Genomic DNA, 54,615 nt, shown 5'->3' with positions numbered 1-54,615 from the left:
CCGGGCCGCCGCGGGGCGCGCCAGCCCGGTTCGTGAACGAGGATCCCGGCGAACACCTCGCGGGCGACCCAGCGGATCAGGTCCGCGATGCAGGCCCCGGGTCTATGGCCCGGGGCCTGCGTCGCGGGACGGGCAACCCCTTGGCGGGGCAGAAAGAAAAGCGGCGGATCGGCTACGCTTGGGGGGCTTATCTGCCGATCCGCCGAGTGTCGGCGTCGTTGAGGGCCGTGGCCGACGCCGAGTGCAGCATGTCGTGTCCGGGCCGAGGCCCGGTCAGGCGCGCGCCTTGCGCGCCGCGTAGCTCGCGGTGCCGTCGAGAATGCGATGGGCGAGGGTTTCCTGCTCGGTGATCATCACCAGCTTGCGCCAGTGTTCCCCCTGCACCATCGGGTCGAGAAGCTGCGCGTAGGGCAGCGTCTCCACCTTCTCGGCCAGCGTGGCCCGCGCCCGGCGGGCCGCCAGTTCGACGGACTGCGCCGGGAGGCGCTGGTGCATCGCGTCGAGCGCGAACAGCCACGCGCCCAGCACCAGCTCACCCATCTCGTGGTCCGAAACCGGCGCCGTCTGCGGCGGCACGCGGTCCTCCAGCCTCACCACCCGGTCCTGTGCCGGGGCGGCCTGCGGCCCTGCGGGGATGTCCGCCTCGGGCCTTGTCTTGTTGATCTGCTCGGTCATCGGTCGTCCTGCCTGTTCTCGAGCCGCATCTAGCGGCCGCCCCGCAGGAAAGGAACGGCGCAGTCATGTCACTTTGTAACAAGCTGTTTCACCGGCCGGCTCTGCCACGGGCGGTTACACTTTCCTGCCCGCGGGGCCGGCCCACGGGCGGGCGCGCGGCTTGCCAGACCGCGGGGCCATGGTAGAACGCCCCGGTCAGAGCAAAGGGCCGCCCGACCCGATGAAACGCGTCCCCCATATCCTTGTCGTCGACGACGATCGCGAGCTGCGCGACCTCGTGGGAAAGGTGCTGGAGCGCGAGGGGTTCCGCATCTCGCGGGCCGAGGACGGCCGCGCGATGCGGCGCACGCTGGATACCGGCGCCATCGACCTGATCGTGCTCGACCTGATGATGCCCGGCGAGGACGGGCTGACCCTGTGCCGGGAACTGCGGGGCGCGCAGGACCGTACGCCGATCATCATGCTGACCGCCAAGGGCGACGACATCGACCGCATCCTCGGGCTGGAGATGGGCGCCGACGACTACCTCGCCAAGCCCTTCAACAGCCGCGAGCTGATCGCCCGCGTCAGGGCGGTGCTGCGGCGCACGGCCCAGCCGGCGCCGGCCGACAGCTCGCCCGACCTGCGCTATCTCAGCTTCGAGGGGTGGCAGCTCGACCGCAGCAAGCGCGAACTGCTCAGCCCCGAGGGCATCGTGGTGTCGCTCAGCAGCGGCGAATACGACCTGCTCGTCGCGCTGGCGCTCAGGCCGAACCGGACGCTGACCCGCGACATGCTGCTCGACCTGACGCGCGGGCGCGCCTCGATCGTGTTCGACCGCAGCATCGACATCCAGATCAGCCGGCTGCGCCGCAAGCTGGGCGAGGACCCCAAGAACCCGTCGATCATCAAGACGGTCTGGGGCGGGGGCTACCTGTTCGCGGCCGACGTGACGGAAACCTGACCGTGCTCCGCAGCCTCAAGGCGCAGACCGTCGCCGTGATCCTTGTGGGCCTGTTGGTGTCCAACAGCCTGGGGCTGGCGATCTATTTCCGCGACCGGCAGGAGACGCTGGTGCTGCAGGACGCCTACGACATCGTCGAGCGCGCGGCCGGGGTCAGCCGGCTGTTGCGGAACATCCCCGACGCCTGGAACCCCGAGATCGAGGCGGCCTCGGACAGCCGCGCCTTCCGGGTCTGGAGCACCACCGAGCCGGTCTTCGCCAACCGCACCCCGACCGAGGACGAGCGCAGCCTGACCACCGATTTCCGCAGCAAGGTGCCCGCGATCCGCGACAACGACATCCGGGTCTGGTTCCGCCGCGCGCTGCCGCCCGGCTTCCTGCAGCCGCCCGGCCTGGCCGACGCCGCCGAGGCCGAGGTGCCCGAGGGCGGCCGGCGCTGGATCATGGCCATCTCGGTGCACCACGGCGACGACGAGTGGCTGAACTTCCTCGGCCAGACCTCGCCCTCGGCCGACGCCTTTCCGCGCTACCTGCTGACCACGGTGCTGTTCGCGCTGCTGGTGCAGAGCGCCATCGCCGTCTGGCTGATCGGCCGGCTGACCGCGCCGCTGCAGCGGATGGCGACCGCGGCCACCCGGCTGGGCACCGACCTGCGCGCCACCCCGATGGCCGAAAGCGGCCCGCTCGAGGTGCGCGCCGCGGCGCAGGCGTTCAACCTGATGCAGAAGCGCCTGCTGCGGCTGGTCGAGAACCGCACCGGGATGCTGGCGGCGATCTCGCACGACCTGCGCACGCCGATCACCCAGATGCGGCTGCGGACCGAGCTGGCGCCGCCCTCGGAAGAGCAGGAAAAGATGCTGGTCACGCTGGACGAGATGAACACCATCATCGGGACCTTCCTCGACTACGCGCGGGTCTCGGGCGACACCGAGGAGCGCGCGCTGCTCGACCTCGGCAGCCTGCTGGAAAGCATCTGCGACGACTTCGCCGACACCGGCGCGGCGCTGACCTGCACGGTCGACCAGCCGATCCGGCACTACGGCAAGCGCGTGGCGCTGAAGCGGGCCTTCACCAACGTGATCGAGAACGCGATCAAGTACGGCGACCGCGCGGTGGTGCGGGCCCGCCTCGAGGGGCCGACCATCACGGTCGAGATCGACGACGCGGGCCCGGGCATCCGGCCGGCCGAGATCGACGCGGTGTTCCGGCCGTTCCGGCGCGCGGTCGCGACCGGCGCCCCCGAGAAGGAGGGCTTCGGCCTCGGCCTCAGCATCGCGCAGATGATCCTCGAGGACCACGGCGGCGCGATCACGCTGGAGAACCGGGCGCAGGGCGGGCTGCGGGTGACGATCACCCTGCCGGCCCACCGCGCCGCGCCCGCCCCGTCGCGGCGACCCTGACGCGGCGGCCCCGCGCCGCGGATGGCCGATTGAAACCCCCGGGGTCGCTGCTACACTCCCCCCAAGGTCTGGAGGAGGCCCCCCCACTGCTGGCGTATTCTCACAACGGGCTGCTTGTCGCGGCGTCGCTTGCCGTGGCGTTGATGGCGGGCTTCAGCGGGCTGTCGCTGACGCGCGGCGCCTCGGCGCTGGGCCTCGCTCAGCGCAAGCTGGTGGTGGCGATCGCCGCCGTGGTGCTGGGCGGCGGCATCTGGTCGATGCATTTCGTGGCCATGCTGGGCCTGCAGCTGCCGATCCTGTTCTACTACGACGGGCTGATGACGCTGATCTCGGCGCTGATCGCCATCCTCGTGGTCGGCCTCGCGCTCCTGATCCTGCATTTCGTCCCGCGCCGGCCCGCGACGCTGGTGGCGGCGGGCACGGTGATGGGCCTCGGCATCGCGGGGATGCATTACGTGGGCATGCTGGGGATGGAGATCTGCCGCCCCGTGTTCAGCCTGGCCGGGGTCGGCGTGTCGCTGGTCGCGGCCCTGGGCCTGTCGATCCTGGCGGTCTGGGTGGCCTATGGCGCGCGGACGCGGGGCAACATCCTGCTCGGCACCGTCTGCTTCGCGCTGTCGGTCTTCGCGCTGCATTTCATCGCCATGGGCGGCACCGGCTTCATCGTCGACGGGGGGGTGCAGGCCGCCGGGCCGCCGATCTCGAACGAGGTGATGGCGATGGGCGTCTCGGTCGCGGCCTTCGCCATCTCGGGCGCCTTCCTCCTGACCGGCGTCACCTTCCTCGGGCCCGCCGAGGCGCCCGCGGGCCCGGCCCCCGCGCCGCCCGAGGGGGTGGCCGCCCCGGCCGTGCCACAGGGGCGGGGGGCCGCGCCGGGGCGCGAGGACGCGCCGCTGCGCATCCCCTACGAGCAGGGCGGGCGCACCCGGTTCCTCGACCGCGGCGAGGTCGCGGCGGTGCGGGCCGAGGGGCACTACACCATCCTGTACGCCACGGCGGGCAAGTTCTTCTGCCCCTGGTCGATCTCCGAGGCCGAGGACCGGCTGGGGCCCGCGCGCTTCGTGCGCGCGCACCGCAGCTACCTGGTGAACCCCGACTACGTGGTGGAGTTCCAGCGCAGCAAGGACACCGGCAGCTGCGTCCTGCGCGCCGTCGACTCGTTGCAGCGGGTGCCGGTCAGCCGGTCGCGTCTGGCCGAGGTGCGCACCGCGCTCGGCCTCTGACGGCGCGCTTTCGCCACTCGCGCAACTCGTGCGCGCCCGTCGCACTTCGTGCAGAAAACCCTGTTTTTCATGGCCGCACTGTTGGTGGCCGCGCGCTATTGCCGCAGCGTGTCGTGTGGGGAGCGCAGATCAACGACGCTCCGGGGAGGACACATGATACCAGCCGGGTTCGATTACCATCGACCCGCCGACCTCGCGTCGGCGCTATCCATCCTGCAGACCCATGGCGACGAGGCGCGCGTGATCGCGGGCGGGCACAGCCTGATCCCGATGATGAAGCTGCGCATGGCCGAGATCGCCCACCTGGTCGACCTGCAGGACATCACCGACCTCAAGGGCATCACCGTCGGCGACGCCGAGGTCGTCATCGGCGCGATGACCACCCAGGCCGAGCTGATCGGCCACGACGGTCTTGCCGCGCGCCTGCCGCTCCTGCGCGAGGCGGCGCTGCAGATCGCCGACCCGCAGGTGCGCAACATGGGCACCGTGGGCGGCAACGTCGCCAACGGCGACCCGGGCAACGACATGCCGGGGCTGATGCAGTGCCTTGATGCGTCCTACGAGGTGGTCGGCCCCGACGGCGCCCGGATGATCCCGGCGCGCGAGTTCTACGAGGCGGCCTATTTCACCGCCCGCGGCGACGACGAGATCCTGACCCGCATCGTGATCCCTGTGCCCGCCGCCGGCACCGGCTACGCCTACGTCAAGCAGAAGCGCAAGATCGGCGACTACGCCACCGCCGCCGCCGCCGTGCTGGTGGGCAAGGGCGGCGCGTCCGTCGCGATGACCAACCTGGCCGACACGCCGGTGTGGTCCGAGGAGGCAAGCGCCGCGCTGGCCGCCGGCGACATCGAAGGCGCGGTCGCCGCGATGCTCGACGCGATCGACCCGCAGGAGGACATGAAGGGCCCCGTGGCCTTCAAGAAACATGTGGCCGCCGTGATCCTGCGCCGCGCGATCGCGCAGGCCCAGGCCCGCGCGGCGTGAGGGGAGGACACGACATGGCGAACAAGATGCACGTGAAGCTGACGCTGAACGGCCAGCAGGTCGAGGGGCTGGCCGAGCCGCGGACGCTGCTGATCCACTTCCTGCGCGAGAACCTCAACGTCACCGGCCCGCACATCGGCTGCGAGACCTCGCATTGCGGGGCCTGCACCGTCGACATGAACGGCAAGTCGGTGAAATCCTGCACCGTCTTCGTGGCGCAGGCCAACGGCGCCGAGGTCACGACCGTCGAGGGGCTGGTGAACCCCGACGGTTCGCTCGGTGTGATCCAGGAGATGTTCCGCGAACATCACGGCCTTCAGTGCGGCTTCTGCACGCCGGGCATGATCACCCGCGCGCACCGTCTGCTGCAGGAAAACCCGCGGCCCACCGAGGAAGAGGTCCGCTTCGGCATGGCCGGCAACCTGTGCCGCTGCACCGGCTACCAGAACATCGTCAAGGCGATCCTCGCCTCTGCCGACATGCTGAACGCCCAGAAGGAGGCGGCGGAATGAACGACCAGGTGATGAGCCCCGAACAGCGCGCCGCCAACCTCAAGGGCATGGGCTGCGCCCGCAAGCGCGTCGAGGACGTGCGCTTTACCCAGGGCAAGGGCCGCTACGTCGACGACATCAAGCTGGACGGGATGCTGTTCGGCGATTTCGTCCGCTCGCCCTATGCCCACGCCCGCGTCGTGTCGGTCGATACCTCCGAGGCGATGAAGGTGCCGGGCGTGGTCGCCGTGCTGACCGCGCAGGATCTGGCGCCGCTGGGCCTGCACTGGATGCCGACGCTCGCCGGCGACAGGCAGATGGTGCTGGCCGACGGCAAGGTCCTGTTCCAGGGCCAGGAGGTTGCCTTCGTCGTCGCCTCCGACCGCTACGCCGCCGCCGACGCGGTCGAGAAGGTCGTCGTGGAATACGAGGAGCTGCCGGTCGTCGTCGACCCGTTCAAGGCGCTGGAGCCCGACGCCCCCGTGCTGCGCGAGGATCTGGAAGGCAAGATGACGGGCGCCCACGGGCCGCGCCGGCATCACAACCACATCTTCACCTGGGAACAGGGCGACAAGGACGCGACCGAGGCGGTGCTGGCCGGCGCCGACGTCGTGGCCGAGGAGATGGTCTACTACCACCGCACCCACCCCAGCCCGCTGGAAACCTGCGGCTGCGTGGCCGCGATGGACAAGGTGACCGGCAAGCTCACGCTCTACGGCACCTTCCAGGCGCCGCACGCGATCCGCACCGTGGTGTCCCTGATCTCGGGCCTGGCCGAGCACAACATCCGCGTCATCAGCCCCGACATCGGCGGCGGCTTCGGCAACAAGGTGGGCGCCTATTCGGGCTACGTCTGTTCCGTCGTCGCCTCCATCGTCACCGGCAAGCCGGTGAAGTGGGTCGAGGACCGGATGGAAAACCTGATGTCCACCGCCTTCGCCCGCGACTACTGGATGCACGGCAAGATCGCCGCCACCAAGGAGGGCAAGATCACCGGCCTGTGGTGCCACACCACGGCTGACCACGGCGGCTTCGACGCCTGCGCCGACCCGACCAAGTTCCCGGCCGGCTTCATGAACATCTGCACCGGGTCCTACGACATCCCCACGGCCTACCTCGCCGTCGATGGCGTCTACACCAACAAGGCGCCGGGGGGCGTGGCCTACCGCTGTTCCTTCCGCGTCACCGAGGCGGCCTATTTCATCGAGCGGATGATCGAGGTTCTGGCGATCAAGCTCGGCATGGACGCGGCCGAGCTGCGGCGGATCAACTTCATCCGCAAGGACCAGTTCCCCTACCAGTCGGCGCTGGGCTGGGAATACGACTCGGGCGACTACCACACCGCTTGGGAAAAGGCGCTGAACGCCGTCGGCTACGACGCCCTGCGGAAAGAGCAGGCGCAGCGGCTGGAGGACTTCAAGGCCGGCAAGACGCGCAAGCTGATCGGCATCGGCCTGACCCACTTCACCGAGATCGTGGGCGCGGGGCCGGTCAAGAACTGCGACATCCTCGGGCTCGGCATGTTCGACTCGTGTGAAATCCGCATCCACCCGACCGGGTCGGCCATCGCCCGGCTCGGCACGATCAGCCAGGGGCAGGGCCACGCGACGACCTTCGCGCAGATCCTGGCCTCGGAGATCGGCATCCCCGCCGACAACATCACCGTCGAGGAAGGGGACACCGACACCGCGCCCTACGGCCTTGGCACCTACGGGTCGCGCTCGACCCCGGTGGCGGGGGCAGCGACGGCGATGGCGGGCCGCAAGATCCGCGCCAAGGCGCAGATGATCGCGGCCTGGCTGCTGGAAGTGCACGACGACGACGTGGAGTTCGACGTGGACCGTTTCGTGGTCAAGGGCGCGCCCGAGCGCTTCAAGACCATGAAGGAGATCGCCTTTGCCGCCTACAACCAGGCGATCCCGGGTCTTGAGCCGGGTCTGGAGGCGGTCAGCTACTACGACCCGCCGAACATGACCTACCCCTTTGGCGCCTACATCTGCGTGATGGAGATCGACGTCGACACCGGCGTGCACGAGGTGCGCCAGTTCTACGCGCTGGACGATTGCGGCACCCGGATCAACCCGATGGTGATCGAGGGCCAGATCCACGGCGGCGCGACCGAGGGCTACGCCATCGCCATGGGGCAGGAGATCGCCTACGACGACATGGGCAACCACAAGTCCGCGACGCTGATGGATTTCTTCATCCCGACGTCGTGGGAAACGCCGACCTACCAGACCGATTTCACCGTCACCCCCAGCCCGCATCACCCGATCGGGGCCAAGGGCGTCGGCGAAAGCCCGAACGTCGGCTCGGTGCCCTGCTTCTCGAACGCGGTCCACGACGCGTTCCGGCCCTTCGGCCTGACGCAGAGCCACATGCCGCACGACCAGTGGCGGATCTGGAAGATCGCCAACGACCTCGGCCTGCACGGCTGACAGGACAGGGCGGGGCGGGCCTCCGGGTCCGCCCCGCGACCCCCGCAATGACCTTGCAAGAGCTCAGAACCGCGCTGGAGGGCCGGGGCTATGTCGCCTCGGGCGACCTCTCCATGGCGCTCCACCTCGCGCTCGGGCTCGGGCGGCCCCTGCTGCTCGAGGGGCCGGCGGGCGTGGGCAAGACGGAAATCGCCCGGGCGCTGGCCGAGGCCACGGGCGCGCGGCTGATCCGGCTGCAGTGCTACGAGGGGCTGGACGCCAGCCACGCCATCTACGAGTGGAACTACCAGCGCCAGCTTCTCGCCATCCGCGCCGAGGGCGCGACCGAGGACAGCCTGTTTTCCGAGAAATACCTGATGCGCCGGCCGCTCCTCGAGGCGATAAGCCAGCCCGAGCCGCCGGTCCTCCTGATCGACGAGATCGACCGCGCGGACGAGGAATTCGAGGCGTATCTCCTTGAAATCCTGTCCGAGTTCCAGATCACGATCCCCGAGCTCGGCACCATCGCGGCGACCAGCCGGCCGGTGGTGATCCTGACGGCGAACGGCACCCGCGACCTGTCGGACGCGCTGCGCCGCCGCTGCCTCTATTCCTACGTCGACTACCCCGACCGCGACACCGAGATTGCCATCCTGCGCGCCCGCGCCCCCGATCTCGCGCCGCGCCTTGCCCGCCAGATCGTCGGCGTGGTGCAGGCGCTCCGCCGCGAGGACCTGGAGAAGAAGCCGGGCGTGGCCGAGATGCTCGACTGGGCGGCGGCGCTGGCGGGGCTCGGGGTGAACGACCTGTCCGACGATCCCGCCACGGTGCAGGCGACGCTGGTGTGCCTGCTCAAGACCGCGACCGACCGCGACGCGGCACCGCCCGAGCTGATGGCGCGGCTGATCGGCAAGGTGGCGTGATGCGGGCGACGCGGTTTCCCGAGCGGGCGGGCGGGCCGGAGGACCGGATGGCGGGCTTCGTCGCGCATCTGCGGCTGAACGGGCTGCGCCTCGGGCCCGCCGAAACCGCCGACGCGCTGGAGGCCCTCATGCTGGTCGACGCCACCGACCGCGACGCGGCGCGCGCGGCGCTCAAGGCGCTGTTCGTGCCCGATGCCGAGACGTGGCGCCGCTTCGACGACCTCTACGACGCCTACTGGTTCAACGCGGGCCGCACCCGGCGCGGCACGGCGCACCCCGACCGGCGCGGAGTCGCGGCCCCCTCGGCCGCCGCGCTGTGGCAGCCGCATCTCGACGGCGGGGCAGGGGCCGCGGGCAGGGAGACCGACCGCCAGCCCGACGCCGGCGAGGGCGAGGCCGAGGGGACCGAGGGCCGCCTGATCGCCACCCGCACCCGCAACCTCGCCCGCCGCGACCTGCGCGAGATCGCCGATGCCGACGCCTTGCGCGAGGCCGCCCGCGCCGCCGAGGCACTGGCCCGCGCGATCCGCGACCGCCGCTCCCGCCGCCGCAAGCAGGCGCTGCGGGGCCGCGAGATCGACTTGCGCCGCACGCTGCGCGCCAGCCTCGCGCGCGGGGGCGAGCCGCTCGACCTGCGCCGCCGCAGCCGGCCCGACCGCCCGGTGCGCATCATCGCGCTCTGCGATGTCAGCGGGTCGATGACCGTCTACGCCCGCGTGTTCCTGGCCTTCGTCAAGGGGCTGGTCGACGCCGACACCGAGGCCGAGGCCTACCTGTTCCACACCCGCGCGATGCGGGTGACGCCGGCCTTGCGCGACCGCGACACGCTGCGCGCCGCGACCCGGCTGGGCTTGATGGCCGAGGGCTTCGGCGGCGGCACCGACATCGGCGCATCGCTCGCCGCCTTCGCAGACGGGCCGGGCGGCCGCCGCCTGACCCGGCGCAGCGTCGTGGTGATCCTGAGCGACGGCTACTGCACCGGCCGCCCCGAGGCGCTGGCCGCAGCCCTTGCGCGCCTGCGCCGCCGCGCGGGGCGCATCGTGTGGCTGAACCCGCTGAAGGGCTGGGCCGACTACGCCCCCGTCGCCGCCGGCATCCGCGCGGCCCTGCCGCATCTCGACGCGCATCTTCCCGCCAACACCATCGCGGCGCTCGCCGCGCTGGAACCCGAATTCGCACGGCTCTGAGGACAGGACCCATGGGCAAGTTCGACATCTTCGACACCATCGACCGGCTGCGGCGGGAGGGGCGCCCCTTCTGCGTCGCCACCGTCGTGCGCACCGCCGACGTGACCTCAGCCAAGGCCGGCGCCAAGGCGGCCGTCACCGAGGACGGCGAGATCCTCGGCCATCTCGGCGGCGGCTGCGTGCAGCGCGCGGTCCGCACCGCGGGGGCCGAGGCGATCGAGAGCGGGGAAACCCGGCTGATCCGGGTGAAGCCGTCCGAAAAGGTCGTGGCGCTGACCGACGAGGACGGCGCGCAGGTGTTCCGCAGCGGCTGCCCCTCGGGCGGCACGGTCGACCTGCTGATCGAGCCCTACCGCCTGCCGCCGATGCTGGTGCTGTTCGGCGCGACGCCGATCAGCCGGGCGCTGGCGACCCATGCGCCGCTGGCCGGCCTTCGGGTCGCGGCCCCCGCCGCGCTGGGGCTGGCCGCGCCGGTCGTCGCCTTCGAAGGCACCGACCTGTCGGGCCTTGCCGTCGGCCCGCGCGACTTCGTCGTGGTGGCAAGCCAGGGCGCGCAGGATCTGGCCTGCCTGCGGGCCGCGCTGGACAGCCCGGCGGCCCGCGTGTCCATGGTCGCCTCGCGCCGCAAGGCCACGGCCCTGACCGCCAAGCTGGCCGAGGCGGGGATGCCGGCCGACCGCATCGCGCGGCTCAAGTCGCCTGCGGGCCTCGACATCGGGGCCATCGACCCGCACGAGATCGCGCTGTCGATCCTGGCCGAGATCGTCCAGTGGCGCGCGCGCGATGCCGCGCCCCGGACGGAGGAACCCCATGGCCAGACTGCGTGACTGGGGACGCGCCCGCCGCGCGCCGCCCCCCGCCGATCCCGCCGCACCGGCCGAGGCCCTGCTGGCCGCTTTCACGAAATGCTGCTGAACCGAAGGACGCACCAGACATGGAACTGAAGGACGAAATCCGCATCCCCGCCTCGAAGCAGGTGGTCTACGACGCGCTCAACGACCCCGAGGTCCTCAAGGCCTGCATTCCCGGCTGCGAGGAGCTGATCCAGCATTCGCCGACCGAGCTGGAGGCCAAGGTGGTGCTCAAGGTCGGCCCGGTGAAGGCGCGCTTCACGGGCGTGGTCACGCTGGACCAGGCCGGCGCGCCCGACCGCTTCGGCCTGTCGGGCGAGGGCAAGGGCGGGGCCGCGGGCTTTGCCAAGGGCGGCGCCGAGGTGACGCTGACCGAGGACGGCGACGGCACCATCCTGCGCTACGACGCCCGCGCCGAGGTGGGCGGCAAGCTGGCGCAGCTGGGCAGCCGGCTGATCCAGGGCACCGCGCAGAAGCTGTCGGCCGCCTTCTTCGAGAAGTTCGCCGCCACCGTCACCGCCGACGCCGAGGCCTGACGGCGCGGCCACGGCCGGGTCGCGGCCGGCGGCGGGGTCAGGCGCGCGCCGGGCGACGCAGGCGCCAGAGGTTGCCGCCCTGCGGCTCGAGACCCTCGCGCTGCCCCGCGCCCTGCCCGTCGTTCAGGAGCCGCGACAGGTCCCTTCCGACGGCGCGGCTGTAGATGTGGTAGAGGTGGCCGGTGGGCTCCGAGGCGGGCAGGTCGCTGAGGTCGATCACCTCCACGCCCGCCAGGCCCGACACGTCGTGCCCGGCCTCGCCCAGCCGGGGGTAGCCATGCAGCTGCGCCGACAGGGCCAGCGGCTTGTCCCCGGTGGTGGCGTAGACGGTGATGCTGCGGGCGACGGCGGCGATGCGGGGCAGGATGCGGGCGAAGATGCCCAGGTCCATGTCGGGGGCCATCAGCACAACATTGCCGAGCCGCAGGTCGGGCCGCCGGCTGGCCGCGTCGTAGAGCGCCAGCACCACGCCCCGCGCCCCGAGGCTGTGCCCGATCACGTCGACCGCCCCCGACCCGAAGCGGCCGTCCAGCGCGATGATCGTGTCGGCCAGGTCCGGCACGCTCCAGTAGAGGTTCGCCTCGTCGTGCATGTAGTAGGCCGCCACCCCGTTCGAGGGCCAGGTGAACCACAGGAACCGCCCCGCAAGGCCGGCGTTCTCCTGGAACAGCGCGGCGCGGCGGCAGCCCTTGCCGAAGCCGATGTAGTAGCCGTGCACGTAGAGCGCCGGGCCCCGGCCCCCCGCCGTCGCGGCCAGCCGGTCGAACACGGCGTCGCCGTCCATGTCCTGCACCGCCTGCACCCGCAACAGGTCTTCGCGCAGGAAGTTCGGCGCCACGCCGGCCAGCGGCGACAGCAAGCCGAGGTCGAGATCGCCGACCCGGCACAGCCCGGCCTTCGGGGTGCTCCTCTCGCTGCCGTAGGCCTCGGCGGGATCGGGCGCGTCGGTCCGGTTGCGCAGCGTGATGAACGGGAATTCCAAGGCGAGCATCTCCGTCTGGGCTGCCGGGGCAGGGCGGGCGCGCGGAACCGGGCGCAGGGCAAGGGGGGCGGCGGCCTTGATGCGGGGTCGGTCCTGACCGACCTCTACACGACAACCGGCGCCGCGCGGTAGCCCAACGGCGCCGCGGCTGCCCGCCGTTCGGGCGATGGGCGGGACGGACGCGCTTGACCCTTGGCGGATCCCGCGGCCGCGTGACAAGCTGCGGCCCGGGGCAGTGGGGCAGCCCGGCCGCGGGCGCGACAGGACAAGGGGGGCGCATGTCGAGGATCATCGGACCCATCTCGGTGCCCTGCCTTATGCTGGGCCTGCTGTTCTTCGCGGCGTCGCTGACCCCGTCGCTGATCCCGCGCGGGCCGGCGGTGCAGGGCATCCTCGGGGGGCTGGTCACGGCGATCGGCTACCTGCTCGGGCAGGTCGCGGGGCTGTTGTGGCGGGCGGCCGACCTGCCGCGCCTGTCGGGCCGGCCGGCGCGGGTGCTGACGGTGGCGGTCGCGGTGCCGCTGGTGGGGCTTTTCCTGTGGGTGCTGGGTTCCAGCCTGGGCTGGCAGAACGACCTGCGCGGGAAGATGGGCCTTGCGCCCGCCGACGCGCTGGGGCTGGCCACCATCGTGCTGCTCGCGCTTGCCACCTTTGCCGCGGCCTACGCGCTGGGCCGGCTGGTGGCGACGCTGTTCCGCCTGATCCGGGCGTGGTTCTACCGCATCATGCCGCCGCGGCGGGCCAATGTGCTGGGCGTCGTCGCGGTGGCGGCGATCCTGTTGGTGATCACGCGCGATGGCATCGTCGACCGGGTCGTCGCCGGCCTCGACGAAAGCTACGAGGCGGCGCAGGAACTGTTCCAGAACGCGCCGCCGCCGCCGGCCGACCCGCGCATGACCGGCAGCGCCGCCTCGCTGGTCGACTGGGCGGCCATCGGCGCGCCGGGGCGGGATTTCATCCTGTCCGGCCCGGACGCGGCGGCGATCTCGGCCTTCACCGGGCGCCCGGCGCTCGACCCGATCCGCGTCTACGTGGGCCGCGCCAACGGCGACACCCCGCAGGCCCGGGCCGAGCTGGCGCTGGCCGAGCTGATCCGCCAGGGCGGCTTCGAGCGCGAGGTGCTGATCGTGGCCAGCCCCACCGGCACCGGCTGGATGGACCCCGGCGCCCATGACCCGGTGGAATACATGCACGACGGCGACATCGCGACGGTCGCGGCGCAGTATTCCTACCTGCAGTCGCCGCTGGCCCTGATCCTCGAGACCCGCACCGGGCTGGAACAGGCGACCGCGCTGCAGGAGGCGGTGCATGGCCACTGGCAGACGCTGCCCCCCGACGCGCGCCCGCGTCTCTACGTCCACGGCCTCAGCCTCGGCGCTTGGTCGTCGATGCACGCGACCAACCTGTTCCGCCTGCTCGACGATCCGATCGACGGCGCGTTCTGGGCCGGCCCGCCGTTCCCGTCGGCCTTCTGGGCCTACGTGCAGGCCCAGCGCGATCCGGGCAGCCCCTGGGTCCTGCCGGTGATCGGGGACGGGTCGTTGGTGCGCTATGCCTCGCATGTGGCCGACGCCTCCGCGGCGGCGGCGCCCTGGGGCGACATGCGGATCGTGTTCCTGCAGTATTCCAGCGACCCGGTGGTGTTCTACGACCCCGCCTCGCTGTGGCGCGCGCCGCCCTGGATGCGCGAGCCCCCGGCGCCCGACATGTCCGACCATTTCGTGTTCATGCCCGTGGTCACGCAGTTCCAGCTGGCGCTCGACATGGCGCTGTCCTTCGGGGCGCCGCCGGGCTTCGGGCACGCCTACTACGCGCGGGATTACATCGGCCCCTGGGTGCAGGTGACCGCGCCCGAGGGCTGGACGCCGGCCGACACCGCGCGGCTGCAGGCGCACTGCGACAGAGGCTTTCAGCAGGGCTGTGCCAACGGCAGGCCGTGACCGGCGCCGCGGCGCGGGTCAGCCGGCCCCGAGCGTCGCCAGCACCCAGCCCGCGAAGTCCCGCGCCAGCGGACCCATCGCGGCGTCGAAGGCCTCCACCAGCGCGGTGTCGTCCAGCGACGCGGCGGTGGCGGTCGAGGTGAAGGTCCGCGCGGCGACGATCCGCACCCCGTCCTCGCGCACGATGCGCGAGGTCAGGCGGATGTCGATGCGCGCGCTGTCGCCGTCCTCCAGCACCTCGGCCTCGAACTCCACCAGCTCGGTGACGATGGCGTAGTCGCCGCTGGGCCCGAGGGGGCGGCGCCCGACATACTGGAACGCGCCGGTGGCATCGAGCGTGCGCAGCAGCACGGTCTGCACCATCACCGGCGCGGGTTCGCCCCAGCGGACGCCGGGCAGGTAGGTCGCCGCCAGCCGGTCGGGGCGGATCATGATCCGGTCGGTTTCCAGCGCGCCGCTGGTCGTGGGCAGCTCGACGATCACGTCGCGCGCCTGGCTGCGGCGGGCCACCGGCACCTCGGCGGGGGGCTGCAGCTCGTAGACGTCGAGCGGCTGGGTGGCATCGCCCAGCGCCGACAGGGCGGAGCAGCCGGACAGGAGCGGCAGGACGAGCGCGAGCAGCAGCGCGCGGGGCATCTGGGTGGGGAACACGCGGGCTACCTCCTGAATTCGGGGACGTCGCGGTTGAGCAGGAACTGCGTCGGGTTCCGCGAGATCGTCTGGGTCAGACGGTCGAGGTTCCCGATCAGGGCGCGGGTCTCGGTGGCCAGCCGGGTATAGAGCGGCAGGCCCGTGGTGGTGAAGGCCTGCACCCCGGGCGCGGCCCCCTCGATCAGCGTCTGCAACCCGGTGAAGGTCTCGGCGGCGGCCTGGCTTGCGGCGCGCACGTCGGCCGAGATCACCGGCAGGTCCTCGGACACGGTGCCGACCGCGGTGGTCAGCGAGGCGACGGTCGCCTGCAGCTCGGTGACCAGCGCCCGGATCTCCTCGTTGATCAGGGTGTCGGCCCCGGCAAAGGCGCCCTCGGCCGCGACCAGCGTGCGCTGCCCGGTCTCGAGCGCGCCGTTGATGGCGGCCAGCGTCTCGTTGGCGTTGGCGAAGGTGTCCGTCACCTGCGTCAGCGTGGTGCCGGCCTGCGTCACCAGCCCCGACAGGCCGGCGGTGGAGGCGGTCAGGTCTTCGCCGACCGTGGTGGCGACGGTGCGGGTGGTCTCGGCCGCGGCCCGGATGTCGGCCATCAGCGCCGGCAGGTCGGTGGCCGCGGCGGTGTTGATGGCGGCGATGGCCTCGGTCGCGGCGGCGACGGCGGCGCGGGTCTCGGCCAGCAGCGGCGTGCCCTGCTCGACGATCAGCCCGTCGATGCGGGTGGCCGCGGCGCCCACCGCGGTCGAGGTGGTCTCCAGCGTCTCCAGCAGCGTGTCGACCCGCGCCAGCGTCGCCGCGGCCTCCTGCAGGCGCAGGGTCGCGGTCTGACCCGTGGTGCCGAGGGTGGCCATCAGGGTGCTGGCGTCCGTGCGCAGCGTGGCCAGTTCGGCCCTGAGCACGGTCAGCGTCTCCTGCACCCCGGTGGTCGCGGCGGTCAGGTCCTCGGCGATGTAGCGCTGCCCCTCGGCGATGGCGCCCTGGGCCAGCACCAGTGTGTCGGTGCCGCTGGCCACAACGGCGGTGGCCTGGTCCGCCAGCAGGTCGATCGATTCGAGCGTTTCGTTGGCGGTGGCCAGCACCACGGCCAGTTCCGTGGTCAGCGTGTCGAGCGTGGTGTTGAACCGGTCGATCTGCTGGGTGAACTGGTCCACGGTGCCGGTGATCCCGGAAATCCCCTCGAGCGCGGTCACGAATTCCTCGGACGCGGTCTCGACGTTCACCAGGATGCGGTCGACCCGGCCCTCGTTCTCGCCGCTGAACAGGTTGCCGATGTCGCGCACCACGCGCAGGGTCTCGCTCACCAGCTCGGGCGCGTCCTCGGTCAGCGACTGCAGCATCGAGCGGCCCGCCGCGATCTCGGGCACCACGCCATCGCGCGCGTCCAGCAGCGGCGCCTCGGGCGTGCCGGGGTCGATGCCGACGAAGGACACCCCCGTCACGCCCTGGGATTCGATGGTAGCGACGCTGTCGGCCCGCACCGGCGTCTCGGCGTCGACCTCGACCCGCACGAGGATGGTGCCGTCGCGCTCGGGCGCCAGCCGCACGTCGACGACCTGGCCCACGGGAAGGCCGCTGAAGCGCACGTCCGACGCAGCGCTGAGGCCCGCGACCGAGTCGAAGCGCACGTCGTAGTAGGCGAACTGCCGGTCCAGCTCCACCCGCGCGAGCCACAGGAAGAAGCCGAGGATGCCGAGCATCCCCGCCAGCGCGAACAGGCCGATCAGCAGGTAGTTTGCCTTGGTCTCCACCTAGCGGTCTTCCCCCGTTTGTGCCGCCTCGGCGGCGTCGATCGCGGCCCGTGCCCGCGGACCGTGGAAATAGGATCGCACCCATGGATGGTCGACCGACAGCATGTCCTGCATGGTGCCGGTGACCAGCACCTTGCGTTCCGCGAGGACGGCGATCCGGTCGCACACGGCGTGCAGCGTGTCGAGGTCATGCGTGACCAGAAAGACCGTTAGGCCAAGCGACCGGCTGAGTCCACGGATCAGCTGGTCGAAGTCGGCGGCGCCGATCGGGTCGAGGCCGGCCGTGGGTTCGTCGAGGAACACGATCTCGGGGTCCAGCGCCAGCGCCCGGGCCAGGCCCGCGCGCTTGCGCATCCCCCCCGACAGTTCCGAGGGGTACTTGTCGCCGGCCAGGTAGGGCAGGCCCACCATCGAGATCTTGAGGTCGGCCAGCTCGCGCGCCAGGCCCGGGTCGAGGTCGGGGATGCCGCGCATCGGCACCTCGACGTTCTCGCGCACCGTCAGCGACGAGAACAGCGCGCCGTCCTGGAACATCACGCCCCAGCGCATCTGCAGCGCGGTGCGGGCGGCTAGGTCGGCGGTGCGCACATCGGTCCCCAGCACCCGGATCGAGCCCGCCGCCGGCGTCTGCAGCCCCGCGATGGTGCGCAGCAGCACCGACTTGCCGGTGCCCGAGCCGCCGACCACGCCCAGCACCTCGCCGCGGTAGACATCGAGGTCGAGCCCGTCGTGCACCACCTGGGTGCCGAACTGGTTGCGCAGCCCGCGCAGCTCGATCACCGGCTCGCCGCGCGCGCTCACAGCCCGATCTCCGCGAAGAAGATGGAGAACAGCGCGTCGGCCACGATCACCGCGAAGATCGCGGCGACCACCGCCTTGGAGGTCTGCTGCCCCAGCGATTCGGCGTTGCTGCCCACCTGCATCCCGGCATGGCAGCCGACCACGCCGATGATCAGCGCAAAGACCGGCGCCTTGACCATGCCGACGGTCAGGTGGCTGATGTCGGTGCCCTCGAGGAACCGGGTGCGGAACATGGCGGGCGAGATGCCGAGCTCGAGCCAGGACATCAGCGCCCCGCCGAACAGCCCGGCAAGATTGGCGATCAGCCCCAGGATCGGCAGCATGATCAGCAGCGCCAGGATCCGCGGCACGAACAGCACCGCCGCCGGGTCGAGGCCGAGGGTGCGCATGGCGTCGATCTCCTCGCGCATCTTCATCGAGCCGATCGCGGCCGTGAAGGCCGACGCCGTGCGGCCCGCCACGATGATCGCGGTCAGCAGGATGCCAAGCTCGCGCAGGATCGACACCGCGATCAGGTCGACGACGAACACCTCGGCGCCGAACTGGCGCAGCTGCGAGGCGCCCTGGAAGGCCAGCACGATGCCGATCAGGAAGGACATGAGCGCGACGATCGGCACCGCCTTGACGCCCACCTCCTCGCAGTGGTGCACCAGCGCCGTCAGCCGGAAGCTGCGCGGGTGCCGCAGGCCGCGCCCGAGCCGGGCGAGGAACAGGCCGAGGTAGGCCGTCAGCCCGCGCGCCGTGCGGCCGGTGTCGGCCACCGCGCGCCCCAGCCCGGCGACGCGCTCGGCCAGCCCGCGGGGGGGCGCCGGGGCGGGTTCGGGCCGCGGCATCGCGCGTTCGACGCTGGTGAGGATCGCCTCCATCTCGGGGGTCGCGCCGGCCAGCTCCAGCCGGCCGCCGGCCTCGGCCAGCCGCGCCCTGAAGCGGGCGACGAGCCACCCCCCGGCGGTGTCGAGCCGCGTCACCGCGCCGAGGTCGAGCCGCGCCTCGGCCACCGGGCCGATCCCGTCGAGGCGGCGCGCCGCCGCGCCGAGGGTGCGGATGGTCAACGGGCCGGCCACGGCGATGCGCGTCGCGGCGCCGCCGGTCTCGACCTCGATGCTGACCTCCGGGGAGCCCCCCATGCCGCCGCCTCCGTCCCGGCCCGGATCGCGCCTGCCGCGCGCGGGCCATCCCGCCTTGTAGGCCCGCGTCCCGAAAGGTGCAAACGGAACGCCGCGCTGCGGCGCGGTCCGGCGCGCGGTCGCAGGGCGCCCCTGCGCTTTGCGGCGGTAGGCCGGCCTTAACCGTGCTAGATCAGGGTCATGGACATCGTTCTTGTCACCACGATCATCGCCGCGCTGTTCCTCGTGATCGGCGTGTCCGAGCCGCTGGCGGCACGCCTGCGCCTGCCGCAGAGCGTGATCCTCGCGTCGCTGGGCATGTTGATCGGGGTCGGCGCCCTGTTCTTCCTGCGCACCGAGCTGACCGACGCCCTGAACCCGGTGGCCGAGGCGATCCTGGCGCTGCCGATTCGGTCGAACGTGTTCCTCTACGTGTTCCTGCCGACCCTGCTGTTCCAGGCCACGCTGGGGATGAACCTGCGCCGGATGCTGGACGACTGGGTGCCGATCCTGGTGCTGGCGGTGGTCGCGGTGGTGGTGGCGACGCTTGGGGTGGGCTACGCGCTGTTCTGGGCCAGCGCCCTGCCGCTGGCGGCCTGCCTGCTGATCGGCGCGATCGTGTCGACGACCGACCCCTCGGCGGTGGTGTCGATCTTCCGCTCGATCTCGGCGCCGCGGCGGCTGGCGCGCATCATCGAGGGCGAGAGCCTGCTGAACGACGCCGCCGCCATCGCGCTGTTCGGGCTGTTCATGGGCTTCGTCATGCTGGGCGTCCCCGACCCCGACCTCGGGCAGACGCTGGCGCGGTTCCCGCTCCTGATGGCGGGGGGCGCGGTGACGGGCTGGCTGGCCGCGCAGGCGGCGATCTGGCTGATGGCGCTGTTTCCCGGCCACCCGCGGGCGCAGGTGTCGATCTCGGTCGCGCTGCCCTACCTCGCCTACATCGGCGCCGAGCAGAGCGTGGGCGCCTCGGGCGTCATCGCGGTGGTGGCGGCGGGGCTGACGCTGAACCTGACCGGCCCCGGGCGCCTGCCGCCGCAGTCCTGGTCCAATCTGCGCGAGGTCTGGGACCTGCTGGCGCACTGGGCCGGGGCGCTGATCTTCATCCTCGCGGCGCTGCTGATCCCGCGCCTGCTGGAGGGCGCGCGCCCCTCGGATTTCGTGCTGATCGGGGTGGTGGTGCTGGCCGCCATCGCCGCGCGCGCGGTGATCCTGTTCGGGCTGCTGCCGCTCCTGACCGCGATCCGCCTGTCGCCGCCGGTCGACGTGCCCTACCGCGCCGCGATCCTGTGGGGGGGCTTGCGCGGCGCGGTCACGCTGGCGCTGGCGCTGGCGGTGACCGAAAGCCTGCGGGTGCCGCTGGAAACCAAGCGGCTGGTGGGCATCCTCGCCACCGGCTTCACCCTGTTCACGCTGCTGGTGCAGGGCACCACCCTGCGCTGGGTGATCGGGCGGCTCGGCCTCGACCGGCTGTCGCCCATCGAGGAGGCGCTGTCGCGGCAGGTGGTGGCCGTGGCCCTGCAGACCGTGCGCGAGGACGTGGCCCGCACCACCGAGACCTACGACCTCACGCGCGAGATCGTCCGCACCGAGGCCAAGCAGTTCGGTGCCCGGCTCGACGACGCCGTCCGCGCCGCCGAGGACAGCGCCGACATCCTCGACCGCGACCGCATCACGCTGGGCCTGATCGCCCTGGCCGGCCACGAGCGCGACACCATCCTGCGCTGCCTGCGCGACCGCACCATCCCGGGCGCCATGGCCGAACGCCTCCTGTCCGACGCCGACCGGCTGATCGAGGGCGCGCGCACCGCCGGGCGCAGCGGCTACCAGCGCGCGGCGCGGCAGGCGGCGACCTATGGCCGGGGGTTCCGCGCGGCGGTGTGGCTGCACGGGCGGCTGCGCCTGTCGGGGCCGCTGGCGCGGCTGACCGCCGACCGCTTCGCGCTGTTGCTGTCGCAGCGCCTGATCCTGCGCGACCTGGACGAGTTCATCGACGGGCGCATCCGCCGGATCCACGGCCGGCGCGTCGCCGACCTGCTGCAGGAGCTCTTGTCGCGCCGGGTCGAGGCGGTGGAGACCGGCCTCGAGGGCCTGCGCCTGCAATACCCGGGCTACGCCGAGGAGCTGGAGCGCCGCTTCATCCGCCGCACCGCCCTGCGGCTGGAGGAACGGGAATACGGCGCGATGCGCGAGGACGGGCTGATCGGCGCCGAGGTCCACACCGCGCTGACCGAGGACATCGCGCGCCGCCGGTTCGCGGCCGAGGACCGCCCGGCGCTCGACATCGCGCTGCAGGGCCCCGAGCTGGTGCGCCAGTTCCCGCTCTTCGCCGACCTCGACCCGGCCGCCCTGCGCCAGCTCGCCCGCGCGCTGCGCCCGCGCTATGCCGATGCCGGCGAGATCCTGCTGCGCAAGGACGCGGGCGCGCGGCGGGTGTTCTTCATCGCCTCGGGCGCGGTCGAGCTGGAGGTCGCCGGCCAGAGCTGGCGGCTCGGCCGGGGCGAGATGTTCGGGCAGATGGCCGTGCTGATGCGCCGGACGCCGCGGGCCGAGGTGCGGGCGATCGTGCCCTCGACGCTGCTGGTGCTGGACGAGGACAGGTTCCGCCGGCTCCTGGCGCGCAGCGGGGCGCTCCGCGACGCGGTCCGCGCCAGCGCCGCCAAGCGCGGCATCGACCCCGACGCGCTGCTGCCGGACGCCCCCGCATCCGCGCCCGCGCCCCGCGATCCCCCGGACGCGGCCCCGCCCGACGGCCCCGGGCCGCGGTGACGGCTGCGGGTTTGCGCCGCCGCGCTTCGGCGATAGACAGGGGGCCAAGGGGCCGCGCGCGGCCCGCCACCGCACCCCGGGAGAGGCAGATGGCAGACCAGCAGGCACCGGACCGCGACGACGAGGACTGGGCGGACGAATACGAGAAGGTCCCGTCCTCGGTCATCTTCGAGGCGATCCGCCGCGAGGGCGAGCACGAGCTGCGCCGCCCGACCAGCGCCCTGTGGTGGTCCGGCGTCGCCGCGGGCCTGGCGATCAGCACCTCGGTGCTGTGCAAGGGGTTCCTGGCCGCCATGCTGCCGCACGAGCCCTGGGCCGAGGCGGTCACGAACCTGGGCTACACGGTGGGGTTCCTGATCGTGATCCTGGGGCGGATGCAGCTGTTCACCGAGAACACCATCACCCCGATCCTGCCCCTGTTCCTGGCGCCCAGCCGGTCGTGCTTCGTGCTGACGGCGCGGCTCTGGGGGATCGTGTTCGCGGCCAACCTGGTGGGCTGCCTCGCCGCCGCGCTGGTGCTGGTGCACGGCCATATCCTGCCCGAGGCGCGTTTTGACGGGATCCTCGCGGTCTCGCGGCACTACGCGCAGGCGACGCCCTTCGAGCATTTCGCCTGGGGCATCCCGGCGGGGTTCCTGATCGCGGCGCTGGTCTGGATCCTGCCGCGGATGGAGGGGGCGGGCGAGGTGCTGATGATCGTGATCGTCACCTATGCCATCGGGCTTGGCGGCATGTCGCACGTGGTGGCGGGGTCGACCGAGCTGTTCATCCTGGTGGCGCGGGGCGAGCTCGGCGTCGGCGCGGCGGTGTTCGGCGGCATCCTGCCGGCGCTGGCGGGCAACGTGCTGGGCGGCACCGGCATCTTCGCCGCGCTGACCTACGCACAGGTGCGCGAGGAGATCTGAGCGCCCCGGCCGGGTCCCGGGTGCGCCCCGGGCGGAAATCCGGCCCCGGGCGGTTTTCATTCCGGGCGGGGCCGGTATGCTGGGCCCCATGGTTCGGCAGCTGCTTCCGATTTCCGCCCTGCTTCTGGGCTCGGCGCTTCTTCTGTTCGCCGGTGGCATCCACGGCCTCGTCCTGCCCGTCCGCGGCTCGGCCGAGGGGTTCAGCGCCGGCGCGCTCGGCCTGCTCGGCACCGGCTGGGCCATCGGCTATGTCGCCGGCTGCCTGATCGCCCCGCGGCTGGTGGGCGCGGTAGGCCATATCCGCACCTTCGGCGTGATGTGCGCGCTGGCGGCGGTGTCGATCCTGGTGCAGGCGCTCTACGTGTCGCCCGAGGCCTGGATCCCGGTGCGGGCGGTGTCGGGCTTCTGCTTCGCCGGCGCGGCGATGATCGTGGAATCCTGGCTGAACGACCGCGCCCAGCCCTCGACGCGCGGCAAGATCTTCGGCGTCTACACGATGGTGAACCTCGGCGCGGTGACCGCCGGGCAGATGGCGGTGTCGCTTGGCGACGTGACCGGCTTCGCCCTGTTCGCCGTGGGGGCCATCGTCTACTGCCTCGCGCTAGTGCCGACGGCGCTGTCGACCTCGGCCTCTCCGGCGCCGCTGACCTCGGTGCGGCTGGACGTGCCGGCGCTGTGGCGCAACTCGCCGGTGGCGGTGGCGGCGGTGTTCCTCGTCGGCATCTCGAACGCCGCCTTCGGCACGCTGGCCGCGGTCTATGCCGACCGGGTTGGGTTGGAGCTGACCGCCATCGCGCTCTTCGCCAGCATCCCGGTGTTGGCCGGCGCGCTGGCGCAGATCCCGATCGGCTATGCCAGCGACCGGATGGACCGGCGCAAGGTGCTGGTGGCGACCGCCGCGGTGGCGCTGGGCGCCGATCTCGCCTTCGTGCTGCTGGCGCCCTCGGGCGAGGTGCTGAACCTCGCGCTGGTCGGCATCTTCGGCGCGGCGATCTTCGCCATGTACCCGATCATCGTTGCCCACGCCAACGACAACGCCGGGCCGGGCACCTCGATCCAGGTCTCGGGGGGGCTGCTGATGATCTTCGGGATCGGGTCCATCGTGGGGCCGCTGGTCGCGGGCCTGATGATGAACGTCGCCGGGCCGGGCGGGCTGTTCCTGACCACCATCGTGGCGCATGTCCTGATGATCGCCTTCACGCTCTGGCGGATGTCGCGCCGCGCCGCCGTGCCCGCCGCGGAAAAGACCGCCTTCCGCATCACCGTGCCGGCGCGCTCCTCGACCCCCGAGACCGTGGCGCTGGCCGCCGGCGACGACGGCGACCGGCCGGCCGAGGCGCAGGAGGCCCCGCCCGCGGCGCCCGGTACCGGGGGCGGCGACGACCCGGGCCAGCCCGGCGACGACCCGGCGCGCCCGGCCTGAAGCGGGCCCCCGGGCGTCTGGGGCAGGACGGGCAGGATTGGGGGTTTGGTAGGCCCGGCAGGATTCGAACCTGCAACCAAAGCGTTATGAGCGCTCTGCTCTGACCGTTGAGCTACAGGCCCGCCTGTCCCCCGGATACGCGGGGCGCCCCGTCCCGGTCAAGCGCCGGGCGCGCCAGCAACTGCCGCATGGACGCGCGGGCGGCCGCCTGATAGGGGCGGGCGCAAGATCAGGAGGTGTGCCCATGACCGACCCCAAGACCGGCCTCACCTATGCCCAGGCGGGCGTCGACATCGACGCGGGCAATGCGCTCGTCGAGCGGATCAAGCCCGCCGCCGCCGCCACCGCGCGGGCCGGCGTGATGAGCGGGCTCGGCGGCTTCGGCGCGCTGTTCGACCTCAAGGCCGCGGGCTACGACGACCCGATCCTTGTGGCGGCCACCGACGGGGTGGGCACCAAGCTGAAGATCGCGATCGACACCGGGCTCTACGACACCATCGGCATCGACCTGGTGGCGATGTGCGTCAACGACCTCGTGTGCCAGGGGGCGGAGCCGCTGTTCTTCCTGGACTATTTCGCCACCGGCAAGCTGGAGGTCGACGCCGCCGCCCGCATCATCGCGGGCATCGCCGAGGGCTGCCGGCTGTCGGGCTGCGCGCTGGTGGGCGGCGAGACCGCCGAGATGCCGGGCATGTACGCGCCGGGCGACTTCGACCTCGCGGGCTTTGCCGTGGGCGCGATGAACCGCGGCGCGGCGCTGCCGGCGGGGGTGACCGAGGGCGACGTGCTCCTCGGCCTCGGCTCGGACGGGGTGCATTCCAACGGCTACTCGCTGGTGCGCCGGATCGTCGAGCGGTCGGAGCTGGCCTGGGATGCGCCGGCGCCCTTCGCCGAAGGGACGCTGGGCGCGGCGCTGCTGGCGCCGACGCGGCTCTACGTGCGGCCGGCGCTGGCGGCGGTGCGGGCCGGCGGCGTGCATGGCCTCGCGCATATCACCGGCGGCGGGCTGACCGAGAACCTGCCGCGGGTGCTGCCCGAGGGGCTGGGGGCCGAGATCGACCTTGGCGCCTGGACCCTGCCGCCGGTGTTCCGCTGGCTGGCCGACGAGGGCGGGCTGGCGCAGGGGGAACTCCTCAAGACCTTCAACGCCGGCATCGGCCTGGTGCTGGTGGTGGCGGCCGACCGGGCCGAGGCGCTGGCGGCCGACCTCGCCGCGGCGGGCGAGACGGTGCACCGGATCGGCACCGTGGTGCCGGGGCAGGGGGTCAGCTACCGCGGGACGCTGGCTTGACCAAACGCGTCGCGATCCTGATCTCGGGCGGCGGCTCCAACATGGTGACGCTCGCGCGCAGCATGACCGGCGACCACCCGGCCCGGCCCTGCCTGGTGCTGTCGAACGACCCCGCGGCCGGGGGGCTGGCCAGGGCGGCCGCCATGGGCATCCCCACGGCGGTGGTGGACCACCGGCCCTTCGGCAAGGACCGCGCCGGGTTCGAGGCGGAGCTGACCCGGGTGCTGGAGGCCCATGCCCCCGACATCCTGTGCCTCGCGGGCTTCATGCGGGTGCTGACGGAGGGGTTCGTGACGCGCTGGCAGGGGCGGATGCTGAACATCCACCCCTCGCTCCTGCCGAAGTACCGGGGGCTGCACACGCACCAGCGCGCGCTGGAGGCGGGCGATGCCGAGGCCGGCTGCACCGTGCACGAGGTAACGGCGGAGCTCGATGGCGGGCCGATCCTGGGGCAGGCGCGGGTGCCTGTGCTGGAGGGCGACACGCCCGACACGCTGGCCGCCCGGGTGCTGGAGCAGGAGCACCGGCTCTATCCGCTGGTCCTCCGGCGCTTTGCCGCGGGGGAGCGGGGGCGCATCGACCTGTGACCGCGCGGCAGGTCCTTGCAAGGACCTGCCCATAGCCTTGCAAGGCTATGGGAACGCCCTTGCAAGGGCGTGGCAAGACCCTTGCAAGGGTCTTGCGTCCAAGCTCACAACAGCGACTTGACCTTCGCCGCCACCGCCTCGGGTGTGATGCCGAAATGCGCGTAGAGGTCCTCGGCCGGGGCCGAGGCGCCAAAGCCGTGCATGCCTACGAAGCCCGACTTTTCCCGCTTGCCGCGCTCGCCATAGAGCCAGCGGTCCCAGCCGAAGCGGATCGCCGCCTCGACCGCCACCCGCACCGGCCCGGCGGGCAGAACGCGGCGGCGGTAGGCCTCGTCGGTCTCCTCGAAGATCTCCCAGCAGGGCATCGACACCACCCGCGTGCCGATCCCCTCGGCCTGCAGCAGGTCGCGCGCGGCCATCGCGATGGCGACCTCCGAGCCCGTGGCGAGCAGGATCGCCTGGCGCTTCCCCTCGGCCTCGGCCAGGACATAGGCGCCCTGCGCGACCAGGTTCTTCGCGGTATGCGTGGTGCGCAGCGTCGGCACCGACTGCCGGCTCAGGGCCAGCACCGACGGCGTCCGTGTCTGGCCCAGCGCGACCTCCCAGGCCTCGGCGGTCTCGACCGCGTCGGCGGGGCGCATCACCAGCAGGTTCGGCGTCGCCCGCAGCATGGCGAGGTGTTCCACCGGCTGGTGCGTCGGCCCGTCCTCGCCCAGCCCGATCGAGTCATGCGTCATCACGTAGGTCACCGGTACGCCCATCAGCGAGGACAGCCGCATCGCCGCGCGGGCGTAGTCGGTGAAGACCATGAAGGTGCCGCCGTAGGGCCGCACGCCCCCGTGCAGCGCCATGCCGTTCATCGCCGCCGCCATGCCGTGCTCGCGGATGCCGTAGTGGACGTGGCGCCCCTTGCGGTCCTCGGGCCCGAAGGTGCCGAGCCCCGCGGTGTTGGTGTTGTTCGAGCCGGTCAGGTCGGCCGAGCCGCCCAGGTGCTCGGGCAGGATCGGGTTGATGACTTCCAGCGCCATCTGGCTGGCCTGCCGGGTCGCGACCTTGGGCCGGGCCTCGGTGTGCTGCTTCTTCAGCGCGCGGATCGTCGCGGCGAGCTTCTTCGGCGCCTCGGCGGCAAAGGCGCGGACGAACTCGGCCTTCTTGCTGTCCGACATCAGCGCGAAGCGGGTCTCCCACTCCTCGCGCGCGGCGCGGCCGCGGGCGCCCACGCCCTCCCACCAGGCCTTGAGGTCGGCGGGGATCTCGAAGGCGCCGTGCGGCCAGCCGTAGCCGTCCTTGGCCGCCTGCAGCTGCTTGGGATCGGTCAGCGCGCCGTGACCCTTGGCGGTGTCCTGCGCGGCGTGACCCAGCGCGATGTGCGTCTTGCAGGCGATCATCGCGGGGCCGGCGCTGGCCTTGGCCGCGGTCAGGGCGCGGTCGATGTCGGCGGGGTCATGGCCGTCGCACTCGAACACGTCCCAGCCGCTCGCGGCAAAGCGCGCCTTCTGGTCCGTGCGGTCGGCGATCGAGACCTTGCCGTCGATGGTGATGCCGTTGTCGTCCCACATCACGATCAGCCGCGACAGCTGTTGCCGGCCGGCCAGCGCGATGGCCTCCTGGCTGATCCCCTCCATCAGGCAGCCGTCGCCCGCGATGCACCAGGTGTAGTGGTCGATGACCTTCTTCCCCCACTTCGCGCGCAGGAATTCCTCGGCCATGGCAAAGCCCACGGCATTGGCGATCCCCTGGCCCAGCGGGCCGGTGGTGGTCTCGATGCCCGTGGCGTGGCCGTATTCCGGGTGGCCCGCGGTGATCGCGCCGAGCTGGCGGAAATTCTTGACCTGCTCCAGCGTCATGTCCGCGTAGCCGGTCAGGTAGAACAGCGAGTAGAGCAGCATCGAGCCGTGCCCCGCCGACAGGATGAACCGGTCACGGTTCGGCCAGTCGGGCGCGCTCGCGTCGAAGCTCAGGTGCTTGTCGAACAGCACCGTCGCCACGTCGGCCATGCCCATCGGCATCCCCGAATGGCCGGAGTTCGCGGCGGCCACGGCATCCAGCGTCAGCGTGCGGATGCAGGCGGCGCGGCGCCAATGCTCGGGGTTGCGGGCGGCAAGCGCGGTCAGGTCCATGTCAGCTGTCCTTCGTCTGGCGGCCCGGGCAGGGGCCGGGCCGGTGCGCCGTCTCATAGCAGAGGCGGATGGTGGCGCAACCAGTAAGGGGGCCGCGGGCGCCCATTTGCCGCCGACCGGGCGGGGGTGGGCGCGGAAAGCCTTGCAAATCTGGGGGATTTGATCTTCGCTAAGGGAAACAACAGGGGCCCGGGGCCGGCGAGGGCCGCCCCCGGCGAAACCACGGGGCACCGGCAGCGATGGGCGACAACGCCGAATTCGAGAAACTGAGCACGCTGGAGGCGCGGCTGGCGGACGCGCTCGACCGCATCGCGGTGGGCGTGGGCGAGGCGGTGGCGCGCGCGCCGATCGAGGATCCGGGGATGACCTCGGGCGCCTTCGAGGACGCGCAGATCCGGGCCGAGGCCGCCGAGGCGCGGGCCGCCGCGCTCGAGGCGCGCGTGGCCGAGCTGGAGGCGGCGGGCGGCGTCGGCGCGGTCCGGGACCTGTCCGAGATCGAGGCCGAGCGCGACGCGGCGCTGCAACGGGTGCAGGCGCTCGAGGCCGCGCGCCAGGCCGACCGCGACGAGGCCGAGCGCACGCTGGGCGCGCGCGACGCGCGCATCGCGGCGCTGGAGGCGGGGCTGTCCGAGGCGCAGGCCGCGCCCGCCGACAGCGCCGAGGCCGACCGGCTGCGCGGCGTGGTGGGCGAGCTGGAGGCGCGGGTCGCGCGGCTGCGCGCCGAGCGGGCCGAGGCCATCGCCGAGCGCGACGAGGCCCGCGACATCGCCGAGGAACTGCAGGCCGCCTCGGGCATGGACCCCGAGGAGCGCGCGATGGCGCTGCGGGCCGAGATCAAGGAGCTGCGCGTCATCAACGCGCGGCTGACCAAGAACCTCGCCCGGCTCAGGGGCGAGAAGGCCAGCGACCCCACGGTGCTGAACAAGGCGCTGGTGGTCGAGCTCGACGCGCTGCGCGCCGCGCGGGCGTCGGAGGCGGCGGAACTGGAACGCATCCTGGCCGATCTCGGCCAGCCCGGCGCGGGGGAGGGCGGACATGCCTGAGGTCAGGATCGAGATCGGGGGCCGCGAATTCGCGGTCGCCTGCCAGCCGGGCGAGGAGCCCTTCCTGCACGCCGCGGCCCGGATGCTGGACACCGAGGCCACCGTGATCCTCGGCCAGATCGGGCGGATGCCGGCGGACCGGATGCTGCTGATGGCGGGGCTGATGCTGGCCGACAAGACGGCGGCGCTGGAGGACGAGATCAAGGGCCTTCAGGACAAGATCAAGGCGCAGGACAAGACGCTCGCCTCGGCCGAGGAACGCCTGGCCGACCGGGCGCGGCGCATCGCCGAGCTGCAGGAGGCGGGGCCGCGGACCGAGCTGCCCGACCGCTTCACCGACGGGCTGGCCGAGTTGGCCGCCCGCGCCGAGGCCATCGCAGACGAGCTGGAGGCGCGGCGGGGGTAGGGCGGTTTCCGAGGCGGAAACCGCCGCAAACCTGCAGGTTTGCGGGTCGAAAAGCTGCAGCTTTTCGCGCCGGAAAACTCGGGTTTTCCGGCTTGATCAGTCCAGAAGAACGGGCAGGAGGCGCGCGGCCTCGTCGCGCGGATGGCTCAGCGCCGACTTGTCCTCGCCGGGGTAGAACCGCGCCCGCACAGCCGTCGGCATCGGGTTCGGCCGCAGCAGGTGCACCCGCATCGGGAACTTCGCCGTCTCGGCCTGCCAGCTCTGCACCAGCGCGCGCTGGGCGGCCTTGGACATGGCGTAGGCGCCGGCATACTTGTCGTCCCAGCCGTCGTCGAAGAACACCGCCCGCGGTTTCGCGGACGGCGCGATCAGCGGTTCGACGAAGGCCACCAGCCGCGTGAAGGCGCGGATGTTGGTGGCGATGACCTTGTCCAGATCCTTGGCCGCGATGTGCGGCGCGGGCGTCAGGGCGCTGACATGGATCGCGGAATGGACCCAGATGTCGGCGCGGCCCCAGCGGTCGTGGATCGACCGGCACAGATGCGCCATCGCGCCCTCGTCGGTCACGTCCATCGGCGCCAGCGTCGCCTGCCCGCCCTGCGCCTTGATGCGGTCGTCGAGCTCCTCGAGCCCGCCCACGGTGCGGGCCACGGCCACCACATGGGCGCCGCGCGCGGCCAGCCATTCGGCGCTCGCCGCCCCGATCCCGCGGGAGGCGCCCGTCACCAGCGCGATCTGTCCGTCCAGAGGTCTGTCCATGGCGCGCCTGTTGCCCGCTTGCGCGCCGGAACGCAAGGGGCTGCGGCGGTGCGGCGCGCTTGACTTGGGCCCCCCGCGCGGGAATACCGGGTGCCAACGGATACGGACCAACGCACGGAGGCGAATATGGGCCGCGACACTCTCCTGACCGCGACACTGGGCAGCCAGACCCTGCTGAAGAAGGCGATGCTGGTGCTGGCCGGCTCGATCTTCATCGCGGTGGCGGCGCAGATCACGGTGCCGATGTGGCCCGTCCCGGTGACGCTGCAGACGCTGGCGATCCTGCTGGTGGGCTTCACCTTCGGCAGCCGGCTGGCGCTGGCCACGATGCTCGCCTACCTCGCGCAGGGCGCGGCGGGCCTGCCGGTGTTCGCGGGTGGCCTGAACTTCGTCGCCTTCGCGGGTCCGACCGCGGGCTTCCTCCTGGGCTTCGTCGCGATGGCCTGGGCCGCGGGCCTGGCCGCCGAGCGGGGCATCGCCCGCGGCGTGGTGTCGACCGCGCTGGTGGCGCTGGCGCTGTCAGCGATGATCTACCTGCCGGGCCTGGCCTGGCCGATGGCGCTGGCCGGCGGCTTCGGCCTCGAGGCGGGCTGGGTCGCGCAGGACGCGGGCTACTACTGGACCTGGTTCGTCGCGCCCTTCCTGGTCGGCGACGCGCTCAAGGCCGTGATCGCCGCGCTGGTCGTGACCGGCGCCTGGGCCGCGCTGCGCAAGCGCGCCTGACCGCGCGCAACCGGACAAGACAGGGGGCCGTCCTGCGGGGCGGCCCTTTTGCTTTGCGGCGGTGTCAGGCGCGCAGGTGGCGCAGCAGTTCGCCCGCGCCCAGGTCCTCGTAGAGCGCCGCGATCTCGGGGGCGGTCAGGCCGCCGTCCTGCTGGGCGGCCAGCAGCGGGTGCTTGGGGTCGGTGATCCAGTAGACCGGCATCCCGCCGCCCGCGACGGGCACGATCACCCCCTTGGACAGCACCGGCCCCGACGCGGCCGGCACCCGGGAATAGAGCCAGGCGAACAGGTCGCCCAGACGGTCCGCGTCGCCGCGCCCCTGCGCCGAGCGGAAGCGCGCGAAATCCCCGGTCGACAGGTTGGCCCAGACCTGCAGGAACACGTGTTCGTCGGTGCCCCGGACCGGGATCGGCAGCTTGGCCCGCACCAGCAGGTCGCGGCCGCGGCGGGCGTAGCGCTCGGTCACCACGTCGCCCGAACCGTCCAGCGCCTCGTCGGGCAGGGGGGCGGGCGGGTGCGCCCAGCCGAAGGGGCGCAGGCGGACGGCGTTGGCGGCATCCCACACCTCGCCGCAGCAGGCGCAGCGGTAGCCGGGGGCGGTGAGGCGCCGGGCCAGCTCCGCCTCGGAGATGGGCTTGGGGGCCTTGGAGCGGCGGAAGAGCTTGAGCATCACTCGGCCGGTTCTGCCAGCTTGAATCCCTTGGCGACCATGTCGGTCGGTTTCACCGGATAATCGCCCGAGAAGCAGGCGTCGCAATAGGCAGGTTGCCGCGCGTCGCGGCCCTGCGCCACGCCGACCGCGCGGTAGAGCCCGTCGAGCGACACGAAGCGCAGCGAGGCGACGCCCAGATGATGCTGCATCTCGGTCTCGGTCATGGTGGCGGCCAGCAGCTTTTCGCGCTCGGGCGTGTCGACCCCGTAGAAGCAGGGCCAGGCGGTCGGCGGGCTGGCGATGCGGAAATGCACCTCGGCCGCGCCGGCATCGAGGATCATCTCCTTGATCTTGCGGGAGGTGGTGCCGCGCACCACGCTGTCGTCGACCAGGATCACCCGCTTGCCGCGGATCAGCGCGCGGTTGACGTTCAGCTTGAGCCGGACGCCCATGTTGCGGATCTGCTCGGTCGGCTCGATGAAGGTGCGGCCCATGTACTGGTTGCGTATGATCCCCATGCCGAAGGGGATGCCGCTTTCATGGGCATAGCCGATGGCGGCCGGCGTGCCGCTGTCGGGCACCGGGCACACCAGGTCGGCCTCGACGGGCGCCTCGCGGGCCAGTTCCACCCCGATCTGGCGGCGCGTCTCGTAGACCGACCGGCCGCCGATGATCGAATCGGGGCGCGAGAAATAGACATGCTCGAAGATGCAGAAGCGCGGGCGCTTGGGCTCGAAGGGCTTGAAGCTTTCGACCGTGGTGCCGGTGATGACCACCATCTCGCCCGGTTCGACCTCGCGCAGGAACTCGGCCCCGATGATGTCGAGCGCGCAGGTCTCGGAGCTGAGGACATAGCCGTCGCCCACCCGGCCCAGCACCAGCGGCCGCACGCCCAGCGGGTCGCGCACGCCGATCAGCTTGGTCCGCGTCATGGCGACGACGGAAAACGCGCCCTCGACCCGGCGCAGCGCGTCCTTCATCCGCTCGGGGATGGTGCGCTGCAGGCTGCGGGCCATCAGGTGGATGATGCATTCGCTGTCAGACGAGGACTGGAAGATCGAGCCGCGCTCGATCAGCTCGCGGCGCAGCTCGTCGGCGTTCACGAGGTTGCCGTTGTGCGCGATGGCGGCCCCGCCCATGGCGAATTCGCCGAAGAAGGGCTGCACGTCGCGGATCTGGGTGTTGCCCTTGGACCCGGCGGTGGAATAGCGCACATGCCCGATCGCCAGCTCGCCCGGCAGCGTTTCCATCAGCGACTGCTTGGTGAAGTTGTCGCGGACGTAGCCGAAGCGGCGGGCCGAGTTGAAGCCCTGCACCGGGTCGTAGGACACGATCCCGCCCGCCTCCTGCCCCCGGTGCTGGAGCGCGTGCAGGCCCAGGGCCACGAAATTCGCCGCGTCGGCCACGCCGATCACGCCGAACACGCCGCATTCCTCGCGCAGCTTGTCGTCGTCACGGGGGTCGAACGGGTGGCGGGGGAGGGCATCCATCGGGGGCGAATCTCCGGTCGGCGTCGACAGGGGTGACATAGGGCAGGCGGGCGGCGGTGTCATCAAACGATCATGATCGTCCCGGCCACGCGCCCGGTGGACGGCGGCGTGCCGCCCCTTTAGCCTGCATTCCGGGCGGTCTTGCAAGAGGAACCGGGCGATGCGGGCGATCATCTTCCTGGCGGGGCTGGCGATGGCGGCCAGTTTCGTCCTCACCTGGGTCGAGCCGCCCTTCGCGGGGCCCGAGGTGTCGCCGCTGTCGCTGGTGCGTCAGGGGGCGATCTCGGTGGGCGCCGATGCGTCGTGGCAATCCTGGGTCTTCGTCGGCGGCTTCGCGGTGGCGGGGCTGGCGGCGCTGGTCGCGGTGATGGGGCGGGGCGCGGCGCTCTTGGCGCTGCTGGCGGGGCTGTCGCCGCTGGTCGTCGTGGGCGACGCGGTGATCCGGGCCGAGGACCTGCGCCGCGACCTCGGCCTGCCCTTTCCGGTCGATTTCGGCGACATCGCCGGCACCTGGGAGGTGATGCAGGATTTCCTGCGCCTCGGGGTCTGGGCCTACCTGGGCGGGGCGCTTCTGCTGCTGGTCGCGGGGCTGTCGGCGCTGAAGGGGCGCGGCTGAGGCTTATTCGGCGGGCACGCAGGTGCCGGTCAGCTGCTCGTAGCGGGCCAGGATCCAGCCCGGCGCGTCCGAGGGGATCTGCGCCTCGACCTGGTCCTGCAGGTGCGAGAACACCTGCGCCGACCGGCTGTCGGACACCATCGCCACCGGCTCGCTGCCCACCACGCGGTCGTAGGCGATGAAGGCCACCACCACCAGGAGCACGCCGCGCGCCACCCCGAACAGGAACCCCAGCCCCGCGTCGAGCCCCCCGATCACCGACCGCTGCACGGCGGTGGAGAACAGCGGCGTGAACAGCGAGATCACCACCAGCGCCACGGCGAAGACGCCGGCAAAGCTGGCCATCACGCCAAGCTCGCAGCTGTCGCCGATGAAGTCGCCGAGATAGGGGATTTCCCGGATCAGCGGGAGCGCGTTCGGCGCGAAGATGAAGGCGACCACGGCGGCGAGGATCCAGCCGCCGATCGACAGCACCTCGCGCACGAAGCCGCGGGCATAGGCCAGGATCGCGGAGACCACGATCACACCGGCCACGATGCCGTCGACGAGGGTGAAACCTTCCATGCCGCTGCCCTTATCCGTTCCCGCCCGCGGGCGCTATCCTGCCCCGAAGACCTCGCCCACGAAACGGGGGAGATCCGCCATTTCCTGCACGCGCACGCCGCTGTCGCTGCCGAACTTGCAGCCCGCGGGCGCGATGGCGCCCGAGAAACCAAGTTTCGCGGCCTCTTTCAACCTGTTTTCCGCCTGTGACACCGGCCGCAGCGCGCCGGACAGCGACAACTCGCCAAAGACGACGCTGTCGCGCGGCAGCGCCGCGTCCTCGCGCGCCGACAGGAGCGCGGCCGCCACGGCGAGGTCGGCGGCCGGTTCCGAGATGCGGATGCCGCCCGCGATGTTGAGGTAGACGTCGAGCCCCTGGAACGAGATACCGGCCCGCGCCTCGAGCACGGCGAGGATCATGGCAAGCCGCCCGCCATCCCAGCCCACCACCGCGCGGCGGGGCTGGCTGAGGGAGGACGGCGCCACAAGCGCCTGGATTTCCACCAGAACGGGCCGGGTGCCCTCGATGCCGGCAAAGACCACGGCGCCCGGCGCGGGTTCCTCCCGGTCGGACAGGAAAAGGGCCGAGGGGTTTGCCACCTCGGACAGCCCCGCGCCGGTCATCTCGAAGACGCCGATCTCGTCGGCGGGGCCGAAGCGGTTCTTGACCGACCGCAGGATGCGGAACTGGTGGCCGCGCTCGCCCTCGAAATAGAGCACCGTGTCGACCATGTGCTCGACCACGCGGGGGCCGGCGATCTGGCCTTCCTTGGTGACATGGCCGACCAGCATGACCGCGACGCCCCGGCGCTTGGCGAAGCTGGTCAGCTCATGCGCCGAGGCGCGGACCTGGCTGACGGAGCCGGGCGCGGCCTCGACCGTATCCAGCCACATGGTCTGGATGGAATCGATGATGGCGAGGTCCGGCGTCTCGGCCTCCAGCGTCGTCAGGATGTCGCGCAGGTTGGTCTCGGCGGCCAGCATCACCGCGCTGTCGGCGAGGCCAAGGCGCTGGGCGCGCATCCGCACCTGTGCCGTCGCCTCCTCGCCCGAGACGTAGATCACCTTGGCGCCCGCCCGCGCGAAGCTGGCGGCCGCCTGCAACAGCAGCGTGGATTTCCCGATGCCGGGGTCGCCGCCCACCAGCGTGGCCGAGGCGGGCACGAGGCCGCCGCCCAGTACCCGGTCCAGCTCGCCCATGCCCGAGGTGCGGCGGGGCGGCGGCACCTCCTGCGTGCGCAGGTCGGTCAGGCCGATGCGCCGGCCCTTCATCGCGCCGAGCGCCGTCTTGCCGGGGCCGGCCGACAGCGGCGCCTCCTCGGCGATCGAATTCCACTCGCCGCAGGCGTCGCAGCGGCCCGACCATTTCTTGTGGACGGCGCCGCAGGCGGTGCAGACGAACTGGGTCACGGGCTTGGCCATGCCCCCGGGCTTAGCCGAGCGCGCGGGCAAGGGAAAGGCTCAGGCGAGCCCCGCCTGCCACAGGATCGCCAGCGTCAGGCCCAGCGTGACGGCCAGCCGGAACCCCAGGCTCCGCCGGTCGCCCTGGCCGACCTCCGCCAGCCCCCGGTGCAGCCCGTAGGCCAGCCCCCCCGCGATGACCACGGCGGCCAGCGGCGCGGCGCCCGGCAGGTCCATCACCGCCCCCGCGGTCAGCAGGATCGCCCCGCCCATCATCGGCGGCCCCGCGCGGCGGGCGAGGTTCAGCACCATGCCCCGCTTGCGCCCCGTCCGCCGCTCGCCCACCAGGCGCTGCGTCCAGGTCAGGCCCGCAAGCGCCGCGTAGACGCCCAGCGTGATGGCGAAGATGAGGATGATCCGGTCCATGCCCATGGGCTTAGCGGAGCGCGCCCGCCCGCGCCAGCCGCGCGGTGGCGAGGCCCACCCCCAGCGACACCAGCACGCAGGCGGTGAACAGCCACAGGCCCCAGGCGGTTTCCACGCGCCCGACGGCCATGCCCTTGGCCAGCGTGACGTAGACCGCGATCAGGAACACGTCGGCCATGGCGAGCTTGGACAGCACCTGCACCGCGGGCAAAAGGCGCAGCGGCGCGCGCGACAGGTGCATCAGCGCCAGCGCGACGGTCTTGGCCAGCGGCGCGACGAGGGCAAAGAGCGCGACAAGGGCGGCCAGCGCGGCCTCGCCCTCGGCCCAGAGCGTGCCGATGCCCGACAGGATCGAGATTTCCGACAACCCGAACAGCGGCAGCAGGCCCGCCCGCATCAGCGGCGCGGCCCAGGCGACGGGGAAGAGGACGAGGAGCGCGAGGTTCAGCGCGGTCAGGGTGCGGAGCATGGGCCCCATGTGGGGCGCCGCCGCGGTCGCCTGCAAGGGGCGCGGGGTCAGGCGATCTGCCGGGCCCAGATCACGGCCGACCCGATCGCCAGCGCCAGCGCGATCCGCGCGGCCTCGGCGGCCGGCGTGGCCGTCTCGCGGATGTCGTTCAGCGCCATCTGCGCGCCCCAGGCCAGGCCCGCGGGGAACAGCACCGCGATCAGCACCACGACCGAGGGCAGCCCGATCACCGCGCCCACCAGCACCACGACCAGCAGGAGGATCATCGCCGGCACCAGGTTGGCGATCAGGTCGATCACATGGGGCACCCGCTGGCGGTGCTCGGCCCGCGTGAGGTGGCGCGCCCAGGCCAGAAACGTCACCCCGGCATAGGCCCAGAGCAGCGTGGCGATGGCCTCGACGGCGGCGATGGGGGTCATGGGACGTCGCCCGGCGGGGCGATGCCGAGGAAGATCGGCGGCACCCCGCCCGGCGCCTCGGCGATCTGGGCATAGGCAGTGAAATAGGCCAGCGCCGCCACGATCACGAGCAGGTCGACCCAGGCCGGCCGCACCCGCGCGGCCAGCGCCCCCATCAGCCAGAACGGCACCGCCACCACCCCCGCCGCAAGGCCGAGGATGGCGCCGAGCCCGAGGTCGACCCCCGCCGCCGACAGCACCAGCACCCCCAGCGCCACCGCCCCCGCGGCCAGCGTGAGCGCGTGCAGCACGCGGCCCCGCGCGCGGGTGGCCAGCCGCACCGCGCCCGACAGCGCCAGCGCGCCGGTCAGGGCAAACACCGTGCCGCCGAACACCAGCGCCAGCGTGCCGGGGTCGGACAGGATGTCGCCCACCGCCCTCACGTCGCCACCAGCACGAAGACCAGCGCCACCGCCGCCAGCGCCACGGCCGCAACCAGGGCCGGCGCCCGCGGCCGCGCCCCGGTCAGCCGCGCGCCGCGCCAGAAATCCAGCAGCGCCCAGGCGTAGACGAAGGTGATGGCATAGCCCTGCCAGTCCTGCCCGGCCGCCTCCTCGGGGCGCAGGCCCGGCAGGAGGGTCAGCACGAGGCCCGCCACGAGCGCGAGGGCCGAGGACACCAGCGCCGATCCGAACAGCACCCGCGCCGGCGTCCCGCGCCGGAGGTTCACAGCGGCAAAGACCAGCGCCGCCAGCGGGAACAGGAGCGCGGCAAGGGGCAGGGCGGTGGCGACCACCAGCGCCTCGATCCCGGGGGCGGCGTCGGGGTCCATCAGCGCAGGGCCGCGATCGGGCCGACCGCCGAGCCGGTCACGAACTGGCGCAGGTAGGGGTCGGCGGCGGTGTCGATCTGCGACACCGGGCCGTGCCAGCGGATCTTGCCGTCATGCAGCATCGCCACCTTGTCGGCGATGGCGCGGACCGAGGACATGTCGTGGGTGATGGTGACGGCGGTCGCGCCCATCTCGGTCACGATCTCGCGGATCAGGTCGTTGATGACGCCTGCCATGATCGGGTCGAGGCCGGTGGTCGGCTCGTCGAAGAAGATGATCTCGGGCGCCGCCGCGATGGCGCGGGCGAGGCCGACGCGCTTCTGCATCCCCCCCGACAGCTCGGACGGGTAGAGGTCGGCCACGTCCGGCGTCAGGCCGACGCGGCGCAGCTTCTCGATGGCGATCTCGCGCGCCTCGGGCCTGGGGCGCTTCTGGCTGCCGCGCAGGAGGCGAAAGGCGACGTTCTGCCAGACCGGGAGCGAATCGAACAGCGCGCCGCCCTGGAACAGCATCCCGAAGCGGGCGAGAAAGGCGTCGCGGTCGCCGGTGGTCACGTCTTGCCCGTCGACGGTGATGGTGCCGCGGTCGGGCCGCACGAGGCCGAGGATGCACTTGAGGCAGACCGACTTGCCGGTGCCCGAGCCGCCGATGATGACGCAGCTTTCGCCCGCCGCCACGTCGAGCGTCAGGCCCCGCAGGACCTGTTTCGACCCGAAGGCCTTGTGGACGTCGTCGAGCCGGATCATGCGGTGAAGAAGAGCTCCGTCAGCAGGTAGTTCGCGGCGAGGATCAGGATCGAGGCCGAGACGACCGCGTTGGTCGTGGCCCGCCCCACCCCCTGCGCGCCGCGGCCCGAGTTCATGCCATGGTAGCAGCCCATCAGCGCGACGAGGAACCCGAACACCGCGCCCTTGATCAGGCCCGAGGTCACGTCCCAAGGTTCGAGGAAATCGGCGGTGTTCTGCAGGTAGGCGGCCTCGTTGAACCCCAGCCGCGTGGTCGAGACGAGGTAGCCGCCGAAGATGCCGATGGCGTCGCCCACGGCGACCAGCACCGGCAGGCTGAGCGTCGCCGCAAGGATGCGCGGAACGGTGAGGTATTTCAACGGGTTGGTGGACAGCGTCACCAGCGCGTCGATCTGTTCGGTCACCTTCATGGTGCCGATCTCGGCGGCGATGGCGGCCGCGACCCGGCCCGCGACCATCAGGCCGCCCAGCACCGGCCCGAGTTCCCGCACGATGCCGATGGCGACGATCTGGGGCACCACCGCCTCGGCGTTGAAGCGCGCGCCGCCGGCGTAGATCTGCAGCGCCAGCGCCCCGCCGGTGAACAGCGCCGTCAGCCCCACCACCGGCAGCGACAGCCAGCCGATGTGCAGGAGCTGCCAGAGGAATTCCCGCGGGTAGAAGGGCGGGCGCAGCAGGTGGCTGACCGCCTGCACGGCATAGAGCGCCACACGGCCGATGGCGGCCATAAGCGACAGGGTGGAGCGCCCGAGAATGGCCAGCGGGGTGAGCGCGCGCATCATGCGCCGAGGTAGAGGCGCTGGTAGCGGCGCCCGAGCGAGGTGAGGATCTCGTAGCCGATGGTGCCCGCGACCTCGGCCAGCTGGTCGACGGTCTGGTCGGGGCCGAGGATGTCGAGGTGGTCGGGCACGGCGGGCAGGTCGGTCACGTCGACGGTCAGGAGGTCCATGGAGACGCGGCCAGCGAGGCGGCATTTCCCATGCGGCGCAGACAGATAGGCGGCGTTGCTCATGTAGCGGATGAGCCCGTCCGCGTACCCCGCTGACAGCGTTGCAATCCTGCGCGGCGTGTCGGCGGTGAAGGTGGCGGAATAGCCCACGATCTCGCCCGGTGCCACGTCGCGGACCTGCACCACGGGCAGCGACAGGCGGACGACGGGGCGGGCGTCCGCGAAGGGCTGGCCGCCGTAGATCCCGACGCCGGGGCGGGTCACGTCGAAGTGGTAGTCGGGGCCGAGCAGGATGCCGCCCGTCGCCGCGAAGCTGCGGGGCGCGGTGACGCCGGCGGACATCGCGGTGAAGGCACGCAGCTGGGCCGCGTTCATCGGGTGGGCGGGGTCGTCGGCGCAGGCGAGGTGCGACATGACCAGCGTGAGCGGCCCGGCCTCGAGGTCGGCGCGGGTGGCGGCCCAGTCGGGCGCCTCCATCCCGAGCCGGTTCATGCCGCTGTCGAGCTGCACGCCGTAGGGGTGGCCGGGCAGCGCCGCGCGGTGGCGGGCGGCCTGTTCGGGGCTGTTCAGCATCGGCGTCAGCGCGTGGTCGCGGATCAGCGCCGTGTCGCCCGCCATGTGGCCGGAAAAGACGTTGATCTCGGGGCCGGCCCCGAGCGCGCCGCGGAGCGCCGCGCCCTCCTCGGATGTCGCCACGAAGAACCGCCGCGCGCCTTCGCGGGCGAGCCGCGTCGCCACTTCGGCCGCGCCGCAGCCGTAGCCGTTGGCCTTGACCACCGCGCCGGTCTCGCCGCGCGAACGGCGGGCGAGGTCGCGCCAGTTGGCGGCGAGCGCGTCGAGGTCGATGGTGAGGATGCCGGTGCCCATGGCCTTCTGTCGCGCCGGGGGGCGGCGGGGTCAAGGGGGCGCTGCCCCCGTCGCCCTTTGGGCGACTCCCCCGGAGTATTTTCGAAGCAAAGATCGGGGGGAGGCGGCGCGTTAACCTTAACGGGGTGTTGCGGCCTCAGTAGCCCGGGTCGGCGCCCTGCTGCCACGGCTTCACGAGGTTGCCGAAGCGGGTGAAGCGGCCCTCGAAGCTCAGTTCGACCGTGCCGACGGGGCCGTGGCGCTGCTTGCCGATGATGACCTCGGCCTTGCCGTGCAGCTGTTCCATGTCCTGCTGCCACTTGGTCATCGCCTCGAGGTTCTCCTCGCCGGGCTTCTCGCGTTCCTTGTAGTACTCGCCCCGGTAGACGAACATCACCACGTCGGCGTCCTGTTCGATCGAGCCCGATTCCCGCAGGTCCGAGAGCTGCGGGCGCTTGTCCTCGCGGCTTTCGACCTGGCGGCTGAGTTGGGAGAGCGCGATCACGGGGATGTCCAGCTCCTTGGCGATGGCCTTGAGGCCCTGCGTGATTTCTGAAATCTCGTTCACCCGGTTCTCGGACCGGCCCGAGCCGCGCAGGAGCTGCAGGTAGTCGACGATCAGCAGGTCCAGCCCCTGCGGCGCGCGTTTCAGCCGCCGGGCGCGGGCCGCGACCTGGCCGATGGGCAGGGCCGGCGTGTCGTCGATGAAGAGCGGGCAGCGCTCCAGGTCGCGGGCGGCGTGCAGGTAGCGCTCGAACTCGGCCTCGGTCAGGTCGCCTTTGCGGATCAGCTCCGAGGGGATCTCGGCGGCCTCGGACAGCACCCGCTGCGCCAGCTGGGCGGCCGACATCTCGAGGCTGAAGAAGCCCACGACGCCGCCGTCCACCGTGCCCTCGGTGCCGTCGTCGCGGCGGCCGCGCTTCCACGCCTTGGCGACGTTGAAGGCGATGTTGGTGGCGAGCGAGGTCTTGCCCATCGAGGGGCGCCCCGCGAGGATCAGGAGGTCGGACTTGTGCAGGCCGCCCAGCATCCGGTCGAGATCGTTCAGCCCGGTGGACAGGCCCGCCAGCTTGCCGCCGCGGTTGTAGGCGGCGTTGGCGGTGTTCACCGCGTCGTAGAGCGCCGACAGGAAGGACTGGAAGCCGCGGGCGGTGGTGCCGGAGGAGGCCAGCGTGAACAGCTCGGTTTCGGCCGTCACGATCTGGTCGTCGGGCGAGACGTCCTCGCGCATGGTGCGGGCGCGATCGGACACGCGCTGGCCGAGCGCGATCAGCTCGCGCCGCACGGCGAGGTCGTGGATCAGCTGGGCATAGTCGCGCGCGGCCGAGGTGGCGATGGCCGACAGCTGCAGCCGCAGCAGGTATTCGGCGCCGCCCAGCTCCTTGAGCCCGGGGATGTCGGCGACGAAGTTCTTCAGCGTGGTCGCGTCGGTGGCCAGCCCCTTGGCGATGCGGGCCTGGGCCATGGCAAAGATCGCGCGGTGGACGGGGTCGTGGAAATGGTCGGGCTTCACCAGGTCGTCGACCCGGTCGAGCACGTCGTTGGCGCCGAGGATCGCGCCGAGGAGCTGCTGTTCGGCCTCGACATTGTGGGGCAGGCTGTGCCCGGTGTCGGGACCGGACGCGCCGCCGGGCGGCACGTTCACGTGCTCGTTCATCTGTGATCCCCCTCGCCTGTCGGCCCCTCCGTCCGCGTCCCGCGGAGGGCGTATCGGCGGGTATACCCCTGTCGCCTGCGGCGGCGTCAATCGCGGAAAGCTGTGGAAGACCCTGTGAGCGGTTTCGACCTCAAGATCTGGGGGGTCGGCGCAGGGCCGCCCCCCGATCTTGCGTCAGTCTAGCAGGGATGTGTCGGATTCGCCACGGGCCAAGCCCGCCGCGGCCCGGCCCCGTGCTCAGGCGAGGCCGCGGGCCGCGCGCCAGCCCTCGGGGTCGGCGAGGAATCGCTCCACCTCGGCCAGCGTGGCGGCGTCGACATCGCCGCCGCGGCGCGCCTCGGCGATCACGTCGGCCCAGGTGGTGAGGTAGTGGAGCGTCAGGCCATGGGCGGCCAGCCGTTCCTCGGTGCCGGGGATGGCGCCGTAGTAGAACACCACCGCCGTGTGGGCGCAGCTGGCGCCGGCCGCGCGGATCGCGTCGACGAATTTCAGCTTGGAGCCGCCGTCGGTGGTCAGGTCCTCGACCAGCAGCACGCGGTCGCCCTCGCGCATCTCGCCCTCGATCTGGGCGGTGCGGCCATAGCCCTTGGGTTTCTTGCGCACGTAGGACATGGGCAGGCCCATGCGCTCGGCCACGAAGGCGGCGAAGGGGATGCCCGCGGTCTCGCCGCCGGCGATGTTGTCGAAGGCCTCCAGCCCCGCGGCCTCCATCACGGTGCAGCAGAGGAAATCCATCAGCGTCGCGCGCACGCGGGGGTAGGAGATGATCTTGCGGCAGTCGAGATAGGTGGGGGCCTGCTTGCCGCTTGCATGGGTGAAGGGCGTCTCGGTGTTGAAATGCACCGCCCCGATGTCGAGGAGCATCCGGGCGGACAGGCGGGCCACGGTGGCGCGGTCGGGGTAGGCGGTGGGGATCATGGCAGCCGTCGGTGTTGCGTATTTCGGGAAAGATGAAGGGTCAGGCGATCACGTGCCAGTGGAGCGGGTGGCCCGGGTCGAAGACGGTGACGGGGCCCGCGCCGGTGACGATCTTGGCCGGGTAGGCGACCGGATCTGGGCGTTTTTCCAGCGTGATCGTCGTCTCGGCCGGGGGCAGGCCGTAGCGGGCGGGGCCGAAGAGCGAGGCGAAGCCCTCGAGCTTGTCGAGCGCGCCTTCCTCCTCGAACACATGGGCGAGGCAGGAGAGCGTGTTGGTCGCGGAAAACACGCCGGCACAGCCGCAGGCCGATTCCTTGGTGGGGTCGGTGTGCGGCGCGCTGTCGGTGCCGAGGAAGAAGCGCGGGTTGCCCGAGACGGCCGCCTTGCGCAGCGCCTGCTGGTGGGTCGATCGCTTGGCGACGGGCAGGCAGTAGTAGTGGGGCCGGATGCCGCCCACGAGGATGTGGTTGCGGTTGATCATCAGGTGGTGCGTCGTGATCGTGCCGGCGATGTCGCCGTCGGCCTGCGCGACGTAGTCGATCCCCTGCGAGGTCGTGATGTGTTCCAGCGTCACGCGCAGCCCGGGGATGCGGCGGCGGAGGGGATCGAGCACGGTCTCGAGGAACACCTGCTCGCGGTCGAAGATGTCGACCTCGGGCGTCGTCACCTCGCCGTGGATGCAGAGCGGCAGGCCGATCTCGGCCATCTTCTCCAGCACCGCGGTCACGCGGGTCAGGTCGCGGACGCCGGACTGGGAATTGGTGGTGGCGCCCGCGGGGTAGAGCTTGACCGCCGTCACCACGCCCTCGGCCGCCGCGCGGGCGACGTCGGCGGGGTCGGTCGCCTCGGTCAGATACAGGGTCATCAGCGGCGTGAAATCCATGCCCGCGGGCAGCGCCGCGAGGATCCGGTCGCGGTAGGCGCGGGCGTCGTCGCCCGTCACCACCGGCGGCACGAGGTTCGGCATCACGATGGCGCGGCCGAAATGGCGCGCGGTCTCGGGCAGGACGCCGGCCAGCATGGCCCCGTCGCGCAGGTGCAGGTGCCAGTCGTCGGGGCGGCGGATTGTCAGGGTTTGGGTCATGGGGCATTCCGGTACAAGGTTCGGGGCCGCGCTGCAAAGGGCAAATCGGAGAAGGGAGGCGCCGGATGGACCAGTTCGCATGGAGACCCGCCGCGCTGAGGGGCGAGCGCCGGGTGACCGTCACGCCCGAAGGCTTTGCCGTGGACGGGGGCACGGTGACGTGCTGGGACGCGGTCGAGGCGATCAGCTTCGCGCTCGACCAGGCGCCGCGGATGAAGGTCACGATGATGACCCTGCGCCTGCGGGTCGCGGGCGCGGACGTGGTCCTGTCGGTCAACGGCGACGGGCCCGAGGTGGCGCGCTACGTCGACATGCTGCGCGCGCTGACCGGGGCGCTGGCGGCGGCGCGGCCGGGGATGACCATCACCATCGGCCACGAGGGCGGGGCGCGCTGGGGCATGTTCGCGGTGGGCGCGCTGGGCGTGCTGGCGGGGCTGTTCCTGATCGGCGTCGGCGTGGTCCTGTCGGTCGAGGGCGACTGGGGCGAGGGGGTCGGCATGGGCTTCACCGGCGTGGTGGTCAGCCTCGTGTGCGCCGCCATCGCGCTGTCGAACCTGCCCCGGGGCGCGCGGCCGGCAAGCCCGCTGTCCGAGTTCCACGCCGAGCTCGGTCTGCCCGATTCTTGAGCATCCGCCCGCGGCCGGGCAGGGCCGCCGCCGCCCGCCCTTGCCTTGGCCCGGACCCGCCGCCTAGGCTTTCCCCGACATGTTCGACGAGACGGCACCCCCGGCGCAGATGCAGCGCGTGGACGGCCGCGCGGGGGCCACGATCGGCCCCGGCGGGCGGCTCGGACGGCTGTGGCAGAAGGGCTCGGCCAAGGCGATGCTGCCGCGGATGCATGGCCGCGCGCCCGAGGTCGTGTTCCTGAACACCGCGGGCGGGATCACCGGGGGCGACCGGCTGGCCTACACGCTGGACGTGGCGGCGGGCGCCGCGGCGGTGGGCACCACCCAGACAGCGGAACGCGCCTACCGCAGCGCGGGCGGCGTAGCGCGGGTCGAGGCGCGGCTGAGCGTCGGGGCCGGCGGGCGGCTGCACTGGCTGCCGCAGGAGATGATCCTGTTCGACGGCGCGGCGGTGGACCGGCGGGTGACGGTCGAGATGGCCGGCGACGCGGAGCTGGTGCTGCTGGAGACGCTGGTGCTGGGCCGGGCGGCGATGGGCGAGCGGCTGGCCGACCTGCAGCTGACCGACCGGCGCGAGGTGATCCGCGACGGCCGCCCCGCCATGGTCGAGGCGATCCGGCTGGGGCCCGCCGACCTGTTGCGCCCCGGCGCGGCGGGGCTGGGCGGCGCGGTGGCGGTGGCCACGCTGAGCCTGTTCGCCCCCGACGCCGAGGACCGGCTGGACCGCCTGCGCGCGGCGCTGCCGTCGGACGGCCCGGTGCGCGCCGCGGCGTCCGCGTGGGACGGCCGCGTGGTGGCGCGCTTCGCCGCGCCCGAGGCCTGGCCCCTGCGCCGCGCGGTCGCCCGCGCGGTCGAGGCACTCACCGATGGCCCGTTGCCGCGGGTCTGGCAGATCTGAAGGAACGAGGACACGCATGAACCTGAGCCCGAGGGAAAAGGACAAGCTGATGATCAGCCTCGCCGCCATGGTGGCGCGCGGGCGGCTGGCGCGCGGCGTCAAGCTGAACCACCCCGAGGCGATCGCGCTGATCACCGATTTCGTGCTCGAGGGCGCGCGCGACGGCCGTTCGGTCGCCGACCTGATGGAGGCGGGCGCCCATGTCATCACCCGCGACCAGTGCATGGAGGGGATCGCCGACATGATCCACGACGTGCAGGTCGAGGCGACGTTCCCGGACGGCACCAAGCTCGTGACCGTCCATCACCCGATCCGCTGACAGGAGGGCGCGGCGATGATCTGGACCTTTCTCCTCGGCGCGGCGGCGGGCTTCGCCGTGCCATACGTCGAGCCGCAGGTGAAGCGCGCGGCGGAGCAGATGGCGCAGGCCAGGATCGAGGTCGAGGACTCGGAATTCGACCTCGTGACGCTGGTGCTGCTGCTGCTCGTGGCGGCGGCCCTGTCGGGCGGCGGCAATGCCTTCGCGCTCCTCGCGGGGGCGCTGCTGGGCGTGTTCGGAAAACGGATCGTCGCGGCGATCCAGGGCAGGGGGGGCGACGCATGATCCCGGGCGAGATTCTCACGGCGGCGGGCGACATCGAGCTGAACGCCGGGCGCGACGCGATCCGGCTGACGGTATCCAACACCGGCGACCGGCCGGTGCAGGTGGGCAGCCACTACCATTTCGCGGAAACCAACGCCGCGCTCGACTTCGACCGGGCGCTGGCGCGGGGGATGCGGCTCGACATCGCTGCGGGCACCGCGGTGCGCTTCGAGCCGGGCCAGACGCGCGAGGTGCAGCTTGTCCCCTACGGCGGGGACCGCGCGGTCTGGGGCTTCAACAAGGCGGTCATGGGCAAGCTGTGACGCAAGGCGCGCAGGGCAGGACGGCAGGCAGGGCAAGGACGGGCAGCGCATCGCAACAGGGAGAACGGACCCATGTGTGACATCTGCGTGATGGAAAGCGTGAAGGAGCGGATGCTGTCGCGCCGCACCTTCTTCAAGGGATCGGCCGCGGCCGCGCTCGGCGCCGCGGCGGCCGGTGCGGCCCCCCGCCCGGTGCGGGCCCAGCCCGCCATGCGGGTCGTGGACATGACCCACGAGCTGTCTGACGAGTTCCCGACCTTCGGCGGCGTCCCGGGCATCAGCTACGACAAGCAGTTCGATTTCGCCTCGGACGGCTACAACCTCTATGTCCTCACGGTGAACGAGCACACCGGCACCCACATCGACGCGCCGCTGCATTTCTCGGCCGACGGCCAGTCGGTGGCCGAGATCCCGATCGCCAACCTCGCCTGCCCGCTCTGCGTCATCGACATCCGCGCGCGGGCGGCCGAGGACCGCGACACCCAGGTCACGCCCGACGACCTGTCGGCCTGGATCGCGGCCAACGGCCCGATCCCCGACGGCGCCTGCGTGGCGATGAACTCGGGCTGGGCGGCCAAGGTCGGCACGCCCGAGTTCCGGGGCGCCGATGCCGCGCGGCCCGGCGGGCTGCATTTCCCCGGCTTCCACATCGAGGCGACGCAGATGCTGCTGGAGGAGACGGGCGCGGTCTGCATGGCGGTCGACACGCTGTCGCTCGACCACGGGCCGTCGGCGGATTTCGCCACGCATTACGCCTGGCTGCCCGCGGGCCGCTACGGGATCGAGTGCCTCGCCGGCCTCGACAACGTGCCGGCGGCGGGGGCCACGTTGATGGTGGGCGCCCCCAAGATCCGCGGCGGCACCGGTGGCCACGCCCGCGTGATGGCGTTGACCTGATGGGGACCGTGGCCCTTCTGCGCGATGACGAGCTGTCGCCCGAGGCGGCCGAGGTCTTCGCCGAGATCCGTGCCCTCAGGGGCACGGATTACGTCAACAACTTCTGGCGCGCGATGGCGCATGACCCCGCCGCGATGCGCGCCCTCTGGGACCGGCTGCGCGTGGTGATGGCCCCCGGCGCGCTCGACCCGCTGGTCAAGGAGATGATCTACGTCGCGGTCTCCACCGCCAACGGCTGTTCCTACTGCATCCACAGCCACACCGCGGCGGCGCGGGGCAAGGGGATGACCCCGGCCCAGCATGCGGAATTGCTGGCGGTGATCGGCATGGCGATGCAGACCAACGGGCTGGTGACCGGGCTGCAGGTCGAGGTGGACGAGGTGTTCAAGGCGTGAGGCGGCGCCCGCCGCCAGAGCCTGCGGCTGTGGTCTTGCGGCGGAACGGGGCGCTGGCCGTGGCGGAGCCGCCGACCTCGCCCTCGCCGAAGGCTTCCGGCGCAACATGCCGGAAACCCTGAACTTTCTGCGCGACGTGACCGTGGCCGGGCCTGTGCCCAAGGCGGCGGGCGGCCGGCCCGCCGCCCATTGCCCCGATGCCACCCAGCCGAAGCTGCTCAGCCCGCGTCGGGCAGGGCGGGCAGGCTGCGCAGGTAGAGGATGATCGCGGCAAGATCCTCGGCGGTCATCTGCGCGAGGTAGCCGTAGGGCATCGGCGGCAGCATGGGCGCGCCGTCCGGCCGCACGCCTTGCGTGATCATCAGCCCGATCTCGGCGTCGCTGTAGCCCGCCAGCCCGTCGGCGTGGCTGGTCAGGTTCGCCGCGACCGAGGTGCCCCAGGGCCCGTGGAACGCGAAGCCGCCGCGCCCGAGGTCGGTGTCGAGCAGCGGCCCCTGTGGCCCCATCGGCGTGTGGCACTCCATGCAATGGGCCACCGGCCCGGCCAGGTAGGCGCCGTAGGCCACCGTCACGCCCTGCGGCGGGGCGGTCACGGTCTCGACCGGCGGTCCGTAGGCCGGGGGCAGGGGGATGCGGTATTCCGACGGGCCGGGGTCGTTCTCGACCGCGGGCAGGGTGCGCAGGAACATCACCATCGACATCAGGTCCTCGTCGCCAAGCCCGCGGTACATGGCGAAGGGCATCGGCGGGCCGATCAGGCTGCCGTCGGGCCGGATCCCCTCGCGGATCGCGCGGGCCAGCTCGGCGTCGGACCAGCCGGCGATGCGGCCGGCGGGGGTCAGGTTGGGCGCCACCGCGCGGAAGGGCGGGCCGTCCTCCACCAGCCGCCCGGCCAGCTCCTGGTCCATCACGAAGCCCTCGGGCCCCAGCGGCGTGTGGCAGTTGCCGCAGCCCGCGATCCCGCGCACGAGGTATTCGCCGCGCGCCACGCTCGGCTCGGCCTGGGCCACCGATACGACACAGCAGGCCGCAAGCGCGGCCGGAACAAGCGTTTTCATGATGTCCTCCCTTCCAGCGGCGCGGATGATGTTCTGGTGCCGTCCCGCGCCAAGCCGCAAGCATAGCAGATCCGGGCGCAGAATGCGCGCCCCCGGGGCCGGGGGCGTCCTCCGCGGGGCAAACCGCACTGCCCAATCTCGCGGCACTCGCCGCCGCAACGGCCCCGCGGCGCCGCTTTGTCCTTGGCGCGGGCCGGGCCCGCGTCCTAGGTTCGGACGGCACGCTCGACACGCCGGAGCAAAGGAAGACCCATGCCCACCCGCATCCCCCGCAGCACCTATGCCGACATGTACGGCCCCACCACCGGCGACCGGGTCCGGCTGGCCGACACCGACCTGATCGTCGAGGTGGAGCGCGACTTGACCACCTACGGCGAGGAGGTGAAGTTCGGCGGCGGCAAGGTGATCCGCGACGGCATGGGCCAGAGCCAGCTGACCCGCGCCGAGGGGGCGGTGGACACCGTCATCACCAACGCGCTGATCATCGACCATACCGGCATCTACAAGGCCGACGTCGGCCTCAAGGACGGGCGCATCGCGGGGATCGGCAAGGCCGGCAACCCCGACACGCAACCCGGCGTCGACATCATCATCGGCCCCGGCACCGAGGCCATCGCGGGCGAGGGGCGCATCCTGACGGCGGGCGGTTTCGACAGCCACATCCACTTCATCTGCCCGCAGCAGATCGACGACGCGCTGCATTCGGGCCTGACCACCATGCTGGGCGGCGGCACCGGCCCGGCCCATGGCACGCTCGCGACCACCTGCACGCCGGGGCCGTGGCACCTGGGCCGGATGCTGCAGGCGGCCGACGCCTTTCCGATGAACCTCGCCTTCGCGGGCAAGGGCAACGCGTCCCGCCCCGCGGCGCTGGTCGAGATGATCGAGGCCGGCGCCTGCGCGATGAAGCTGCACGAGGACTGGGGCACCACCCCCGGCGCCATCGACTGCTGCCTGTCGGTGGCCGAGGACATGGACGTGCAGGTGATGATCCACACCGACACGCTGAACGAGTCGGGCTTCGTCGAGAATACGCTCAAGGCCATCGGCGACCGCTGCATCCACGCCTTCCACACCGAGGGCGCGGGCGGCGGCCACGCGCCCGACATCATGAAGGTCGTGGGCTACCAGAACATCCTGCCGTCCTCGACCAACCCGACCATGCCCTACACGGTGAACACGCTCGAGGAACACCTCGACATGCTCATGGTCTGCCACCACCTCGACCGGTCGATCCCCGAGGACGTGGCCTTCGCCGAGAGCCGCATCCGCAAGGAAACCATCGCCGCCGAGGACATCCTGCACGACATAGGAGCGTTTTCCGTCATGGCGTCGGACAGCCAGGCCATGGGCCGGGTGGGCGAGGTCATCATCCGCACCTGGCAGACCGCCCACAAGATGAAGCAGCAGCGCGGCCGGCTGGCAGAAGAAACCGGCGACAACGACAACGTCCGCGTCAAGCGCTACATCGCGAAATACACCATCAACCCCGCCATCGTGCATGGCATCAGCCGGCACATCGGCAGCGTCGAGGTGGGCAAGCGCGCCGACCTCGTGCTGTGGAACCGCGCCTTCTTCGGCGTGAAGCCCGAGATGGTCCTGGTCGGCGGCACCATCGCCGTGGCGCAGATGGGCGACCCCAACGCCTCGATCCCGACACCGCAGCCGGTCTACACCCGGCCGATGTGGGGCTCCTACGGGCGGTCGGTGGAACGCTCGGCGGTGACCTTCGTCAGCGGCGCGGCGCAGGCGGCCGGCATCGGCGCGCGGCTGGGGCTGGCCAAGGACACCGTGGCCGTGGAGGGCATTCGCAGCGTGCGCAAGCGCGACATGATCCACAACAGCGCGACGCCCCATGTCGAGGTCCACCCCGAAACCTACGAGGTGCGCGCCGACGGCGAGCTCCTGACCTGCGCGCCGGCCACCGTGCTGCCGATGGCGCAGCGCTACTTCATGTACTGACCCGTGGCCGCGGGCGGTTGCCCCGGCGCGGGGGATGCGGCCGACGGCATCTGGCTGACCTTTCCGCACCGGGTCAGCCTCATGCGCGCTCGGCCGGGCGGGCTGGTCGCGGACTGGGCCTTCACGCGCGACGGCACGCCCGCCAGCGTCGTCCGTCGGCACCCGGTGGGGCTTCTCCGCGACAGCTGGGCGATGGATGACGGTGACATGGCGCCCGGCTCGGAGCAGCGTTTCGCCTATTCCGGCGACATCCCCACGCCCGCGCCCGGGGTGGTGTTCGACGCGGTCGAGATCCTCACCGACCTCGACGGGCGCGAGGTGCGGCGCGGCGCCATCGCGCTGCGGGTGGGCGCGGCGCGGGACGTCCTCGTTGGCGGCTGCGCCTATGCCGCGCTGCCGGTCACGGTCACGCGCACCCCGCAGGGCGGCGTGCGCGGGGACCGCGACAGCCTGCTGGTCCTGCGCGAGCTGGGCCTGCCGGTCTGGCTGGGCTTTTCCGGGCTCGACGACCCGCCGCAGGACATGCTGCCCCTGGCGATCGCGGCCCGGCCGCCCTGGCCGGGATGGCGGCACCCGGTCCGGCCGCCCGAGCTGCCCTGAGCCGCCGCGCGCGCCCCGCCAAGCCCGTTGCCGAGTCGCGGGGCTTCGGTCATGCTCGCGCGCAACAGACCCAACAGCACAAGGGGGGGAAGGATGCGTCGGGGTATCACCTGGGCAGGGGGGCTTGTCGCGGGCCTCTGGCCCCTCCTCGCGGCGGCGCAGGGCGCCTGCCCGCAGGGCATCGCGCATGACGGCGTCTGGCTGGAGTTCTCGGACCGCAGCGTGCTGACCCGAGTGCTGCAGGACGGCCGCGTCGCCGAGACCGAGTTCGCCTACGAGGGCGGCACGATCTACAGCTACATCACCCTGCCCATCGGCCTCGTGGTCGAAAGCTGGGGGCTGGTCGACGGGCGCGTGCCCGCCGGCGAGGGCGAGACCGTGACCTACACCGGCACCCCGGCCCAGGTGCCGGCGCCGGTGGCCGGGGCGCGGTTCGACGGGCTCGAGACCTCGCGCTTCAGCGACGGCAGCGAGGTGCGCTATACCGTGAACGTGGTCGTCGGCACGGCCCAGCCCGTCAGCATCGGCGGCTGCCCCTACACCGGCCTTCCGGTGAACGTGACCCGGATCGACACGGCCGGCGGCCCGATGATGATGGACAGCATGCTGCACCTGGCCGAGTTGGGCGTGACGATCTACCTCGGCTTCTCGGATTCCGGCCAGCCGCCGGTGCCGGACATGCCCAGCTCGATCTCGCTGACCCCGCCGCGGGCCGCGGGCGGGACCGTGCCGCCGCCGCTGCCGCCCGCCGGCGGCGGTGCCGAGACCAAGTGATCGCCCGGCCGGCCCCGTCCGCGGGGCCGGCGCCACCCCGCCCCCGCCCCACCCGGAGCCCCGGCCATGTCGATCCGCCCCCTTCTGTTCGCCGTCCTCGCCGCGGGCCTGCCCGGTCTTGCGCTCGCCCAGGGCAGCTGCCCGCAGGGCCTGGCGCGGGACGGGGTGTGGTTCGACTACGGCGACCGCACCATCCTGTCGCGGGTCCTGTCGGACGGGCGGGTGCTCGACCTCGAATACGTGGCGGGGCAGCCGGCGATCAACAGCTACCTGCTGCTGCCCATCGGCCTGCTGTCCGAACGATGGACGATGCAGGCCGGCCGGGTCGATGCGGGCTCCCACGAGGTGCTGCGCCACAGCGGTTTTCCCGACCCGGTGCCCGTGGCGGCCCCCGGGGCGCGGTTCGACGGGGTCGAGACCACGGTCTACGAGGACGGCAGCACGGGCGACTCGCATCTTGCGCTGACGGTCGGCGCCCCGCAGCCGGTCAGCATCGGGCCCTGCCTCTATACCGGCCTGCCGGTCGACATCACCTGGAGCCGCCCCACCGGCGAGACGATCCAGCACGAGCGCCTGATGCACCTGTCCGACCTGGGGGTGACGCTCTACCTCGGCTTCGCGGACCCCGGGCAGGCGGTGGTGCCGACGCTGCCCCTGTCGATCTCGGCCAGCGCGCCGCGGGCCGGCGGGGCGGGGCCGGCGCCGGCCCCCGGGGCGCCGCCGGGACCGCCCGCCAAATAGGCAGCACCGCCCATGCGCGCGGCGCCGGGGGCCGGCCGGGCCGGCCCGCGCCCGGGCCGGCAGATCGGGATTGCGCCCGCCGGTGCCGCCCCTATCCTTGGCGGCGACCGGGGCCGGGGACGAGGGGATCATGGGCGACATCGGAACGGCGGGGCGCGTGCGCCGGGCGGGCCACTGGCAGGGGCCGGCGGCCGACCGGCTGGTGCTGGACTACGAGGGGCGGTTCCTGCGGCGCAAGCGGCTGACGCTGGCCTCGGGGGCGGCGGTGCTGGTGGACCTGCCCGAGACCGTGTCGCTGGCGGCCGGCGACGCGCTGGAGACCGCCGAGGGCGCGCTGATCGAGATCGCCGCCGCGCCCGAGCCGCTCCTGCGGGTGACCGGCGACCTGACGCGGCTGGCCTGGCACATCGGCAACCGCCACACGCCCTGCCAGATCGCCGCCGACCACCTGCTGATCCGGGCCGACCACGTGCTGGCCGACATGCTGGCGCATCTGGGCGCCACGGTCGCGCCGGTGACGGCCCCCTTCACCCCCGAGGGCGGCGCCTACGGCCATGGCCGGACCCACGGCCATGACCACGGGCCCGGCCACGACCATGACCACGCGCAGGGTCATGACCACGACCACGACCACGCCCACTGAGCGATGGGCGAGGCGGACCTCCTGAAGCTGTCGCAATGGCTGTCGCCGGGGTTCCCGGTGTCGTCCTACGCCTATTCGCACGGGCTGGAAGCCGAGATCGCGGCCGGCCGGGTGCGGGACGCCGGGGCGCTGCGCGACTGGGTCGCCGGGGTGCTGGCGGCCGGGGCGGGGCGGACCGACGCGATCCTGATGCTGGCCGCGCGGCGGGGGGAGGAGGCGCCCGACCGGCTGGCCGACCTCGCCCGGGCGCTGGCCGGCGCGCGCGAGCGGCTGGAGGAGACCGAGGCGCAGGGCCGGGCGCTGGCCGTGACGCTGGCGGGGCTGGGGGTGGGCGACGGGGTGCCACGGCCCTACCCGGTGGCGCTGGGGCTTGCGGCGCGGGGGCTGGACCTGCCCGACCGGCTGGTCGCGGCGCTGTACCTGCAGGCCTTTGCCGGCGTGCTGGTGTCGGCGGCGGTGCGCTTCGTGCCGCTTGGGCAGGGCGAGGGGCAGCGGGTGCTGGCCGCGCTGCACCCGGTGATCGAGGACGTGGCCGGGGACGCCTGCGCGGCGGGGCTCGACGGGATTGGCGGGGCGGTGTTCGGGGCGGACCTCGCGGCGATGGAGCACGAGGGGCTCGAGGTGCGGATCTTCCGCACCTGAGGGCCGGGGCGCCCGGTGGGGCGGTTGCCCCGAAAGGGCGTATTTGGGGAAAGATGAAGGGGCGCGGCGGCCGCGTTAACCTTAACCGAGGATGAAGGAGGCGAGGCGATGGGCAGCGTGAACGGGCCGCTTCGGGTGGGGATCGGCGGGCCGGTGGGGGCGGGCAAGACCACGCTCACCGAGAAGCTCTGCCGCGCCATGGCGGAGGCCTATTCCGTCGCGGTGATCACCAACGACATCTACACCTCGGAGGATGCCGAGTACCTGTTGCGGGCGCAGGCGCTGCCGGCCGAGCGCATCCGGGGGGTGGAGACGGGCGGCTGCCCGCACACCGCGATCCGCGAGGATGCCTCGATCAACCTGGCCGCGGTGGCCGAGTTCCGGGCGCGCATCCCCGACCTCGACGTGATCTTCATCGAGTCGGGGGGCGACAACCTGGCCGCCACCTTCTCGCCCGAGCTGGCGGACCTGACGCTCTACGTCATCGACACCGCCGCCGGGCAGGACATCCCGCGCAAGAAGGGGCCGGGGGTGACGCGGTCGGATTTCCTGGTGGTGAACAAGG

General features: G+C 72.3%; 58 protein-coding genes and 1 tRNA gene (1 of these 59 cut by a window edge). 34 read left to right on the top strand and 25 right to left on the bottom strand.

Annotation, left to right across the window (positions count from 1 at the left end):
- Positions 1–273: 273 nt before the first annotated feature.
- Positions 274–675: a hypothetical protein gene (locus HCU73_RS15095; RefSeq protein ID WP_168624293.1), complete on the bottom strand. Its 402-nt coding sequence runs from the start codon at positions 673–675 to the stop codon at positions 274–276.
- 220 nt (positions 676–895) lie between these two features.
- Between HCU73_RS15095 and HCU73_RS15090 the strand changes: the two genes are divergently transcribed.
- The 10 genes from HCU73_RS15090 (at position 896) to HCU73_RS15045 (ending at position 11,633) form a co-directional block, all read left to right on the top strand.
- A complete protein-coding gene (locus tag HCU73_RS15090; RefSeq protein WP_168624292.1) occupies positions 896–1,618 on the top strand; it encodes a response regulator in 723 nt (240 codons plus the stop codon).
- Positions 1,619–1,620: 2 nt separating this feature from the next.
- Positions 1,621–3,018: an ATP-binding protein gene (locus HCU73_RS18770; RefSeq protein WP_168624291.1), complete on the top strand. Its 1,398-nt coding sequence runs from the start codon at positions 1,621–1,623 to the stop codon at positions 3,016–3,018.
- A gap of 143 nt (positions 3,019–3,161) precedes the next feature.
- Entirely contained in the window at positions 3,162–4,241 is a 1,080-nt protein-coding gene (locus HCU73_RS15080; protein ID WP_239025587.1) for an MHYT domain-containing protein, read from the top strand.
- Positions 4,242–4,394: 153 nt separating this feature from the next.
- On the top strand, positions 4,395–5,228 hold the full coding sequence (locus HCU73_RS15075) for an FAD binding domain-containing protein (RefSeq protein ID WP_168624290.1): 834 nt from the start codon (positions 4,395–4,397) through the stop codon (positions 5,226–5,228).
- Between the two features lie 14 nt (positions 5,229–5,242).
- On the top strand, positions 5,243–5,740 hold the full coding sequence (locus HCU73_RS15070) for a (2Fe-2S)-binding protein (RefSeq protein WP_168624289.1): 498 nt from the start codon (positions 5,243–5,245) through the stop codon (positions 5,738–5,740).
- A complete protein-coding gene (locus HCU73_RS15065) occupies positions 5,737–8,157 on the top strand; it encodes an aerobic carbon-monoxide dehydrogenase large subunit (RefSeq protein WP_168624288.1) in 2,421 nt (806 codons plus the stop codon). Before HCU73_RS15070 ends, HCU73_RS15065 begins: the two co-directional genes overlap by 4 nt.
- 47 nt (positions 8,158–8,204) lie before the next feature.
- Positions 8,205–9,059 (top strand): AAA family ATPase, encoded by an 855-nt coding sequence (locus HCU73_RS15060; RefSeq protein ID WP_168624287.1) that lies wholly within the window; start codon positions 8,205–8,207, stop codon positions 9,057–9,059.
- Positions 9,059–10,246 carry a vWA domain-containing protein gene (locus HCU73_RS15055; protein WP_210730661.1) on the top strand — a complete coding sequence of 396 codons (1,188 nt, stop codon included), beginning with the start codon at positions 9,059–9,061 and terminating at the stop codon, positions 10,244–10,246. Before HCU73_RS15060 ends, HCU73_RS15055 begins: the two co-directional genes overlap by 1 nt.
- A gap of 11 nt (positions 10,247–10,257) precedes the next feature.
- Positions 10,258–11,073 (top strand): XdhC family protein, encoded by an 816-nt coding sequence (locus tag HCU73_RS15050; protein ID WP_168624285.1) that lies wholly within the window; start codon positions 10,258–10,260, stop codon positions 11,071–11,073.
- 107 nt (positions 11,074–11,180) lie between these two features.
- Complete coding sequence (locus HCU73_RS15045) at positions 11,181–11,633, top strand: SRPBCC family protein (RefSeq protein WP_168624284.1); 453 nt, start codon at positions 11,181–11,183, stop codon at positions 11,631–11,633.
- 37 nt (positions 11,634–11,670) lie between these two features.
- On the opposite strand, the gene HCU73_RS15040 is transcribed toward HCU73_RS15045, so the two are convergent.
- Complete coding sequence (locus HCU73_RS15040; protein WP_239025586.1) at positions 11,671–12,615, bottom strand: alpha/beta hydrolase; 945 nt, start codon at positions 12,613–12,615, stop codon at positions 11,671–11,673.
- Between the two features lie 278 nt (positions 12,616–12,893).
- Between HCU73_RS15040 and HCU73_RS15035 the strand changes: the two genes are divergently transcribed.
- On the top strand, positions 12,894–14,555 hold the full coding sequence (locus HCU73_RS15035; protein WP_168624282.1) for an alpha/beta hydrolase: 1,662 nt from the start codon (positions 12,894–12,896) through the stop codon (positions 14,553–14,555).
- Between the two features lie 18 nt (positions 14,556–14,573).
- Here HCU73_RS15035 and HCU73_RS15030 read toward each other — a convergent pair whose 3' ends face one another.
- From HCU73_RS15030 to HCU73_RS15015, 4 genes are read right to left on the bottom strand one after another with little or no spacing between them, the layout of a single operon-like run.
- Positions 14,574–15,206, bottom strand: coding sequence for an ABC-type transport auxiliary lipoprotein family protein (locus HCU73_RS15030; protein WP_338052128.1), 633 nt, complete (start codon positions 15,204–15,206; stop codon positions 14,574–14,576).
- 5 nt (positions 15,207–15,211) lie between these two features.
- Positions 15,212–16,948 carry an MlaD family protein gene (locus HCU73_RS15025; RefSeq protein WP_168624281.1) on the bottom strand — a complete coding sequence of 579 codons (1,737 nt, stop codon included), beginning with the start codon at positions 16,946–16,948 and terminating at the stop codon, positions 15,212–15,214.
- Positions 16,949–17,749: an ATP-binding cassette domain-containing protein gene (locus HCU73_RS15020; protein WP_168624280.1), complete on the bottom strand. Its 801-nt coding sequence runs from the start codon at positions 17,747–17,749 to the stop codon at positions 16,949–16,951.
- Positions 17,746–18,876, bottom strand: coding sequence for an ABC transporter permease (locus tag HCU73_RS15015; RefSeq protein ID WP_168624279.1), 1,131 nt, complete (start codon positions 18,874–18,876; stop codon positions 17,746–17,748). The genes HCU73_RS15020 and HCU73_RS15015 overlap by 4 nt, the downstream gene beginning before the upstream one ends.
- Positions 18,877–19,056: 180 nt before the next feature.
- On the opposite strand from HCU73_RS15015, the gene HCU73_RS15010 reads away from it, so the two are divergent.
- The 3 genes from HCU73_RS15010 (at position 19,057) to HCU73_RS15000 (ending at position 23,952) form a co-directional block, all read left to right on the top strand.
- The gene (locus HCU73_RS15010; protein ID WP_168624278.1) at positions 19,057–21,624 is read left to right on the top strand and encodes a cation:proton antiporter; all 2,568 of its coding nucleotides are present in this window, start codon (positions 19,057–19,059) and stop codon (positions 21,622–21,624) included.
- An 89-nt stretch (positions 21,625–21,713) separates the two neighbouring features.
- Positions 21,714–22,529, top strand: a complete 816-nt coding sequence (locus HCU73_RS15005) for a formate/nitrite transporter family protein (RefSeq protein WP_168624277.1) — start codon at positions 21,714–21,716, stop codon at positions 22,527–22,529.
- 88 nt (positions 22,530–22,617) lie between these two features.
- Complete coding sequence (locus HCU73_RS15000; protein WP_168624276.1) at positions 22,618–23,952, top strand: MFS transporter; 1,335 nt, start codon at positions 22,618–22,620, stop codon at positions 23,950–23,952.
- Positions 23,953–23,998: 46 nt separating this feature from the next.
- Here HCU73_RS15000 and HCU73_RS14995 read toward each other — a convergent pair.
- Positions 23,999–24,074, bottom strand: a tRNA-Ile gene (locus tag HCU73_RS14995).
- Between the two features lie 122 nt (positions 24,075–24,196).
- Here HCU73_RS14995 and purM point away from each other — a divergent pair.
- Together purM and purN are read left to right on the top strand one after the other, a co-directional pair.
- The gene (gene purM / locus HCU73_RS14990) at positions 24,197–25,243 is read left to right on the top strand and encodes a phosphoribosylformylglycinamidine cyclo-ligase (protein WP_168624275.1); all 1,047 of its coding nucleotides are present in this window, start codon (positions 24,197–24,199) and stop codon (positions 25,241–25,243) included.
- The gene (gene purN / locus HCU73_RS14985; RefSeq protein WP_168624274.1) at positions 25,240–25,830 is read left to right on the top strand and encodes a phosphoribosylglycinamide formyltransferase; all 591 of its coding nucleotides are present in this window, start codon (positions 25,240–25,242) and stop codon (positions 25,828–25,830) included. Before purM ends, purN begins: the two co-directional genes overlap by 4 nt.
- Positions 25,831–25,934: 104 nt before the next feature.
- Here purN and tkt read toward each other — a convergent pair whose 3' ends face one another.
- Entirely contained in the window at positions 25,935–27,950 is a 2,016-nt protein-coding gene (gene tkt, locus HCU73_RS14980; protein ID WP_168624273.1) for a transketolase, read from the bottom strand.
- A 239-nt stretch (positions 27,951–28,189) separates the two neighbouring features.
- Between tkt and HCU73_RS14975 the strand changes: the two genes are divergently transcribed.
- A complete protein-coding gene (locus tag HCU73_RS14975; RefSeq protein ID WP_168624272.1) occupies positions 28,190–28,993 on the top strand; it encodes a hypothetical protein in 804 nt (267 codons plus the stop codon).
- A complete protein-coding gene (locus HCU73_RS14970; protein WP_168624271.1) occupies positions 28,986–29,399 on the top strand; it encodes a cell division protein ZapA in 414 nt (137 codons plus the stop codon). Before HCU73_RS14975 ends, HCU73_RS14970 begins: the two co-directional genes overlap by 8 nt.
- Positions 29,400–29,495: 96 nt before the next feature.
- Here HCU73_RS14970 and HCU73_RS14965 read toward each other — a convergent pair whose 3' ends face one another.
- Positions 29,496–30,158 carry an SDR family NAD(P)-dependent oxidoreductase gene (locus tag HCU73_RS14965; protein WP_210730660.1) on the bottom strand — a complete coding sequence of 221 codons (663 nt, stop codon included), beginning with the start codon at positions 30,156–30,158 and terminating at the stop codon, positions 29,496–29,498.
- A 126-nt stretch (positions 30,159–30,284) separates the two neighbouring features.
- Here HCU73_RS14965 and HCU73_RS14960 point away from each other — a divergent pair, with 126 nt between their 5' ends.
- Positions 30,285–30,881 carry a biotin transporter BioY gene (locus HCU73_RS14960; protein ID WP_168624270.1) on the top strand — a complete coding sequence of 199 codons (597 nt, stop codon included), beginning with the start codon at positions 30,285–30,287 and terminating at the stop codon, positions 30,879–30,881.
- Between the two features lie 64 nt (positions 30,882–30,945).
- Here the strand turns inward: HCU73_RS14960 and HCU73_RS14955 are convergent, their stop codons facing one another.
- Together HCU73_RS14955 and purF are read right to left on the bottom strand one after the other, a co-directional pair.
- On the bottom strand, positions 30,946–31,551 hold the full coding sequence (locus tag HCU73_RS14955) for a DUF2199 domain-containing protein (protein WP_168624269.1): 606 nt from the start codon (positions 31,549–31,551) through the stop codon (positions 30,946–30,948).
- Positions 31,551–33,023, bottom strand: a complete 1,473-nt coding sequence (gene purF / locus HCU73_RS14950; protein ID WP_168624268.1) for an amidophosphoribosyltransferase — start codon at positions 33,021–33,023, stop codon at positions 31,551–31,553. Before purF ends, HCU73_RS14955 begins: the two co-directional genes overlap by 1 nt.
- 160 nt (positions 33,024–33,183) lie before the next feature.
- Here purF and HCU73_RS14945 point away from each other — a divergent pair, with 160 nt between their 5' ends.
- Positions 33,184–33,639 (top strand): hypothetical protein, encoded by a 456-nt coding sequence (locus HCU73_RS14945; protein ID WP_168624267.1) that lies wholly within the window; start codon positions 33,184–33,186, stop codon positions 33,637–33,639.
- 3 nt (positions 33,640–33,642) lie between these two features.
- Here HCU73_RS14945 and HCU73_RS14940 read toward each other — a convergent pair whose 3' ends face one another.
- From HCU73_RS14940 to pyrC, 13 genes are all read right to left on the bottom strand, one after another.
- Entirely contained in the window at positions 33,643–34,203 is a 561-nt protein-coding gene (locus HCU73_RS14940) for a CvpA family protein (RefSeq protein ID WP_168624266.1), read from the bottom strand.
- A 33-nt stretch (positions 34,204–34,236) separates the two neighbouring features.
- Complete coding sequence (radA, locus tag HCU73_RS14935; protein WP_168624265.1) at positions 34,237–35,604, bottom strand: DNA repair protein RadA; 1,368 nt, start codon at positions 35,602–35,604, stop codon at positions 34,237–34,239.
- 39 nt (positions 35,605–35,643) lie between these two features.
- The gene (locus HCU73_RS14930) at positions 35,644–36,009 is read right to left on the bottom strand and encodes a hypothetical protein (RefSeq protein WP_168624264.1); all 366 of its coding nucleotides are present in this window, start codon (positions 36,007–36,009) and stop codon (positions 35,644–35,646) included.
- Positions 36,010–36,019: 10 nt separating this feature from the next.
- A complete protein-coding gene (locus HCU73_RS14925; RefSeq protein WP_168624263.1) occupies positions 36,020–36,478 on the bottom strand; it encodes a paraquat-inducible protein A in 459 nt (152 codons plus the stop codon).
- Between the two features lie 47 nt (positions 36,479–36,525).
- On the bottom strand, positions 36,526–36,897 hold the full coding sequence (locus HCU73_RS14920; RefSeq protein WP_168624262.1) for a hypothetical protein: 372 nt from the start codon (positions 36,895–36,897) through the stop codon (positions 36,526–36,528).
- Positions 36,894–37,310 (bottom strand): hypothetical protein, encoded by a 417-nt coding sequence (locus HCU73_RS14915; RefSeq protein WP_210730659.1) that lies wholly within the window; start codon positions 37,308–37,310, stop codon positions 36,894–36,896. The genes HCU73_RS14920 and HCU73_RS14915 overlap by 4 nt, the downstream gene beginning before the upstream one ends.
- A gap of 5 nt (positions 37,311–37,315) precedes the next feature.
- The gene (locus HCU73_RS14910) at positions 37,316–37,708 is read right to left on the bottom strand and encodes a hypothetical protein (RefSeq protein WP_168624260.1); all 393 of its coding nucleotides are present in this window, start codon (positions 37,706–37,708) and stop codon (positions 37,316–37,318) included.
- Positions 37,708–38,454, bottom strand: coding sequence for an ABC transporter ATP-binding protein (locus HCU73_RS14905; RefSeq protein ID WP_168624259.1), 747 nt, complete (start codon positions 38,452–38,454; stop codon positions 37,708–37,710). Before HCU73_RS14905 ends, HCU73_RS14910 begins: the two co-directional genes overlap by 1 nt.
- A complete protein-coding gene (locus HCU73_RS14900; protein ID WP_168624258.1) occupies positions 38,451–39,233 on the bottom strand; it encodes an MlaE family ABC transporter permease in 783 nt (260 codons plus the stop codon). The genes HCU73_RS14905 and HCU73_RS14900 overlap by 4 nt, the downstream gene beginning before the upstream one ends.
- Positions 39,233–40,270 (bottom strand): alanine racemase, encoded by a 1,038-nt coding sequence (alr, locus tag HCU73_RS14895; RefSeq protein ID WP_168624257.1) that lies wholly within the window; start codon positions 40,268–40,270, stop codon positions 39,233–39,235. Before alr ends, HCU73_RS14900 begins: the two co-directional genes overlap by 1 nt.
- A gap of 136 nt (positions 40,271–40,406) precedes the next feature.
- Positions 40,407–41,906, bottom strand: a complete 1,500-nt coding sequence (locus HCU73_RS14890) for a replicative DNA helicase (protein ID WP_168624256.1) — start codon at positions 41,904–41,906, stop codon at positions 40,407–40,409.
- A 237-nt stretch (positions 41,907–42,143) separates the two neighbouring features.
- Positions 42,144–42,824 (bottom strand): orotate phosphoribosyltransferase, encoded by a 681-nt coding sequence (locus tag HCU73_RS14885; protein ID WP_168624255.1) that lies wholly within the window; start codon positions 42,822–42,824, stop codon positions 42,144–42,146.
- A 40-nt stretch (positions 42,825–42,864) separates the two neighbouring features.
- Positions 42,865–43,908 carry a dihydroorotase gene (gene pyrC, locus HCU73_RS14880; RefSeq protein WP_168624254.1) on the bottom strand — a complete coding sequence of 348 codons (1,044 nt, stop codon included), beginning with the start codon at positions 43,906–43,908 and terminating at the stop codon, positions 42,865–42,867.
- 65 nt (positions 43,909–43,973) lie between these two features.
- Between pyrC and HCU73_RS14875 the strand changes: the two genes are divergently transcribed.
- The 7 genes from HCU73_RS14875 to HCU73_RS14845 all read left to right on the top strand — a co-directional run bounded on the left by HCU73_RS14875 (position 43,974) and on the right by HCU73_RS14845 (position 47,630).
- Positions 43,974–44,534: a hypothetical protein gene (locus tag HCU73_RS14875; RefSeq protein WP_168624253.1), complete on the top strand. Its 561-nt coding sequence runs from the start codon at positions 43,974–43,976 to the stop codon at positions 44,532–44,534.
- A 79-nt stretch (positions 44,535–44,613) separates the two neighbouring features.
- Positions 44,614–45,432, top strand: a complete 819-nt coding sequence (locus HCU73_RS14870) for an urease accessory protein UreD (RefSeq protein ID WP_168624252.1) — start codon at positions 44,614–44,616, stop codon at positions 45,430–45,432.
- Between the two features lie 16 nt (positions 45,433–45,448).
- Complete coding sequence (locus HCU73_RS14865) at positions 45,449–45,751, top strand: urease subunit gamma (RefSeq protein WP_168624251.1); 303 nt, start codon at positions 45,449–45,451, stop codon at positions 45,749–45,751.
- Positions 45,752–45,766: 15 nt separating this feature from the next.
- Positions 45,767–46,036 (top strand): hypothetical protein, encoded by a 270-nt coding sequence (locus tag HCU73_RS14860; RefSeq protein WP_168624250.1) that lies wholly within the window; start codon positions 45,767–45,769, stop codon positions 46,034–46,036.
- Positions 46,033–46,338: an urease subunit beta gene (locus HCU73_RS14855; RefSeq protein WP_168624249.1), complete on the top strand. Its 306-nt coding sequence runs from the start codon at positions 46,033–46,035 to the stop codon at positions 46,336–46,338. Before HCU73_RS14860 ends, HCU73_RS14855 begins: the two co-directional genes overlap by 4 nt.
- 72 nt (positions 46,339–46,410) lie before the next feature.
- On the top strand, positions 46,411–47,235 hold the full coding sequence (locus HCU73_RS14850) for a cyclase family protein (RefSeq protein ID WP_168624248.1): 825 nt from the start codon (positions 46,411–46,413) through the stop codon (positions 47,233–47,235).
- Entirely contained in the window at positions 47,235–47,630 is a 396-nt protein-coding gene (locus tag HCU73_RS14845; protein ID WP_168624247.1) for a carboxymuconolactone decarboxylase family protein, read from the top strand. Before HCU73_RS14850 ends, HCU73_RS14845 begins: the two co-directional genes overlap by 1 nt.
- 218 nt (positions 47,631–47,848) lie before the next feature.
- Here HCU73_RS14845 and HCU73_RS14840 read toward each other — a convergent pair whose 3' ends face one another.
- Positions 47,849–48,688, bottom strand: a complete 840-nt coding sequence (locus tag HCU73_RS14840; RefSeq protein WP_168624246.1) for a cytochrome c — start codon at positions 48,686–48,688, stop codon at positions 47,849–47,851.
- A gap of 252 nt (positions 48,689–48,940) precedes the next feature.
- On the opposite strand from HCU73_RS14840, the gene ureC reads away from it, so the two are divergent.
- The 7 genes from ureC to ureG form a co-directional block, all read left to right on the top strand.
- On the top strand, positions 48,941–50,650 hold the full coding sequence (gene ureC / locus HCU73_RS14835; protein WP_168624245.1) for an urease subunit alpha: 1,710 nt from the start codon (positions 48,941–48,943) through the stop codon (positions 50,648–50,650).
- A 3-nt stretch (positions 50,651–50,653) separates the two neighbouring features.
- Positions 50,654–51,250: a hypothetical protein gene (locus HCU73_RS14830; protein WP_168624244.1), complete on the top strand. Its 597-nt coding sequence runs from the start codon at positions 50,654–50,656 to the stop codon at positions 51,248–51,250.
- Positions 51,251–51,343: 93 nt separating this feature from the next.
- Positions 51,344–52,024 (top strand): hypothetical protein, encoded by a 681-nt coding sequence (locus HCU73_RS14825; protein WP_168624243.1) that lies wholly within the window; start codon positions 51,344–51,346, stop codon positions 52,022–52,024.
- Between the two features lie 66 nt (positions 52,025–52,090).
- Positions 52,091–52,765, top strand: coding sequence for a hypothetical protein (locus tag HCU73_RS14820; protein WP_168624242.1), 675 nt, complete (start codon positions 52,091–52,093; stop codon positions 52,763–52,765).
- 130 nt (positions 52,766–52,895) lie between these two features.
- Positions 52,896–53,408: an urease accessory protein UreE gene (locus HCU73_RS14815; protein WP_168624241.1), complete on the top strand. Its 513-nt coding sequence runs from the start codon at positions 52,896–52,898 to the stop codon at positions 53,406–53,408.
- 3 nt (positions 53,409–53,411) lie between these two features.
- Positions 53,412–54,050, top strand: coding sequence for an urease accessory protein UreF (locus HCU73_RS14810; protein WP_168624240.1), 639 nt, complete (start codon positions 53,412–53,414; stop codon positions 54,048–54,050).
- A 108-nt stretch (positions 54,051–54,158) separates the two neighbouring features.
- On the top strand, positions 54,159–54,615 hold the 5' portion of the coding sequence (ureG, locus tag HCU73_RS14805; RefSeq protein WP_168624239.1) for an urease accessory protein UreG. It continues 155 nt past the right edge of the window; only the first 457 of its 612 coding nucleotides appear in the window; the start codon lies at positions 54,159–54,161; its stop codon lies off the right edge, out of view.

Source organism: Roseicyclus persicicus (assembly GCF_012395815.1).
GTDB classification, from domain to species: Bacteria; Pseudomonadota; Alphaproteobacteria; order Rhodobacterales; family Rhodobacteraceae; genus Roseicyclus; species Roseicyclus persicicus.
This window is presented reverse-complemented; position numbering and strand designations above follow the sequence as displayed.

Bases quoted from the DNA above. Each gene is read 5' to 3' on its own strand.
- HCU73_RS14810 (WP_168624240.1), top strand. From the start codon at position 53,412: ATGGGCGAGGCGGACCTCCTGAAGCTGTCGCAATGGCTGTCGCCGGGG.
- HCU73_RS15090 (WP_168624292.1), top strand. From the start codon at position 896: ATGAAACGCGTCCCCCATATCCTTGTCGTCGACGACGATCGCGAGCTG.
- tkt (WP_168624273.1), bottom strand. From the start codon at position 27,950: ATGGACCTGACCGCGCTTGCCGCCCGCAACCCCGAGCATTGGCGCCGC.
- HCU73_RS14965 (WP_210730660.1), bottom strand. From the start codon at position 30,158: ATGGACAGACCTCTGGACGGACAGATCGCGCTGGTGACGGGCGCCTCC.
- HCU73_RS14845 (WP_168624247.1), top strand. From the start codon at position 47,235: ATGGGGACCGTGGCCCTTCTGCGCGATGACGAGCTGTCGCCCGAGGCG.
- HCU73_RS14955 (WP_168624269.1), bottom strand. From the start codon at position 31,551: ATGCTCAAGCTCTTCCGCCGCTCCAAGGCCCCCAAGCCCATCTCCGAG.
- HCU73_RS14815 (WP_168624241.1), top strand. From the start codon at position 52,896: ATGGGCGACATCGGAACGGCGGGGCGCGTGCGCCGGGCGGGCCACTGG.
- HCU73_RS14820 (WP_168624242.1), top strand. From the start codon at position 52,091: ATGTCGATCCGCCCCCTTCTGTTCGCCGTCCTCGCCGCGGGCCTGCCC.
- HCU73_RS14940 (WP_168624266.1), bottom strand. From the start codon at position 34,203: ATGGAAGGTTTCACCCTCGTCGACGGCATCGTGGCCGGTGTGATCGTG.
- HCU73_RS14945 (WP_168624267.1), top strand. From the start codon at position 33,184: ATGCGGGCGATCATCTTCCTGGCGGGGCTGGCGATGGCGGCCAGTTTC.
- HCU73_RS14890 (WP_168624256.1), bottom strand. From the start codon at position 41,906: ATGAACGAGCACGTGAACGTGCCGCCCGGCGGCGCGTCCGGTCCCGAC.
- HCU73_RS14870 (WP_168624252.1), top strand. From the start codon at position 44,614: ATGTTCGACGAGACGGCACCCCCGGCGCAGATGCAGCGCGTGGACGGC.
- purF (WP_168624268.1), bottom strand. From the start codon at position 33,023: ATGGATGCCCTCCCCCGCCACCCGTTCGACCCCCGTGACGACGACAAG.
- HCU73_RS14970 (WP_168624271.1), top strand. From the start codon at position 28,986: ATGCCTGAGGTCAGGATCGAGATCGGGGGCCGCGAATTCGCGGTCGCC.
- ureC (WP_168624245.1), top strand. From the start codon at position 48,941: ATGCCCACCCGCATCCCCCGCAGCACCTATGCCGACATGTACGGCCCC.
- alr (WP_168624257.1), bottom strand. From the start codon at position 40,270: ATGGGCACCGGCATCCTCACCATCGACCTCGACGCGCTCGCCGCCAAC.
- HCU73_RS15070 (WP_168624289.1), top strand. From the start codon at position 5,243: ATGGCGAACAAGATGCACGTGAAGCTGACGCTGAACGGCCAGCAGGTC.
- HCU73_RS15075 (WP_168624290.1), top strand. From the start codon at position 4,395: ATGATACCAGCCGGGTTCGATTACCATCGACCCGCCGACCTCGCGTCG.
- HCU73_RS15065 (WP_168624288.1), top strand. From the start codon at position 5,737: ATGAACGACCAGGTGATGAGCCCCGAACAGCGCGCCGCCAACCTCAAG.
- radA (WP_168624265.1), bottom strand. From the start codon at position 35,604: ATGGCCAAGCCCGTGACCCAGTTCGTCTGCACCGCCTGCGGCGCCGTC.
- HCU73_RS15055 (WP_210730661.1), top strand. From the start codon at position 9,059: ATGCGGGCGACGCGGTTTCCCGAGCGGGCGGGCGGGCCGGAGGACCGG.
- HCU73_RS15080 (WP_239025587.1), top strand. From the start codon at position 3,162: ATGGCGGGCTTCAGCGGGCTGTCGCTGACGCGCGGCGCCTCGGCGCTG.
- pyrC (WP_168624254.1), bottom strand. From the start codon at position 43,908: ATGACCCAAACCCTGACAATCCGCCGCCCCGACGACTGGCACCTGCAC.
- HCU73_RS14960 (WP_168624270.1), top strand. From the start codon at position 30,285: ATGGGCCGCGACACTCTCCTGACCGCGACACTGGGCAGCCAGACCCTG.
- HCU73_RS14850 (WP_168624248.1), top strand. From the start codon at position 46,411: ATGTGTGACATCTGCGTGATGGAAAGCGTGAAGGAGCGGATGCTGTCG.
- HCU73_RS14925 (WP_168624263.1), bottom strand. From the start codon at position 36,478: ATGCTCCGCACCCTGACCGCGCTGAACCTCGCGCTCCTCGTCCTCTTC.
- HCU73_RS15060 (WP_168624287.1), top strand. From the start codon at position 8,205: ATGACCTTGCAAGAGCTCAGAACCGCGCTGGAGGGCCGGGGCTATGTC.
- HCU73_RS15015 (WP_168624279.1), bottom strand. From the start codon at position 18,876: ATGGGGGGCTCCCCGGAGGTCAGCATCGAGGTCGAGACCGGCGGCGCC.
- HCU73_RS14930 (WP_168624264.1), bottom strand. From the start codon at position 36,009: ATGGACCGGATCATCCTCATCTTCGCCATCACGCTGGGCGTCTACGCG.
- HCU73_RS14975 (WP_168624272.1), top strand. From the start codon at position 28,190: ATGGGCGACAACGCCGAATTCGAGAAACTGAGCACGCTGGAGGCGCGG.
- HCU73_RS14825 (WP_168624243.1), top strand. From the start codon at position 51,344: ATGCGTCGGGGTATCACCTGGGCAGGGGGGCTTGTCGCGGGCCTCTGG.
- HCU73_RS15095 (WP_168624293.1), bottom strand. From the start codon at position 675: ATGACCGAGCAGATCAACAAGACAAGGCCCGAGGCGGACATCCCCGCA.
- HCU73_RS14875 (WP_168624253.1), top strand. From the start codon at position 43,974: ATGGACCAGTTCGCATGGAGACCCGCCGCGCTGAGGGGCGAGCGCCGG.
- HCU73_RS14910 (WP_168624260.1), bottom strand. From the start codon at position 37,708: ATGGACCCCGACGCCGCCCCCGGGATCGAGGCGCTGGTGGTCGCCACC.
- HCU73_RS15035 (WP_168624282.1), top strand. From the start codon at position 12,894: ATGTCGAGGATCATCGGACCCATCTCGGTGCCCTGCCTTATGCTGGGC.
- HCU73_RS15010 (WP_168624278.1), top strand. From the start codon at position 19,057: ATGGACATCGTTCTTGTCACCACGATCATCGCCGCGCTGTTCCTCGTG.
- HCU73_RS15050 (WP_168624285.1), top strand. From the start codon at position 10,258: ATGGGCAAGTTCGACATCTTCGACACCATCGACCGGCTGCGGCGGGAG.
- HCU73_RS14920 (WP_168624262.1), bottom strand. From the start codon at position 36,897: ATGACCCCCATCGCCGCCGTCGAGGCCATCGCCACGCTGCTCTGGGCC.
- HCU73_RS14860 (WP_168624250.1), top strand. From the start codon at position 45,767: ATGATCTGGACCTTTCTCCTCGGCGCGGCGGCGGGCTTCGCCGTGCCA.
- purM (WP_168624275.1), top strand. From the start codon at position 24,197: ATGACCGACCCCAAGACCGGCCTCACCTATGCCCAGGCGGGCGTCGAC.
- HCU73_RS14885 (WP_168624255.1), bottom strand. From the start codon at position 42,824: ATGATCCCCACCGCCTACCCCGACCGCGCCACCGTGGCCCGCCTGTCC.
- HCU73_RS14905 (WP_168624259.1), bottom strand. From the start codon at position 38,454: ATGATCCGGCTCGACGACGTCCACAAGGCCTTCGGGTCGAAACAGGTC.
- HCU73_RS15000 (WP_168624276.1), top strand. From the start codon at position 22,618: ATGGTTCGGCAGCTGCTTCCGATTTCCGCCCTGCTTCTGGGCTCGGCG.
- HCU73_RS14865 (WP_168624251.1), top strand. From the start codon at position 45,449: ATGAACCTGAGCCCGAGGGAAAAGGACAAGCTGATGATCAGCCTCGCC.
- HCU73_RS14900 (WP_168624258.1), bottom strand. From the start codon at position 39,233: ATGCGCGCGCTCACCCCGCTGGCCATTCTCGGGCGCTCCACCCTGTCG.
- HCU73_RS14855 (WP_168624249.1), top strand. From the start codon at position 46,033: ATGATCCCGGGCGAGATTCTCACGGCGGCGGGCGACATCGAGCTGAAC.
- HCU73_RS15045 (WP_168624284.1), top strand. From the start codon at position 11,181: ATGGAACTGAAGGACGAAATCCGCATCCCCGCCTCGAAGCAGGTGGTC.
- HCU73_RS14840 (WP_168624246.1), bottom strand. From the start codon at position 48,688: ATGAAAACGCTTGTTCCGGCCGCGCTTGCGGCCTGCTGTGTCGTATCG.
- HCU73_RS15005 (WP_168624277.1), top strand. From the start codon at position 21,714: ATGGCAGACCAGCAGGCACCGGACCGCGACGACGAGGACTGGGCGGAC.